The organism is Streptomyces spinoverrucosus (genome assembly GCF_015712165.1).
Classification (GTDB): Bacteria; Actinomycetota; Actinomycetes; order Streptomycetales; family Streptomycetaceae; genus Streptomyces; species Streptomyces spinoverrucosus_A.
Genome location: NZ_JADPZX010000002.1, coordinates 288,358 through 344,577, shown reverse-complemented (window position 1 = coordinate 344,577; position 56,220 = coordinate 288,358). Strand labels below are relative to the sequence as shown.

The window sequence follows — 56,220 nt, the reverse complement described above, 5'->3', positions numbered from 1 at the left end:
GTTTGCCGCGCGCGGCCAGTGCGCGAATGGCCTGCTCGGTGACCTCCTCCCAGCCCTTGCCCCGGTGCGCGCCCGGGCGTCTCGGGGCCGTGGTCAGCGCCCTGTTGAGCAGCAGCACGCCCTGCCGGGTCCACGGCGTGAGGTCGCCGTTGGACGGCTGGGGCAGCCCGAGGTCGGTGTTGAGCTCCCGGTAGATGTTGATCAGGCTGCCGGGCAGCGGGCGCACATCCGGTGCGACGGAGAAGGACAGCCCCACCGCGTGGCCCGGAGTCGGATACGGGTCCTGCCCGACGATCAGGACACGCACCTCGTCGAAGGGCTGCTGGAAGGCCCGCAGGACATTCGGCCCGGCCGGGAGATAGGTGCGTCCCGCGGCGATCTCCGCGCGCAGGAAGTCACCCATCTCCGCGATCCGCCCGGCCACGGGTTCCAGGGCCTGCGCCCAGCCCGCTTCGACGATTTCATTCAAGGGTCGTGGTGCCACGGCGTCACCCTACTGCCGTGCGGGCAGCGGCGATCAACCAGTGGCCAAGGCAGCCCGACCGCAAGCCCCCCGTTCGCCTCATCAGATCACCGCCGCCCGCACACACAGCACGTCCGGCAGATGCGACGCCAACTGCCGCCAGCTGTCGCCGTCGTCGGCCGACGCGTACACCTCGCCGTTGCGGTTGCCGAAGTACACGCCCGCCGGGTCCGCGTCGTCCGTGCACATCGCGTCGCGCAACACCGTGCCGTAGTGGTCGTCCTGCGGCAGCCCCGCCGTCAGCGGCTCCCACGACTTGCCCGCGTCGGCCGTGCGGAAGACCCGGCACCGCCGGTCGGCGGGTACCCGGTCCGAGTCCGCGTTGATGGGGAAGACGTACGCCGTCTCCGCGCGGCGCGGGTGGGTCGCGGCGGCGAAACCGAACGTCGAGGGCAGGCCGTCACCGATGTCGGTCCAGTGCGCGCCCGCGTCGTCGCTGCGGTACACACCCCAGTGGTTCTGCAGATACAGCCGGTCCGGCGTCCCCGCGTCCTGCGCGATCTTGTGCACGCACTGGCCGAACTCCGGGTTGGGGTCCGGCAGGAACACCGCCGAGACACCGGAGTTGGACGGGGCCCAGCCCGCGCCGCCGTCGGTCGTGCGGAACACGCCGGCCGTCGACACCGCGACCGTCACCGCCTGCGGGTCGCGCTTGTCGGTGATCACGGTGTGCAGGCCCTCCCCGCCTCCGCCCGGCACCCACTGCGAGCGTGTCGGGTGCTCCCACAGCGGACGGACCAGCTCGAACGTCTCTCCTCTGTCCTCCGAGCGATACAGCGCGGCCGGCTCCGTGCCCGCGTAGACCACGTCCGGCTCCGCGGCAGCCGGGTGCAGCTGCCACACCCGCTCCAGTGAAGCGCCCGTGTCCTTGGGGAACTTCACGGCCGGCTGAGCCGGTTCGGTCCATGTGCGGCCCAGGTCGTCGGAGTGGAACACCGACGGCCCCCAGTGCGTGCTGTCACCGCCGGCCAGCAGCCGGGGGGTGGCGCCGCGGGTGTCGATGGCGACCGAGTACACGGCCTGTGCGTTGAAGTAGGGGCTTTCGTCGAACTCCCAGGCGCCACCGCGCCGGCGCCCGATGAACAGGCCTTTGCGTGTGCCCACGGCGAGCAGTACTTCGGTCATGCCGATCACCTCCGCGACGTCTTTGTCCCAGACACCGGCCAGTCTGCACCCCACCACTGACAGTCACCCATGGAAGAGGCTTCGCCGCAGGTCAGCGCGGTGTGGTCGAACGCAAGCGGCGCGTGCGCGAGGCCGTACGCGCGGCCCGGCGGGCCGTCGAAGCCGCCCCGCCCGGCACTCGTCATGAGCATCGTCGAGCCGTCCGCCGTATGGGAGGGCGGTCGGGGATGTTCGTGTGCTCACGAGGAGGAAGTCTTCGATGGCGTTCCGTGGTCCGAAGGTGTGGCTGTGGCGCTGGCGGCGCAACCCGCTCAAACGCCGCTCCGACAGAGTGGAGGCCTGGGTCCTGCTCGGCGCCTGGGCGCTCACCGCGCTCGTCGGGACGCTCGCCGGTCAGACGGTGAGCCGGACCGTCGAAGGGGAGTTGGCCCGGGAGCGGGTCGAGTGGCGCCGGGTCGAGGCGCGGCTGACCGAGCCGGTGCCCGGACCGTCCCCCATGAACTCCGGCGCGCCGCGCACCGAGCGGGTCTGGGCCGAGGTGCGCTGGTCCGCGCCGGACGGCTCCGACCGCACCGGTCAGGCCCGGATCCGGCCCGGCAGCCCCGCCGGGACGCCGGTCACCGTCTGGACGGACCGGCAGGGCCGCCTGATGACCGAGCCCACCACGCCATCTCAGGCCCGCGTGCGAGCCGACCTGATCGGCACCCTGGCGGGCGTCGGCGCGGCCGCCGTACCGTTCGCCGGCGGCCGTCTCCTGCGCGGCCGGCTGGAACAGCGGCGCCTCGACCAGTGGGAAACCGACTGGGCCCGGTTCGACGCACTGTGGCGGCGTCAGACGGGCTGAGCGGCGGCCACGCCCGTGGGATCGAACACGGGCAGCGCCCTGCCCAGGATCGCGTCGACGTCGGCCCCGTCGGGCAGCGTGCCGAAGGCGTACCCCCAGTCGCCGCCCAGCCGCGTCGCGCAGAACGCGTCGGCGACCGCGGCCGGTGCGTGCCGGACCAGCAGCGACGCCTGCAGTGTGAGCGCCATCAGCTCCACCAGCCGCCGGGCACCTGCCGGCGAACCCTCCGCCGGCATGCCCTTGAGCCGGGTCACGGCCGCGTCCAGCCGGGCGTCCGCCCCCTGCGCCAGGGCCAGCTCGGCGAACAGCGCCTCCGCCGTGCCCGGCTCCCGGCTCAACGCCCGCAGCACATCCAGGGCGTTGACGTTCCCGGAGCCCTCCCAGATGGACAGCAGGGGCGCCTCGCGGTAGTGCCGTGGCATGCCCGAGTCCTCCACGTAGCCGTTGCCGCCGAGGCACTCCAGGGCCTCCGCGGTGAAGGCCGGGCCCCGCTTGGTGACCCAGTACTTGCCCACGGCGGTGGCGATCCGGCGGAACGCCGCCTCGCCCGTGTCCCCGCGCACCGCCCGGTCGGCCGCCCCCGCCAGCCGCAGGGTGAGCGTGGTGGCGGCCTCCGACTCCAGCGCCAGATCGGCCAGCACGTTGCGCATCAGCGGCTGGTCCACCAGCCGCGCCCCGAACGCGCTGCGGTGCCGCACGTGGTGCCCCGCCTCGACCAGTGTCTTGCGCATCAGCGTCGCCGAGGCCATCACGCAGTCCAGCCGGGTGCAGTTGACCATCTCGATGATCGTCTTCACGCCCTGACCCTCGGGACCGACCAGCCAGGCCACGGTCCCGTCGAACTCCGGCTCGGAGGAGGCGTTCGAACGGTTGCCGAGCTTGTCCTTCAGGCGCTGGATGCGGAAGGTGTTGCGGCTGCCGTCGGGCAGCACCCGCGGCACCAGGAAGCAGGACAGCCCGTCGGGAGCCTGCGCCAGCACCAGGAACACGTCACACATGGGCGCTGACGTGAACCACTTGTGCCCGCGCAGGGTGTACACACCGGGCTCGGCGGTCGGCGTGGCGGTCGTGGTGTTCGTGCGGACGTCCGAGCCGCCCTGCTTCTCGGTCATCCCCATACCGGCCAGCAGACCGCTCTTCTGCGTCGGAACGCCGAGCTCCGGGTCGTACTCGCGGCTGGTCAGCAGCGGTTCGTAGACCTTCGCGAGGTCCGGCTGGCGGCGCAGCGCGGGGACGGCGGCGTACGTCATCGACGTCGGGCAGCCGTGTCCGGCCTCGGTGTGTCCCCACACCAACCCGCCCGCCGTACGCGCCACATGGGCCCCCGGCCGGTCGTCCGCCCACGGGGCGCCCGCCAGACCCTCGGCGACCGCGACGCGCATCAGGTGGTGCCAGCTCGGGTGGAAGTCGACCTCGTCGACCCGGTTGCCGTACCGGTCGTGGGTGCGCAGCACCGGCTCGTGCCGGTTGGCCAGCTCGCCCCACTCCTGCGCCTCCTCGCTGCCGGCCCGCCGTCCGAGCCGCCGGACGTCCTCCTCGGCCCACCCGGCACCCTCGCGCCGCAGCCCGTCCAGCAGGGCCGGGTCGTCGGAGGCGTCGTACGGGGCCAGGGGAGAGGGCTGGTTGAAGACGACGTGGGTGGCGCCGCCGGGAGCACCTTCATGTGTCGAGACCATGCGGCGAGTGTTGCACTGCCGCTACGACCGCAGCAATACTGCAACACAGAAATCCGCCCCGTACAGTACGTGCCCATGCGCATCGACGAGCCCGCCCGGACCGGCGAGGCCGCACTGCGCCCGCTGTCGGCCCGGTCCGTCGTGCTGAGCCTGCTGCTCGGCGCCCACCCGCCCGAGCTGCCGGCGCGGGACCTCGCCCGTGCCGTGCAGCCCTTCGGCGTCGGCGGCTCCACCCTGCGGGCCGCGCTCAGCCGGATGACGGCCGCCGGGGATCTGCTGCGTACGGACGCCGGTTACCGGATCGGCGAACGGCTGCTGGAGCGCCGGCGCCGGCAGGACGACGCCCTGCACCCCCGCACGCGCGCGTGGGACGGCGACTGGGAGATGGTCGTGATCACCGCGACCGGCCGCGGCCCTGCCGAACGCGCCGACCTGCGCGCCCGACTGACCGCCCTGCGGCTCGCCGAACTCCGCGAGGGCGTCTGGCTCCGCCCCGCCAACCTGCGCCGATCCCTGCCGGACGACCTGGCGGCCGTACTCCAGTCCTTCACCGGCCGGCCCGCACAGCCCGCACGCGACCTGGCGTGCGCCCTGTGGCCGCTCGACGCCTGGACCGCCGCGGCCCGCGCACTGCTCGACCACATCGCGCGCGTGGAGCGTCCCGCCGACCGCCTCACCGTCTTCGCGGCCGTCGTGCGCCACCTGCTGGCCGACCCCGTGCTGCCGTCCGAACTCCTGCCCGCCGACTGGCCGGGGACCGCGCTGCGCACGGCATACGCCGACTATCAGCGGGAGTTGACGCGGGCGCTGCGCCGGACATGACACGGCGGCCGTACGAAGCGCCCCGCCGGAGACGCTGCGTACGGCCGCCCTCCCGTGGGGGCTACCGGTAGGTGATGTCCGAGCTGCTGTAGAGGCAGTTCGTGCTGTCGGGACCGGCCCCGACAGCGGTGTTGTTGTTGTACTTCTGGCAGGGGACGACCTTGCGGCTCGCGTCGTTCAGGATCGTGATGTTCCGCAGGGTCGCCACGTCGTTGCGGTTGGTGTTGATGCCGACGATCCGTGCGGTGCTGCCCGTGCCGGTCACCTCGATGGTGTTCAGGTTGACCTTGCGGGTGTACTGCGTGGAGCAGTCGCCGCAGGAGCGGTACAGGGTCTTGAACTCCTGCACGGCGAAGTTGGAGATGTTCAGCGTGCCGCCGCCGTTGTGCTGGAAGACCTTGTCCGCGGCCTTCTTCGCGCCACCGCCGATCACGTGGTACGTCGCACCCGTGCCGCCCCGGAAGGTGGCGGCGTCCTCGCCGACGTCCTCCCACCAGACGTTCTGCAGCGTGCAGCTGCCCTCGCAGTGGATGCCGTCGGCGGCCGGAGCCCCGAGGACGACGTTCTTCAGCACCGCGCCGTTGGCGAGCCGGAGGATCGGGTCCTGACCCTCCTCCTGGCCGTCACCGGCCAGGTCTCCGGTGCCGTACAGCCGCTTCATCCCGTAGTCCTTGGTGCCGGAGATCGAGATGGTGGCGGAGACCGGCTCGCTGCCGTTCGGGGTGGGCCAGGTGGCGGCACTCGCGGACGGCGCACCTATAGTCATGATCATGCCAACCGACAGGCCGAGGGTGGCCAGCGCGCCGGTCAGCGCGCGCCCGCGCGCGCGTGGTCGTGTTGCAGAAGACATGTCCCGTCCTTCTGTCGTGGTGTGGGGGTGTCAGAGCTTGCCCGTGCCCGCGCCGGAGGTCACCGAGGCGACGACCGACGAGGCGGGCTCCGCCGTGTAGCCGTACGGCGGGTTGGTGAAGGTGCCGACCCGCGAGACCTCGGTCGCGGCTCCACCGAGGTCGTTGCCGCGCAGGTTGGCGAATCCGTCGACGTCACTGCTGCGGTTCGTGGTGACCGCGATCTTCGTCGAGCGGAAGACGTTGTTCTCGACCAGCATCTGCGCGCCCATCCGCGAGTGGCAGGCGGTGTCGGCGCCGGACACGTAGTTGTTGTAGAAGTGCCCGGTGCCGAAGCGCAGGCTCGGGATGCGCGAGTAGACGTTGCTGAAGAGGTTGTGGTGGTACGTCACCTTCAGGTGGCCGGTGTCCTCGGAGGCGTTGTTGTCGCTGTGGCCGACGAGTGAGCCCTTGAAGTGGTCCTTGAAGGTGTTCCAGGACACGGTGACGTCGTCGGAGCCGTGGTTGATGTCCAGCAGACCGTCGTAGTGGTCCTTGTCGTGCTCGCGGTCCGCCGAGAAGGAGTTGTGGTCGATCCACACCTTCGTCGACTTCTGGACGGTGATCCCGTCGGCGGGCGCGACCGGCTTGCTGATATTGAGGTTCCGGACGACGACGTTGGAGACCTCCTTCAGTCGCAGTCCGCCCCCGGTGAACCCGGAAGCCGAACCGACACCCACCACCGTGGTGTTGGACCCGATGTCGACCTGACCGCTCAGTGGGATCAGACCGTTGACCCGGATGACCTTGGCCGTGTCGCCGGACACGGCCGACCTGAAGGCGTCGAGGGTAGAGACGGTGACCGCCGGGGCGCTGCCGCCGCCGGTCGTCCCGGCGCCGAACCCGATCGGAGAGCTCTCGGCCGCTCCGGCCGGCTGCGGCAGGGCGAGGACGGCAACCGCGGCGAGCGCCGCCGCGGCAGCCACCAGGGCAGAACTTTGCGCGTGTGTACGTGGGGGGCCTGTACGCATGCGGGTGCGTCCCTTCGGGAGGCCTGATTGGACGGATAGATGAACGACGTACGGCATGCTGAACGCGTTGCGCGGGCAGGGTGCCGCTTTCACCCTGATTGGGCGTCAGCTGGTCAGCCTGCTGAACGGAACGTAGGGGGCAAGCGCTTTCTAGTCAACGCTTTGCGCAGAACGCATTCGGTCACCCCTGGTGGCCGTGAGGAGTGGCTCGAAGACGGTGTGGGAGCGCTTCCATGACGGCCGTGTGCATGCCACCATGCCGGGTGCTCCCCCAGCGATGCCCCCACGAGCCGCCATCGCGAAGGGACGACCACGTGCCCGCCACCACCGGCAACCCCGCCCGCAGACCACTGCGTTCGATGCTCGTCGCGCTCTTCGGGACACTCCTGCCGCTGCTCGCCGTCCTGCTCCTCGCGCCGCCGCAGGCCTCCGCGCGCACCGCCGCTCCCGCCGCGACGCTCACCGCGGTCACCGACTTCGGCAGCAACCCCAGCAACCTGCGGATGTACGTGTACGTCCCGGACCACGTCGCGCCCGACCCGGCGGTCCTGGTCGCCGTCCACTACTGCACCGGCTCCGGTCCGGCCATGTACTCCGGCACCGAGTACGCCGCGCCGGCCGACCGCCACGGCTTCATCGTCGTGTACCCGTCGGTGACCCGCGCCGGCAAGTGCTTCGACGTCTCCTCGCCGCAGGCACTGCGCCGGGACGGCGGCAGCGACCCGGTCGGCATCAGGTCGATGGTCGACTGGGTCAAGACGACCCATGACGCCGATCCGAGCCGGGTCTACGTCACCGGCATCTCGTCCGGCGCGATGATGACCAACGTCCTGCTGGGCGTCTACCCGGACGTGTTCGCGGCCGGCGCCGCGTTCGCCGGCGTCCCCTTCGGCTGCCTCGCCACCACCGACGGCTCCGAGTGGAACAGCGCCTGCGCGGGCGGCACCGTGTCCCGCACCCCGGCCCAGTGGGGCGACCTGGTCCGCGCCGCCTACCCCGGCTGCACCGGCCCCAGGTCCCGGATGCAGCTGTGGCACGGCACCGAGGACGACGTCCTGCGGTACCCGAACTTCGCCGAGGAGATCAAGCAGTGGACCGACGTGCACGGTGTGAGCCCGACCCCGGCGGCCACCGACTCGCCCGCCGCCGGCTGGACCCGCACGCGCTACGGCGGCACCGGTGAGCACGCCCCCGTGGAGGCCATCAGCCTCCAAGGCGTCGGCCACAACCTCTACGCCGGGGCATGGCTCCCGCGTGCTCACCTTCTTCGGTCTGGACACGGGCGGCCCCGGCCCCGCTGATGATCACCAACACGGCCGGCCGACGGTCTCCTTCGCGCTCAACGGGGTCGCTTATGCGACTGGTTGACCCATATGCCCGAGTTTCCATAGTTCGTGGGGGTGATACCTCGTATCAAGGGAACCCGGCGGGGTGAAACATTGATCTGCCAGGGAGCGTGAGTGTCATGGCACGGCAGAAGACCTCGCCCGAGCTCCCGGCACCGCTGCGCGCACCCGTGACGGCGCTGCGCAGGATGCCCGGGGCCGGGATGGTGACGAAGGCGGCCGGTGGTGCGCTGGACGCGGTCGGCACCGTGTCGCCGCGCGGTCGTCGCGTCGCGGTGTACACCGGGGCCGGGCTCCTCGGAGTCGCGGGCGTGGTGGAGTGGCCTGTCGCCCTCACGGTGGCGGGCGTGGCATGGCTGACCCAGCCGAAGCCCAAGCACGAGGGCAACGGGGCAGCCACCACGACGGGCGGCGGCACGGCGACGCCGGCCAAGTCGTCCACGACCGGGCGTACGACGTCCACACGCGGGAAGTCGGCGCCCGCGAGTCGGCGTACGACGTCCACGAGCAGGCGTACGACGTCCACTCGTGGGAAGTCGGGAGCAGCCGGCGGGCGGAGCTCGACCAGCAGCAGCCGGCGCAAGGCGACCACCAGCGGCGGATAAGGAACGGCGGGCCGGAGGCCGGCCACCCGGCCCGCCAGACATACGAGCAAAGGGCGTGACATGGGGCTTTGGTTGCTGACGGGCTCATCGGCGGCCGTCTCCGACATCGTCATGGCCGGTCCGCGCCTGCTGGTGCGCGGTACCGCGCCCGTGGTCGGAGCGGCCGCCGGTGCTGTGGCCGGAACCGCGCGCGCCGGGGTGCGCGGCGCGGATGCCATGGTGCGGGTGTCGCGGGTGGCGCGTGGGGCGCTGCCCGGAGGGGGGCGCCACTGGCGGTCCGGCCGCCGGGTGCATCTCGCGCTGCGGGCCACCCCCGAGCCCGAACAGGCGGACCAGGCGGAGCGGGCCGGCGCCACCGCGCGGGCGGCGCGACGGATGGCCGAGGCCCTCGCCGAGCACCCGGACGTGGCCTACGCCTACTGGGACGGCGGCCTCGCCAGGCTGGTGGTCGCCGCGACCGAGACGGCCCTCATCGACGGGGTTCTGGAGCGGGCGAACGAACTCGCCGACCGGCACGGACTGGCGCCCGCCGAGGACGCGGTCGAGGAGTTCGCGCACCCCGGGGACCCGGCCGAGGTGCGGACCGTGTCGGCGGCGATCGTGGCCGACGCCGCCGGCATCGTCGCCGCGGTCACCGGATCCATGATGCGGCTGCCACCCTCGCCCCGGTTCGTGACCGCGGGCGTGACCCTGCTGCGCGAGAACCCCCGCTTCCGCGGCTGGCTGCGCTCCCGCTTCGGCCCTTCCCGCACCGACCTGATCCTGGCGGTCGCCAACGCGGCCGCCCACGGCGCCGGGCAGACCCCGACGTCCCTGGTGCTGGACGGCGCCCTGCGGTCTTTTCAGCTCGCGGAGGCGATGGCGCGCGTGGCCGCGTTCGACTCGGTGCACGACCAGGTGTGCCGGCCCGGACGCGACGACGTGGCGGCGCACCGCTTCCCGCGCCCGCCGCTGCGCACCGCACCGGCCCAGGAGTACGCCGTCCACGCCGAGACGGGCAGTGTGGTGGGCGCCGCCGTGACGCTGCTGGTCAAGCACAGCGGCGCCGAGGCGGCCGAAGCGGTCCTCGCGGGCTCGCCGAAGGCCGCCCGCTACGGCCCCGCCGCCTTCCACGCGGTGCTGGGCTGCGCGCTGGCCCGCACCGGGGTGCTGGTGCGCAACATCGACCGGCTGCGGCAACTGGAGACCGCCCGCACGGTCTTTCTGCATCCGAGTGCCCTGCACAGCGCGGACGGCGGCGCCGACCCGTGGGCCGAGGCCGTCCTGGACGCGGCGCGGCGCGCCGGGCTGCGGGTCGTGGTGGTGGCCGATCCGGCGCTGGGCGAGTTCACCGCCCTCGCGGACCACATCGTCCCCGCCGACCGGGCGTCCGACGAGGTCGTCGACAGGCTGCGGGGGCGCGGCGGCGTCATCACCGTGGCCCGGCCGTCCTCCTCGGACGACTCCGACGTGCTGTCCGGGCTGCTCGCCGGGGACGTGGCCGTCGCACTCGCCGACGGCGACGCGGCCGTGGCCTGGGGCGCCGACCTGGTCGCGCCGGGTGGACTGGCCGACGTGTGGCGGCTGCTCAAAGCGGTGCGAGTGGCCCGCAGGGTCGGCCGGCGCTCGCAGGTGCTGGCCCGGTCCGGCGCCGCACTGTCCGGGCTGCTGGTCGCCGTCGGCGAGTCCCAGAACGGCCGGCAGAACGGCAACCGGATCCCGTTGATCGGCCTGCGGCACGCGCCCGTCGACATCGCCGCGACCCTCGCCCTGCTGGGCGGCGCGCGACAGGCGCTCGGCGTGGCGGTGGCCCGCGCGCCGCAGCCCCGCCCGCGGGTGCCCTGGCACGAGCTGAAGGTGAGCGACGTACGCGTACGGCTGGAACGCCGGACGGAGGAACAGGCGACGGCGATCGCCGCGGCCACCGGCCGGGTCCGCAAGGCGGCGCACAACGTCGTACGCGCCCCGGGTATGGAGCCGGTCCGCTGGACGCTGCAACTGGGCCGGGCGGTGCGCGGCGAACTGGACGATCCGCTCACGCCGGTGCTGGCGGTCGGCTCGGCCGCGTCGGCGATCCTCGGCTCCATGGTGGACGCCCTGCTGGTCGTCGGAGCGCTCGACCTCAACGCGCTGGTAGGCGGTGTGCAGCGGCTGCGTGCCGAACGGGCGCTGTCCGGGCTGGTCGCCGAGCAGACACAGAAGGCCCGCGTCACCAACGGCGACGAGCCGGGCTCGCGCACCGTGGACGCCAACCGGCTCCACCCCGGCGATGTCATCGAGCTGAAGGTCGACGACGTCGTACCGGCCGACGCGCGCCTGCTGTGGGAGGACGGCCTGGAGGTGGACGAGTCGGCGCTGACCGGCGAGTCGCTGCCCGTCGACAAACAGACGGAGCCCACGCCGCAGGCCGCGGTCGCCGACCGCCGCTGCATGGTGTTCGAGGGCACGACCGTCGTCGCCGGACAGGCGCGTGCCGTGGTGGTGGAGACCGGCGAGCGCACCGAGGCGGCCCGGGCCGTGCACCTCGCCGCCCGCAAGCCCCCGGCCGCGGGCGTCCAGGCCCGGCTGCAGGAACTCACCAGCAAGGCACTGCCGTTGACGATGGCGGGCGGTGCCGCCGTGACCGGCCTGTCACTGCTGCGTGGCGCGCCGATCCGGGAGGCCGTCAGCGGTGGCGTGGCGGTGGCGGTGGCCGCCGTTCCCGAGGGCCTGCCGCTGGTGGCCACGGTGGCGCAACTGGCGGCGGCCCGCCGGCTCAGCCACCGGGGTGTCCTCGTGCGGGCGCCACGCACGCTGGAGGCGCTCGGCCGGATGGACACGGTCTGCTTCGACAAGACCGGCACCCTCACCGAGAACAAGCTGCGCCTGGTGCGCGTGACCGACGCCGACGGAAGGACGCGTACGCCTCAGGAGGCCGCGGACACCGAGACCATGCTGGTCGCGGTACGGGCCACTCCGCAGCCGGAGGAGGGCCCCGACAAGCCGGTGCACGCCACCGACGAGGCCGTCCTGGCCGCTGCCGGGCGTGACGCCGACTGGGTGCAGACCGAGGGCCGGCCGTTCGAGGCGGGCCGTGGATACGCCGGTGCCGTGGGCCACTCGGGCGACGGGAAGCGGGTGTTCGTGGTCAAGGGCGCGCCGGAGGTCGTGCTGCCGGCCTGCCGTGACGTCTCCGACGAGGCTTACGACCAGGCCCACGACCTGGCCCGGGACGGACTGCGGGTGCTGGCCGTGGCGCAACGGCCGCTGGCCGAGGGGGAGAAGGACACGGAGGTCGGCGAAGCGCCCCTGAAGGGGCTGGAGTTCATCGGGCTGCTCGCGCTGGCCGACGTGCCGCGCGAGTCGTCCACGGCGCTTGTGCACGGGTTGCGCGAGGCGGGCGTACGACCGGTCATGCTGACCGGCGACCACCCGCAGACCGCCCGCGCGATCGCCGTCCAGCTGGGCTGGCCCGAGGACACCGACGTGGTCACCGGCGACGAACTGGCCGCAGCGGACCGCTCCGAGCGCGCCCGGATGCTGCACGACGTGGGTGTGGTCGCCCGCGTCGCGCCCGAGCAGAAGCTCCAGGTCATCGAGGCGCTGATGGACTCCGGCCGGGTGGTCGGCATGGTGGGCGACGGCGCCAACGACGCGGCCGCCATCCGCGCCGCCGACGTCGGCGTGGGCATCAGCGCCCGCGGTTCGGCGGCCGCCCGCAACGCCGCCGACCTGGTGCTCACCAACGGCGACATGACGGTGCTCGTCGAGGCGGTCTCCGAGGGCCGCGCCCTGTGGCACAGCGTCGCCGACGCCGTCGCCATCCTGATCGGCGGCAACGCGGGCGAGGTCGGCTTCGGGATCGTCGGCAGCCTGCTCGGCGGGGCCGCGCCGCTGTCGACCCGTCAGATGCTGCTGGTGAACCTGTTCACGGACCTGTTCCCGGCGATGGCGGTGGCGGTCACCCCGCAGAAGGACGGGAGCGAGGAGGCGAGCGCGGACAGTGGGCCGCTGGGCACGACGCTGCTCGGCACGCCGCTGATGCGCCAGATCCGGCACCGGGCGCTGACGACCTGCCTCGGCGCGGTCGCCGCCTGGCTGATCGGCCGCTTCACCCCCGGGTCGGCGCGCCGCACCACCACGATGGCTCTGTGTGCCGTGGTCGGCACCCAGCTCGCCCAGACTCTCGCCGATCGCCGCGAGAGCCCCTTGGTCCGCCTCACGGTCCTCGGCTCCGCCGTGGCCCTGGTCGCCCTGGTGGAAACCCCGGGTGTGAGCCAGGCCCTCGGCTGCACACCCATCGGCCCGATCGCCTGGGCCGGCGTCCTGGCGGCCATCGCCCTGGCGGTCACGGGCCAGCGGGCGCTGCCGCATATCGAGCGGGCGATCGTGCGGTTGGGTGAGGGGGTGCCTGCAAACATCGGGACGGCGCTGGAACGCATCGGCCGGTGACGGGAGCCCGCAAGTGCACGCGGGCTCCGGCCATCCAACCGGCCGGAGCCGGTTACACCGATCGCTGTTGCTCCGCGCGGAGCACCGCCCACCGATCGCTGTTGCTCCGGGCGGAGCACCGCCCACTCGACCGCTGCTCCTACGGCCGCAACACCTCACACCGACCGGTGATACTGGTCCGGCACTCGCACCTCGCCCCCCAGCTCCCGTGCCGCATGCCTGGCCCACGACGGGTTGCGCAGGAGCTCGCGGCCCAGCAGGACGGCGTCCGCCTCGCCGTTGGTGATGATCTTCTCCGCCTGTTCGGGCTCGGTGATCAGGCCGACCGCGGCGACCGGGAGCGAGGTCTCGGCCTTGACGCGGGCCGCGAACGGGACCTGGTACCCCGGGTCCGCCGGAATGTGGACGCCGGAGGCGTTGCCGCCGGTGGAGACGTCCAGGAGGTCCACGCCGTGGGCCTGGAGCTGCCGGGCGAAACGGACCGTGTCGTCCGCGGTCCAGCCGCCCTCCTCCAGCCACTCCGTCGCCGAGACACGGAAGAACAGCGGCTTGTCGTCCGGCCACACCTCCCGTACGGCGTCGACGACTTCGAGGGCGAACCGGGTGCGGTTCTCGTACGAGCCGCCGTACGCGTCGGTGCGGTGGTTGGAGTGCGGTGAGAGGAACTCGTTGATCAGGTAGCCGTGCGCGCCATGGATCTCCACGATCTCGAAACCGGCCGCCAGCGCCCGCCGCGCCGCGTCCGCGAACCGACCGACGACCTCCTGGATCTGCGCGACCGTCAGCTCACTGGGCACCGGATGCCGCTCGTCGAAGGCCACCGCACTCGGCGCCACCGGCTGCCACCCGAACGCCTCCGGCCCGACCGGCGCCCCACCCTTCCACGGCTGGCCGGTCGACGCCTTGCGCCCAGCATGAGCGAGCTGGATCGCCGGCACCGTGCCCTGTGAGACGAGGAAGCGTGTGATGCGGCGGAACGACTCGACCTGCCGGTCGTTCCAGATGCCGAGGTCCTGCGGCGAGATCCGCCCCTCGGGGCTGACGCCCGTGGCCTCGACGACGATCAGCCCCGTGCCGCCGGCCGCGCGGGCGGCGTAGTGCGCGAAGTGCCAGTCGTGGGGCACGCCGGTCTCGGGCCCCTCGGGCGCCGCCGAGTACTGGCACATGGGCGCCATCCACACCCGGTTGGGGATCGTCACATCGCGCAGGGTGCGGGGCTCGAAGAGCGCACTCACGGCGGGCTCCATTCGTCACGGGACCGGTGGTCGATTCGTACGATAGCCGTCGTAGTACGGCGACTGTCAAACTACGACGACCCTCGTACCTCCCGTACAATGGAGACTCCCGGACGAAGTGGAGCCGCCGTGACATCCGCCGCACCCACCACCAGCAGCCGCGACCTGCCGCACCCGGCGCGCGCGGACATCCGGCTGGAAGGCGTGCTGCACGCGCTCTCCGACCCGATGCGGCTGGGTATCGTGCGGGAGCTCGCCGCCGACACCGGCCGGGAGCTCTCCTGTTCGCAGTTCGCCCTGCCGGTCACCAAGTCCACGACCACGCACCACTTCCGGGTGCTGCGGGAGAGCGGTGTGATCCGGCAGATCTACCGTGGCACGGCCAAGATGAACGGCCTGCGCCGGGACGACCTAGACGCTCTCTTCCCGGGACTTCTCGACAGCCTGCTCGCCGCCGCCGACCGGCAGGCCACCCGCCTCGGAGTCCCCGGCTGAACCGCCTTTCACGGAAAGGTGGTTGAAGAGCAGATTGAGTACGATCGCGGTCAGGCACCCCGCGCTGATCCCGCTGTGCATGATGGTCTGGAACCAGTCCGGGAACCGGTCGTAGATCGTCGGCACCCCGACCGGCAGCACACCCACCGCCACCGACACGGCCACCACGGTGAGGTTGTGGTTGCCGCGGAAGTCGACCTCGGCCAGCGTCCTGAGGCCACTCGCCGCGACCGTCCCGAACATCACCAGCCCCGCACCGCCCAGCACCGGAGCCGGAATCGCCGCCACCACCGCGCCCAGCTTGGGCAGCAGTCCGAGCAGCACCAGGATGCCGCCCGCCGCCGCGACGACCCAGCGACTGCGCACCCGGGTCATACCGACCAGGCCCACGTTCTGGGCGTACGCCGTGTACGGGAAGGTGTTGAACACGCCGCCGAGCACGGTGGACAGGCCGTCGGCGCGCAGTCCGTCCGCGAGTGAGCGCGGCTCGACCTTCCGCCCGGTCATCTCGCCGACCGCGATGAAGTCACCGGTCGTCTCGGTCATGCACACCAGGGCCACCACCAGCATCGACACGATCGCCGACACCTCGAACGTCGGCGCCCCGAAGTGGAACGGCGTGCTGATCCCCAGCCAGTCGGCGTCCTTGACGCCGCCGAAGTCCGTGAAGCCGAACGGCACCGCCACCGCCAGCCCCACCGCGATACCGACCAGCACCGCGATCCGGCTCAGGAACACCGGCGCGAACCGCTGCACACCCAGCACCACCGCCAGCACGAAGGCGGCCAGCGCCAGGTTCCTCGGCGCCCCGAAGTCGTCGGAACCCGCGCCACCGGCCGCCCAGTTGCCCGCCACCGGCAGCAACGAGACGCCGATGATCAGGATCACCGTGCCGGTGACCAGCGGCGGAAAGAAGCGCAGCAGCCTCCCGAACACCGGCGCCAGCAGCACGATCGCAAGGCCCGCGACGATCACCGAGCCGTAGATCGCGGGCAGTCCGCCGCCCGTCGTCCCGATCAGCACCATCGGCGACACCGCCGCGAACGTACAGCCCTGCATGATCGGCAGCCGCACGCCGAACCGCCAGAAACCGACGCACTGGATGAGCGTGGCTATGCCGCACACCAGCAGATCCGCGGTGATCAGATACGCCAGGTCCGCGGGCGACAGCTTCATCGCACCGCCCACGATCAGCGGCACGGCCACCGCGCCCGCGTACATCGCGAGCACATGCTGCAAACCGAAGGCGGCCAACTGCCGTACGGGTGGGACCTCGTCGACGGGATGGACGGGCGCGGTCGATGCCATGGGCACTCCTGAGCTGCGGTTGGAACAGCGGGAACATCCGAACAGCCAGAGACCGTATGCGTCTTGAACAGTTTGTTGATTTCCGGTGTGTTGCCGCCGTGTGTCGGGCCACCCGCCGGGGCGCCGGTCCGCTACGACGCCGTGCCGCGCGCCGCCATCAGCAGGGACTCCCAGTCCGGCAGCTTGACCACACCGCGCCCGAGCGAGGCCCCGAGCTCCGCCTCGGCCCGCTCGATGGCCCGCCACCCCGCCCACTCGACCGGCTCGGCCCCCACGGCCCGCAGTGCCACGAGCGGTTCGTCCGGGACGTCCTTGCGTACGAGGACGGCGGCGTCCTCCAGCAGCGACAGCACCGTCTCCTTGGCGCACGGGCGGTTGGTGCCGATGACTCCGGTCGGGCCGCGCTTGATCCAGCCCGCCACGTACTCGCCCGGCGCGACGACTCCGCCGCGCATCACCCGCCCGGCCAGATGCGGCACGGTGCCGGTGGCCGGGTCGAACGGCAGCCCCTCCAGCGGCACTCCGCGATAGCCCACCGACCGCAGCACCAGCTGGGCCTCGATGTCCTCGTACCGTCCTGTCCCGGTCACCCCGCCGCGCTCGTCCGGCAGCGTCCGCTCGAACCGCACCGCGCCGACCCGCCCGCCGTCGGCCAGCAGCTCCACCGGGCGCAGGAAGAACCGCAGCCGGATCCGGCGCGGCAGCCCCTTCGGCGGCTCGGCGGCCCAGCCGCGCAGCACCTCCACGTTGCGGCGCTGCACGCCCGGCAGCGCGGCCGGATCGCCGTACGCGGGATCCAGCGCCAACTCGTCCGGATCCACGCTCACTTCCGCATCCGGCAGGGCGCCCAGCTCACGCAGCTCCTTGGTGGTGAACCGGGCCTGCGAGGGCCCGCGCCGCCCCACCATGTGGATGGCGTCCACCCGGCTCGCCGTCAGCGCGGTCAGCGCCGCCTGCGGCATGTCGGTGGGGCTCAGCTCGGCCGCGCCGCGCGCCAGGATCCGGGTGACGTCCACGGCGACGTTCCCCACGCCGATGACCACGGCCGAGCGCGCGCCGAGCACGAAACCGTCCGCCACGGCGTCCGGATGGGCGCTGTACCAGGACACGAACTCGGTCGCCGAGAAACTGCCCGGCAGGTCCTCGCCGGGGATCCCGAGATGGCGGTCGGTGGCGGCGCCCACGCAGTACACGACCGCGTGGTACAGCTCCCGCAGCCGGGCGGCCGGCACCCCGTCGGCGCCGACCTGTACGCCGCCGAGGAACCGCACCCGCTCGTGCTCCAGCACCGTGCGCAGGTTGTTCTGCAGCGACTTGATCTTCTCGTGGTCGGGCGCCACGCCGTACCGCACCAGACCGTACGGGCAGGGCAGCCGGTCCAGGACGTCGACCAGCACGGTGGGGTCCTGCTGGACGAGGGTCTGGGCGCAGTAGACCCCGCTCGGTCCGGAGCCGACGACGGCGACACGCAGCACGGCGGAACTCCTTCGTCCGGTGGGTCACCGGGGATCGTCCGGTGCATCACAGGAGGTCGCTGATGGCTCCAGCATTGCACCGCCGGGGCTCCGCTGACAGGGTGCCGGGCGCAGAACGGGACGCGTGTCCCTCCGAATGGAGTGTGATCATGGGGTTACGTTCCGTGTGTGCTAGAAGCATCCTTGCTTAATCTTTCTGATCGCCGTCCCGAGGACGGCGCCGTGTCCGTGTGGCACGCGTGGGAAGTGCGGGAGGACGACCGGGCGACGGCGTGGTTCCAGGTGCGGCTGGCTTTCGCCGACGGAGCCACGGTCGACGCGCTCGCCGTCGCGGCGGCCGGCTCCGTACGCATCGAGGACGTCCAGGCGCGGCCCGCGCTGTCGCTGGCCGATCTGGCGGTGCTGGCCGAGTGGATCGAGGGTCCGCTGTTCGAGGCTTGCGGGGTGGCGGGGGAGTCCTGCGGGGAGCCGGGGCCCAACGAGGTCTGTGAAGCGTATGACGCGATCTGTGACCCGTGTGAGGCGTATGGTTATGACGCGGTCCGTGACGCGCAGGAAGCGTATGACGGGATCTGTGAACCGTACTCCGGGGCCTGTGAACCGTACTCCGGGGCCTGTGAACCGTCCGCCGGGGCCTGTGAATCGTATGACGACCCGGTAGGTGCCCGGCGTGCCCGGTCCGCCTGGCCGCGAGGCATCGAGGGGCGGCGGCTGGTCGCGCAGGAGTACCGTGCCGCGCAGGCGGAGGGCGTCGACCCGGTCCTCGCGGTGATGTGCGCGACCGGGCGCAGCCGCCGCCGGTCGCTGCGGCTGATCGCGCAGGCCCGGGACGCCGGCTTTCTGACCCCGCGTCACGCACGCCGCTGACCGGGCCGGTCGCCGCTCACAGCATCCCGCGCATCCGCGTGATCTCGCTGGTCTGCTGGGCGATCACATCGTCGGCCAATTCCTCGATCCGAACGTTGTTGCCCTGCGCCTTCACCTCCGCGGCCATCGTGATCCCACCCTCGTGATGAGTGATCATCAGTGTGAGGAAGAGCTGGTCGAAGGCCTCTCCCCGCGCCGCCCGCAGCTTGCCCAACTGTGCCTCGGTCGCCATGCCCGGCATCGCGGCATGGTCGTGACCGCCGCCCTCCTCGGTCTTCCCGTGCTCCTTCAGCCAGCTGCGCATCACCTCGATCTCCGGTCGCTGCGCGGCCTCGATCCGCTCGGCCACCTTCTTCACCTGCGACGACTCGGCGTGGTCCGGGGCGAGTTCGGTCATCTGAAGCGCCTGTGCGTGATGCTCGATCATCATCCGCGTGAAGTCGACGTCGGCGGAGTTGGGGGAGTCGTCGTCCGGCCGCTGCTTCGCCGCGTCCTCGGCGGACAGGGTCCGGTTGGCCTCGCCGGGTGCGCCGGGCACGATCACCGACGGGCCGCTCGCCCCGTCCGGCTCGCCGTCCGTGCCGGAGTCGCAGGCCGTGAGCCCCAGGACGGCCAGCGCGGTCAGCGAGACCGTGATGCCCAACGCCCGTGCGAAAACCTGCATTACATCTCGGCTTCCCTCTTTTGATCTGTGCATGGCCAAGACGATACTGCTCAGGTCCGTGAACCGTTCCTGACGAACGGAAGAAGGGTAGGCGCAGTGATCCTGTCGAAAGATCCTCGAACGCGGCTCAGACGTCTCGGCGTTGCCACCGCAGCCGCCGGACTCCTGGCCGCACTGCTGACGGCTCATCCGGCGAGCGCGATCCCCGACCCGGGCGACGCCCCGTCGACCGGTCAGGAGGTCTCGCGCAGCACTCAGGCCGAGGTGCGCGAGGCGCTGGAATCGGGGGAGATACCCGGCAAGGACGAGATCGTCCACTCCGCCAACATCGAGCACCTCACCAACATCCCCAAGGACGTACTGCCCGGCACCAACTCGGACCTCGCCTTCCAGGGCCGATACGCCTTCGCCGGCAACTACGACGGCTTCCGCATCTTCGACATCAGCAACCCGAGGGCACCGAAGACCGTCGCCCAAGTGCTGTGCCCCGGCTCGCAGAACGACATCTCCGTCTCCGGCGACCTGCTGTTCCTGTCCACCGACTCCTCGCGCAGCGACAGCAGTTGCAGCAGCACCACGCAGCCGGTGACCGAGAAGTCCTCCTGGGAGGGCATGAAGGTCTTCGACATCAGCGACAAGCGCAACCCCCGGTACGTCGCCGCCGTCGAGACCGCCTGCGGCTCGCACACCCACACGCTGGTGCCCGAGCGCCGCAACGTCTACATCTACGTCTCCTCGTACTCGCCGAACGCCGCCTACCCCGACTGCCAGCCGCCGCACGACGGCATCTCGGTCATCAAGGTGCCGCGGCACGCCCCCGAGAAGGCCGCCGTGGTGGGCTTCCCGGTGCTCTTCCCGGGTGAAGGCCCCGACGGCGGCGGCAACCCGGGCGGACCCACCAACCCGGGTGTCTCCAAGACCACCGGCTGCCACGACATCACCGTGCTGCCCTCGAAGGACCTGGCCGCGGGCGCCTGCATGGGCGACGGCATCCTGTTCTCCATCAAGGACCCGGAGCGCCCGAAGGTCATCGACCGGGTGCAGGACAACGTCAACTTCGCCTTCTGGCACTCGGCGACCTTCAACCTGAAGGCCAACAAGGTCGTCTTCACCGACGAGCTCGGCGGTGGCGGCGCGGCCGTCTGCAACGCGGAGATCGGCCCGAACCGGGGCGCCGACGGCATCTACGACATCGTCGGCAAGGGCGACAAGCGCAAGCTCGTCTTCCGCAGCTACTACAAGATCCCCCGGCACCAGGCGGACACCGAGAACTGCGTCGCCCACAACGGCTCGATGATCCCGGTCAGGGGCAGGGACATCATGGTCCAGGCCTGGTACCAGGGCGGTGTCTCGGTCTGGGACTTCACCGACTCCGCGCGCCCCAGGGAGATCGCCTACTTCGAGCGCGGCCCGCTGAGCACCGAGAGCCTCTCGAGTGGCGGGTCCTGGTCGGCGTACTACTACAACGGCTACATCTACTCGAACGACATGGCGAAGGGCTTCGACGTCCTGAAGCTCGACGACCGGCGCACGGATCCCGCGCGGTGGGTCAAGCTGCGTGAGCTCAACGTGCAGACGCAGCCGGACTACTTCGGCTTCGACGACGACTGATCATCGACGGGCGGCACGGGCGCACCCGGCGTGCCAGCCGCTTCGGTCGCTACCGCCGCTTCGGTGGTTCCGGTCGCTTGGGCCGCTCCAGTCGCTCCAGTCGCGAAGAAGCGGGACACATCCGTGTCCCATGTCCCGCCGGGCGCTTCGGTGTCCGGCGGGACCCCCAGCTCCCAGTCGAGGCGGTAGCGCCGGAACAGCTCGGCGCGCAGGGGAGCGATCGGCATCCCCACGTTCGGCAGCACCATCGCGTAGACCGAGCCCATGAGCAGCGCGCGCAGCATCGGATAGTCGGTGCCGGTGTCGGACGAGCCGTGCCGGGCCACGGTGTCGCGCAGCAGTTCCGCCAGCCGCTGCTGCTCCGGGCACTGCACAAAACCCTCGGTGTCCAGCAGCCCGGCCATGTGCTGACGCATCAGCACGGTCCGGTCCCGGGCCAGCCCCAGGATCGCGTCGATGGCCCGCGCCATCCGCTCCCGGCCGTCCTCGGTGCGCGGCTCGCGCTCCAGCGCCTCCTCCAGGGTGCGGTGCATCAGCCGGTGCACGGCCGACTGCACCAGCTGGCGCTTGCCCGGGAAGTAGTACGACACCAGTCCGCGCGCCGATCCGGCCCGGTCCGCGATGTCCCCGAGCGTCGTCGCCTCGTATCCCCGCTCGCTCACCAGCTCGACCGCCGCCTGCAGAAGCCGCTCCCGGGAGCGCCGCCGCAACTCTTGATTGACCGAGGCGCTACGGGGGGTCATGCTGTAACTCCTGCGTTGACTGGCTGCCAGCCAACTATACTCAACGCGTCCGGACCGGCCCATGAGCGGCCGGTGCCGGTGGTGCCGTCCTGCCCCGGGCGACGCGGGGGATCGTCCGGGGTGGGCGGTGGTCTTGCGAGATCAGCGCACCGGCCGAGCCGGGATCGGCGCACCGAGCAGAGCGGGGATCAGCGCACCAGGCCCAGCACCGGGCGCAGCCCGTCCGGCCGCCGGTCGGCCGGCAGATGGTCCACGAAGTGCACCGCGCAGCCCAGCGCCGCCGCGCCGCCGTCGGCCCGCCGGTCGTCCCCCACCATCAGCACCTCCCGCGGGTCGGCGCCGAGCTCGGCGCAGGCGGCCGCGAACAGTCGCGGGTCCGGTTTGCGGATGCCGTGCTCGTACGACAGGACGTACGTGTCCACGTACTCGTCGAGCCCGTGCGCGCGGAAGACCGGGCGCGGATCCCAGCCGATGTTGCTGACCACGCCGACGCCGATCCCGCGTTCACGCAGCGCGCCCAGCACCTCGGCGGCGTCCGGGTACGGCGTCCACGCGTCCGGTGACATGTGGCGCTCGTAGAGGGCGTCGTGCAGCCTTGGGTCGGGCAGCGGAACTTGGCGCGAGAGGCCGGTGTAGGCGGCCCGGTGCTCCTCGGGGGTCCGGTCGCGGACCTCCCACAGCTCGGCGAGTTCGGCGGGGACGTGCTGCGGGGCCGCCCCGCCGGGCAGCGCGCCCGCCGCCTCCAGTGCCTGCGCCGCCTTGGTGAACTCGGGTTCGGTCAGGACGACTTCGGCCTTGGTGAGGACGCCGCGCAGCCAGGCCTCGGTGGACTCGACCCGGAAGAGGGTTCCGGAGAAGTCGAACAGAACGGCGGTCATGCGGTGATCCTATGGGCCGACCCGCCACGCCGTCCGAGGAACGGTGCCACACCAACCGGCCCTGACGCACGGCCCTGCGGTCAGGGATGCCAACGCTTGTGGGCCGTCACCGCCAGGGCCACCACCATCGCCCCGAGCAGCCAGCCGGCGACCACGTCCGTCGGCCAGTGCACGCCGAGCCACACCCGGGTCAGGCCGACGCCGGCCACCGACACCAGGGCGACAGCAAGGGCCGCACGGAACAGGGTGCGGCCGGCGCGACAGTGGTGCAGGAGCCACAGCAGCAGGCCCAGGACCACCGTGGCCGTCATGGCGTGGCCGGACGGGAAGGCCGCGTAATGGGCCGAGTCGACGGGGTCGGGCCAGACGGGCCGTTCACGGCCGACCGCGGCCTTCATGGCCTGCTGCACGCAGGTGCTCACCGCCACGGTGACCGCCAGCCACGCCGCCGTCCACCACGCCGAGCGCCGCCACACCAGCCACAGCACGACACCCGCGCACAGGACGCGCATCGTCTGCGGATCCCACACCCAGTCCGTGAGCACCCGGCACACCTGTGTGAGCCCGGACTCCTCGACCGCCCAGCGGTGGGTGGTCCGGGAGAGCACGCGGTCCAGGACGATCACCGGCCCCCACTCGGCGGCGACCAGGACGAGAAGCAGCAGCGAGATCGACGCCAGCGCGATCCCGGCACGGAGAGTTGTGTGACGGACGGATGGGCGGGGCGGGGAATCGACGGACGGTTGGTGCATGGTGCGATCTTTGCCGACGCTTGGGGCGGGAGGCCAATGACCGAGGGTAACTGGGGCGCAGGAAGGCTTGATCTGAGCGCTGCAGGCGCCGGCCGCGGCACCGGGACGCGCGGCTACCCCAGCGCCCGCAACCCCGGCACGAACGCCACCAGCAGCGGCACCACCGGCACCATGGCCGCCGTCGCCGTCAGGCGCAGCCGGTGGGCCGCGGTGAGGCGGGCCGGGGGAGTGAGCAGGCGGTGCACCCGCTGGGGCACGTCCGCGTGCGGGGCCGGGCCGGGGCCGAACAGGCCCCGGTCCTCGTTGAGTTCCACCAGCGCCAGGGCGGTGGTGAGGCGGCCGAAGCGGCGGGAGGCCACGTCGTCCGCGGCGAGTTCCACCAGCCGGTGCATCTCGTCACGGAACGCGGCGAACACCCGCACCTGCGGGAACCCGCCCGCGAGCGCGGCCGAGCAGTGCAGCAGCCAGTCGTGCCGGGCCCGCGCGTGGCCCTGCTCGTGTGCCAGGACGGCGTCCAGTTGCCGCCCCTTCAGGCGGCGCAGCGCGGCCGTGGTGATGACGAGTCGGGGCGCCGTGCCGGGCAGCCACCAGGCGTCCGGCCGCTCACCCTCCAGGACCACGAGCCGCCCGTCGGCGGGTTCCTCGCCGGGCAGCAGCGGGGCGCGGACGAGGAGTTCGGCCCGCCGTCGCCGACACAGCGCGCGGGCTCGTACGACCTCCCGGACCAGCATCGCCGCGCTCCACACCGCGCCGCAGGCGAGCGACACCGCGGTCGCCGCCGCCCAGGGGACCGCCGCACCCAGCGCATACGCCTCGACGACCGCGCTCGGCGCGGGTGCGAACACATGGCCGCGCACGGCCTGCCAGGCCGCCGCCGCGCTGAGCGTCATCGACAGTGCGCAGCACAGCAGGACGCCCGCCACCACGCACTGCCAGGCCCACAGCGCCACCACCGGTTCGCGGTCCGGCCAGTCGGCCCGGGCGAGCAGCCGCGGGGCCAGGACGGCGGTCAGGGCGCCGAGCAGCAGGAGTGCGGCGGGGACCATCATGGGAACAGCCTATGAGCGGCAGGCTACTGAGAGGTACGGCTCCTTCCGGCAAGTGACGCATGCCACGGTTTCGCTCACAACCTGGCTGTGCACGGAGTGAGTCTCAGAGCGTGATGAGCATCGCGACCATGGCGATGCCCATCGACAGTCGGCAGGCCCGCGCCAGTTCGGGCCGGTCGCTCCACCCGGTGGCCGATGGGCCGCCCGCCACGGCGGGCACCGGGATCAGTCTGGCTCCGCCCAGCAGGACGTATCCGGTGAAGTACAGCAGCAGCGCGCCTGTCAGCAGCGGGTGTCCGGAGCCGCCGTGCCCGTGTCCCTGGGCGGCGGCCGGGGCGTCGGCCATCGCCCACGCCATGTAGACCATGGCCGAGGCGCCCACCGAGTGGTGCAGGTGGTGTGTGCCGGTGCGCGCCGTCCACAGGGCGCGCAGGGCCGCCCCACCGAAGACGACCGCGTAGACGGGCCAGGCCCACTGCGGTGGCGTGTACACCGCCGCCGGTACGGCCATCGCGGCCATGCCGAAACCCATCAGCGCCTCGTCCCCCGCCGAACGGCGCTGCTCCTCGACCCCGCTGCGCAGGCGCAGCAGGCAGTAGGTGCCGGTCGCCACGCACAGCGCGACCAGCAGCCAGCCCGACGCGGCCGGTCCGTGCATCCGCACCTCCCCGCTCGACGGTCGGTTCCAGGGATGCCCGGTTCATGAGGGATGCCCGGTTGATAGGGACCCCGCTCGATAGGGATGCCCGGTTCATGCGGCGCGCACGCGAGCGCAAGGGTGTACGCGGGGAGCGCTCGACAGAGCGCATTCGTTTTACGAGTAAAACACTTGCTAACATATTTCCATGAGCAGTGCGCCCCCCGCCCCTCCGACCCCGCGTGTGCGCCGGCTCCCGGTCGCCGGTGTGCTGCGCGTGGGCCGACCCTCCGAGATCTGGTTCAAGCCCGCGCTGAGCGTGGTGGTCGCGCTCGCTCCGCCCAACCTGACCCTGCTCACCATGGACCGCCTCGACCTGGCCATGTACACGATGGCCGGCTCCCTGTGCGCCCTGTACGCCCATAATCGTCCGTACGCCGCCCGGGCCCGGGCTCTGGCGTGGGTGGTGCTCGGCATGCTCGGCGGCCTCGCCACCGCGCTGGTCACGGCCTCGCTCACCACCAACGCCGTCGTGCTGGTCACCGTCGGCGCGCTGCTGGCGGCCGTCCAGAAGGCGCTGTGCGACGCCGCCCGGATCGGCCCGCCCGGCAACGTCGTCCTCACCTTCGTCAGCTCCGCCGCGCTGTTCGCCCCGCAGTCCCTGGACCAGGTGCCCGGACACCTGGCGCTGGGTATCGCCGCCGGCGCGTGGGCCTGGCTCGTCGGCATGGCCCCGGGCCTGGTCCGCCCGCACGGCCCCGAGCGCCGCGCCACCGCACAGGCCCTGAACGCCGCCGCCGCGTACGCCGAGACGCGCGGCACCGTCGAAGGGCACGCCAGGGCCCGCGCCGCCGCGGCCGCCGCCGTGCAGGCGGCCTGGCAGTCACTGCTGTCCGCCGGGGCCCGCTCCACGACCCGACGTGCCCTGCGCGCCCTCGTCGTCCGCGCCGAGGTCGCCCTCGCCGCGCCCGCCGACACCGATCCCGCACGGCTGCGCGCCTGGGCCCGAGACCTGCGCGGCACCCGGCCCGTGCCGTACGCGGGCGACCCCGACGCCGACGAACTGCTCGGCGTGGACGTCGAACTGGCCGCACCGCACCGGCCGTTGCGGCGCGCCCTCAGGTCCCTCGGCCCGATCGCCGTCCGTACCGCCCTCGGCTGTGCCCTCGCCGGATACGCCTCCCTGGCGCTCGGCATCGGCCGCCCGTACTGGGCGCTGGTCACCGCGGCCGCCCTCTACCAGGCCAACATCACGCTCACCTGGAGCCGGGGCATTCAGCGCGTCGTCGGCAACCTCGCCGGGGTGCTCGTCTTCGCCGCCCTCACCCCACTCGCCCACCTCGGCCAGGCGGCGCTCGTGCTGTGCTGCCTCGCCTGCAGTTTCGGCGCCGAGGCGCTGGTCAGCCGCAACTACTGGCTCGGCAGCGTGTGCGTCACGCCGATGGCGCTGCTCATCACCGAGTTCACAGGCTTCCAGGAGCCGAGGGTGCTGATCACGGAACGGGTCGTGGACACCTTCGTCGGCGCGCTCGTCGGCTTCGTCGCCGCCGTCGCCGTCACCAACCGGAGTGCGGGCGCTCGCCTCGAACACGCCCTGACCGCCGCCGAACGGGCCCGCGAGCGCACGGCCCGCCTGCTGGCCGAGCCGCAGCCCGCCGCCGACGCGCTGGAAGCCGCCCGCCGCACGCTCGCCGCCGCTCTCGTCGACCTGCGTGCCACCGCCGACGCCGCGTCCGGCGAGTGGTGGCAGCGGGCCCTGCCCCAGGAGCGGGTCGTCCACGCCGAACAGGCAGGACACCGTACGCTCGCGGCGACGGTACGACGCCAGGGGCTGCTCCTGGACGGGGACACGGGCAGGACGACGGAGGACGCACGGCCATGACGGGGACGAACGGGCGCGGGTCCGATGGGGGAGATGCGGCGGGGCGGCATGACGCAACCGGGGACGCGGATCCCGCGGGTGACGCGCGCCACCCTGGCGACGCGCGTCAGCCCGGCGGCACCGGTCGCCGTGGCAGCGACGCGCGTCACCCTGGCGACATCGGCCGCCGTGGCAGCGACCGCCGTAACAGCGACCGCCGTGAGAGCGACGTGGGCCGCTCTGGCGACGCGGTCCAGCCCGGCGACGCGGTAGAGCCCGGAGACTCGCGCCACCCCGGCGGCATCGGCGGCCGTGACAGCGACGTGGGCCGCCCTGGCGACTTGCGTCACCCCGGCGGCACCGGTCGCCGTGACAGCGATGCGCGTCACCCTGGCGACGTCGGCCGCCGTGACAGCGACGCGCGTCACCCTGGCGAGATCAGCCGCCGTGACAGCGACGTGGGCCGCACTGGCGACGCGCGTCAGCCCGGCGACGCACGTCACCCCGGCGACATCGGCCGTCGTGACAGCGACGCGCGCCACCCCGGCGACTCGCGCCACCCCGGCCTCACCGGCCGCCGTGACACCGTCGCCGTTGTCGTCCGGCAGTGGCAGGCCGTGCATCCCGATCTCGACACTGGGCCCATGGAGATCATCGGCCGGGTCAACCGCTGTGCCGCGCTCCTCCAGCAGGCCGAGGACGCCCCACTGCGCCGGGCCGGGCTCAGTCGGCCGGAGTTCGACCTGCTCGCCGCGCTGCGCCGTACCGGGCACGAGCTGACCCCCAGCGAACTGGCCCGCGAGACCTTCTCCTCCGGTGCCGCCGTCACCAAACGCCTCAAGCAGCTCACCGAACGCGCTCTGGTCGAGCGGCGCGGCGACCACCGTGACCGGCGCGTCGCCCACGTCCGGCTCACGGACCCCGGACGGGACCTCGTCGACACCGTCCTGCCCGAGCAGCTCGCCTACGAAAGCGCCGTGCTGTCCGGACTCGACGGGCCGCAGCAGGGCGAACTCGCCGCCCTGCTGGGGGAGTTGCTCGACCAGCTGGAGGGGCGCCTGGGCGCGCTGCGGGGCTGAGTCTCCGGATGCCTCGCGTGGTCACAGCACGTCGTGCGCCGTCCGCCGATACGTGGAGCGCCGGTCGTCGATCTCGCTCCAGCGGTCGCCGTAGATGTTCCGGGTGATGCCCGGCTCGCGGACGAAGTCGTGCGGGAAGCCCAGCGCCGGCGCGCTCACCTCGTCGAGGCGCGCCACGGCGTCCGGGTCGAGCCGGACGTCGACCGCCCCGAGATTGTCGGCGAGCTGGCTCTCCTTGGTGGCGGCGATGATGGGGACGACGTTGCCGGGCCGCCCGAGCAGCCAGGCCAGCGCCACCTGCGCCGGGCTCCAGCCGCCCTGCTCGGCGATCTCCAGGACCGCCGTCACGACGGCCTCCTCGCGCGAGTCGAGCGTGTCGCCGGTGACGTCCAGCCGCCCCGCCTCGCCGCGCCGGTACTTTCCGGTCAGCTTCCCCGCCCCGAGCGGCCCCCATGCCAGCACGGCCAGGTCGAACGCCCGCGCCTGCGGCAGCAGTTCCCGCTCGGGCGTCCGCTCCAGCAGGCTGTAGCGCAGCTGCGACCCCGCGAACGCCGTCCAGCCCCGCAACTGGGCCAGCGTGTTGGCCTGCGCGATCTCCCAGGCCGGCCAGTCCGAGACGCCGACGTACAGCACCTTGCCGGTCCGGACCAGGTCGTCCAGCGCCCGCATCACCTCGTCGACCGGGGTGAAGTTGTCGCGCGCGTGCACCCACAGCACGTCGAGGCGGTCGGTGCGCAGCCGCTCCAGGCTGGCCTCGACCGACTGCACCAGGTTCTTGCGGTGGTTGCCCGCGGCGTTGACGTCACCGTCGCGGGTGCCGCACGTGTACTTGCTGGCCAGCACGAACTCGTCGCGCCGCCCCTGAAGCAGGCCGCCGAGGATGCGCTCCGAGCTGCCGTCCGTGTAGTTGTTGGCGGTGTCGACGAAGTTGCCGCCCGCGTCCGCGTAGGCGTTCACGATCCGCGCGCTGGTGTCCTGGTCGGCGCCCCAGCCCCAGTCGTCGCCGATGGTCATCGCGCCGAGGCTCAGCTCGCTCACGCGCAGACCGGTCTTGCCGAACAGTGTGTAACGCACGGTGCGTTCCCCTTCGGAACGTCGGGCAGGTCGTGCCCACGACGCTAGGAGCTGGAGCGCACTCCAGCGCAAACCCCGGCCGCGCGCCTCAGCCCTCGTCACCCGCGAGGTAGACACCGAAGACCGCACCCTGCGGGTCGCGCAGGACCGCGATGCGCGGGCCCTCCGGCACGGACGTGGGTTCCATCAGGGCCGTCCCGCCCGCCCCGGTCGCCGTGGCGGTGGTGGCGTCGACGTCGTCCACCGCGAAGTACGGCAGCCAGTGCGGCGGCACCTCGGGCGGGAACTTGTCGTCCATGGTCATCATGCCGCCGAAGTCCTGGCCGGCCAGGCCCCACTGGGTGTAGTGCTCCGAGGCGTTGACGGTCCAGCCGAAGACGGTCGTGTAGAAGTCGCGCGCGCGTGCGGGCTCCCGGGTGAGCAGTTCCACCCAGCCCAGCGCGCCGGGCGCGTTGAACAGTCCCGCCCCCTCGAAGGCCCGTGGCTGCCACAGCGTGAAGGCGGCGCCGGCCGGGTCGGTGGCCACCGCGAAGCGGCCCATGTCGAACACGTCCATCGGTCCCATCAGCACGGTCCCGCCGGCCGCCGTCACCTGCTGCGCGGTCTCGTCGGCGTCCCGGACGGCGAACGACACGGTCCACGCGACGGGCTGCCCCTCCTGGTACAGCGGCGTCAGCGCGGCCACCGCCGCGTCGCCCAGGTGCGCGAGCGTGTAACCGCCCGCCTCCTGACGCGGGTCGGTCTCGGACCGCCAGCCGAACAGCTCTGCGTAGAACCGCTTGGCCGCGTCCATGTCACTCGTGCCCAGTTCGACCCAGCAGGGGCCGCCGACCACCGGCTTGGCGAGCTTCATCCGACGTTCCTTCCGCAGCGAGAACCTCCACCAGCACGCTAGCCCCGCCCACTGACAGCGGCCATCCGGAAACCTGCTCGCGCCCGGCGCCGCCGCCGACGTACGATCGCCCCGTACCGCACCGCATGGCGGCCTCCAGACGATTTCCCCTGCCCGGAGGTTCCGCATGTCCGCGCCCCAGGTGCGCCCCTTCCGCCGCGACGACCGCGACCAGCTCACCGAACTGGTCAACGCGCATGTCGCCGCCGTCGTCCCTGGTGTCTCGGTCTCCGTCAACACCGTGCTCAGCGCGCTGGAGCGGGAGCCCGACGAGTTCGTCACCGACCCGTGGGTGAGCGAGCGGGTCACACTCGTCGCCGAGCAGCGTGGTTCCGTCGTCGCGGCCGCCCATCTGCTGCGCTACCGCGCCGACGCCGAGGTCGGCGAGCACTACCGCGACGCCGGTGAGATCCGCTGGTTCGTGTGCGCCCCGCCGGCCTCGTTCCGGCCGGACACCGAGCGGGCCGCCGACCTGCTGACACAGGCCTGCCTGGCACAGCTGGCCCGCTGGCGGGTCCGGGTGCGCTACGCCGACGGCACGCTGCCGGCCCCGGCCGTGTACGGCCTGCCCCGGCCCTGGCCGCACGTCCGGTCCGTCTACGAGCGTGCCGGGTTCCGCCACACCGGCCACACGGAGGTGCTGCTCATCGCCCGCGTCGCCGACCTGCCCCGGCCCGAACCCCGGCCAGGTGTGACGTACGAGCGCACGCTGGGGGAGTGCGGCACCCGCTGGACGGCGTACGACGAGGGGCGCGCCGTCGGTTTCGTCGAGGTGGACACGGCACTGGCCCGGCCCGAACGGCACGTCCGGGCCGGTGGTCTCGCGGACGTCGGCAACCTGCACGTCGAGCCGTCCCGCCGGGCGGAGCGCTGGGAGCGCCGGCTGCTCGCCCAGGCCGCCGACTGGCTCCGGCTGTGCGGCGCGGACCGCGTGCTCGCCTACGAGGCGGCCGAGGACCGTACGGCGATCGACCGGCTCACCGAGGCGGGCTTCCGTGAGCTGACCCGCACCGACCGCGGCTGGGAGCACCGCCCGGCGTGAGGTGCGCTGTCAGATGCCCGGCCGGTACCGGATCGGATGATCGGCGGGAACCTCCACCAGCACGATCGGCACACCGTCCGGATCCGCGATCCACATCTCGATCAGCCCCCACGGCTCACGGACCGGCGGCCGTACGATCTCCACGCCCTTGCCCCGCAGTTCGTCGTGCGCGGCGGACACGTCGTCGACCTGAAGCCACAACCGTACGGCCGGGGACGGCGGGGACTCGGAGCGGCCGGAGAGTTCCAGGTGGCCGCCGCCGATGAAGTACACGGTGCCGCGGTCCGGCCCCGTGCCGAACTCGCGGTAGACGGCGAGGCCGAGTTGCTCGCCGTAGAAGTCGCGGGACCGCTCGGGGTCGGTGGGGCGCAGCAGGATCCGGCCGCTCAGTACGTGCACCATGCACCCGGAGCCTAGTGGCAGGGTTACCCTCGTCGATGCCCGAGCCGCGCCGGACAATCGGAGAGACACCCTCATGGACAGTGCCACCGCCCACGGACTGACCTTCCGCGACGCCACCGACGCCGACGTGGACACGCTGGTCGCACTGATCGAGTCGGCGTACCGGGGCGACTCCAGCCGGGCGGGGTGGACCACCGAGGCGGACATCCTTGAGGGGCAGCGGACCGATCCCGAGGGTGTCCTGGAGGTCATCAAGGCGCCGGACAGCAGGCTGCTGACCGTGGAGCGGGACGGCACCGTCGTCGCCTGCTGCCAGCTCGAACACCGCGCCGACCACGCCTACTTCGGCATGTTCGCGGTCAGCCCCCTGCTCCAGGGCTCCGGCCTCGGCAAGGTGATCATCGCGGAGGCGGAGCGGCAGGTCCGCGACACCTGGGATGCCCGGGAGATGCACATGACCGTGATCTCCGTGCGCGAGGACCTCATCGCCTGGTACGAACGGCGCGGCTACCGCCGTACGGGACGGATGACCCCGTTCCCGTACGGCGACGAGCGGTTCGGCATTCCGCAGCGCGCCGACCTGCAGTTCGAACTGCTGGTCAAGGAGCTGGCGTAGGCCCTACGCCGTGAACCGGCCGGTGCGTTTGATCTCCGGGTGGTCGGTCGTCGCGCCGTCCAGCTCCAGCGCTCGTACGAGACGCAGGTGCTCCTGCGTGTTCACCACCCAGCCGATGATCCGCAGGCCCGCCTCGCGCGCGTGCTCCACGGTCTCCAGGGTGAGCCTGCGGACGTTGAGGCAGACCGTCGCCGCTCCGGCCTCGACGGCTCGCTCCACGATGTCGGTGCCGTAGCGACTGGCGATCAGCGCGGTGCGGACGCCGGGCACCAGCCGGGCGATCTCGGCGATCGCCGCGTCGTGGAACGAGGACACCTCGACCCGGCCGGACAGATCCCGCTCGCGCATCACCTCGGCCAGCGCCCGTGCCGCCCGCACGTCCTTGATCTCGGCCTGCAGCGGCGCCCGGACCGCGTCCAGGACCTCCTCGAACACCGGGACCCGCTCGCCCCGGCCCGCGTCCAGGGTGCGCAGCTCGGCGAGAGTCTTCTCGGCGATCGGCCCGGAGCCGTCCGTCGTACGGTCCACGTCGGTGTCGTGCATGACGACGAGTGCGCCGTCCTTGCTCAGATGGAGGTCGAGCTCGATCGCGTCGAGACCGGCCTCCTGAGCGGCGACGAAGGACCGGAGGGTGTTCTCGGGCTCGACGCCCATGACTCCGCGGTGACCGATGGTGAGGAAGTTCAAGGTTCGACTCGCTTCCGTCGACGTCGGCGGTGGTGGGGCCGCGGCCCCTTGTGGACCGTATCGCGTGGGGCCGTGCCGGGCAGAGGGTGACGACGGAGCGATGTGGCTTCGTGCTCGCCGTGTCCGACAGGAAAAAGTGCGGTGAAGGTAGGGGTGGCGCAGAATAATTTCCCGAGGGTCCTCTTGCTGGGTGAAACCTGGTGTGTATACGGTCTCCTTACGCGAGGTTCTCCCGTGGAGGATGGGACATGACGGAAATTCTTGTGCAGGTGGGCGCGGAGGGGAAGGTTCCTTCGGTGAGCAGGGTGGTCGAGCACCCGGCGTGGCCCGTGCTCAAGGATGCCGTGGAGCAGATCCGGCCATGGCAGTCCAACGACGGATCGATCGACTTCGAGGCCGAGGGCGCCCCCGCCCCGGCGCAGGCCGAGCTCGCCGTAGGGCGTGTCGTCGACGCCGTGCGGGAACTGTCCCCGCTCCTGCCCCACGACGCCGCCTACCACACGGCCCTCGTGCGGGACCTGCGCCGCTGGGCCGACGACGGCTTCAAGGTGCCCGACTTCCTGGACTCGCTGCTCGCCTTCCAGCCCGCCGCCAACCGGCGGGACGGCCTGCAGCACCTGGTCGTCTTCCCGATGTACACGCAGAACGGCAACCCGGACCGCAACCTCGAAGCGGTCGTGCTGCGCATGGTCTGGCCCGACTGGCTGGCCGAGCTGGAGCGCACCCGCTACGACAACCCGCTGTTCTGCGGCATCACCTTCGAGGACTTCACGGCCGGCTACGACACCAACTCCGCGGTGCTCTTCCCCGAGACCATCGCCGTGCGCCAGGCCCCCGAGCGCTTCTCCTGGGGCGGCATCTTCTGCGACCGCGAGGCCGCCCGCTTCCGCCGGGTCACCGAGGCCGCCGTCGACCTGCTGGGCCTCGACCTGCCCGAGGACATCGCCGCCATGGTCCACGACCAGAAGCGCTGCGAAGAGGCCTTCGTGCTGTGGGACATGGTCCACGACCGCACTCACAGCCACGGCGACCTGCCGTTCGACCCGTTCATGATCAAGCAGCGCCAGCCGTTCTGGATGTACGGCCTGGAGGAGCTGCGCTGCGACCTCACCGCCTTCAAGGAGGCCGTGAAGCTGGCCGGCGAGGGCGTTCCGCAGGCCCGTGACGTGCAGTACGCGGTGCTGTTCGACCGCATGTTCCGCTTCCCGGTCACCGGCGAGCGGGTCCGCAACTACGACGGCCTGGGCGGCCAGCTGCTCTTCGCCTACCTGCACAAGCACGACGTCGTCCGGTGGACCGACAACAAGCTGTCCATCGACTGGGAGCGCGCGCCGCAGATCACCAACCAGTTGTGCGCCGAGATCGAGAAGCTCTACCGGGACGGCATCGACCGCCCCAAGCTCGTGCACTGGTTCGCCGGGTACGAGCTGGTCTCCACCTACCTCGCCCCGCACCCGGGCTCCAGGTGGGCCAAGGGCCCCGACGCCCTGGACCTGACCCTGCCGCCGCGCAAGCTCGTCGATGACGTGCTTCCGGACGAGTTTCCGCTGAGCATGTTCTATGAAGCGCTGTCCAAGAAACTCAAGAACGTGATCGCCTCGACCAAGGGCATCACGGCGGACAACGCACAGCGGGTCGCCGCGTGAGCGACCGCACCGACAACGTCGCTCAGGAGGCGAGGAACATGGCGGGCAACGGGGCTCTCAGTGGTGCGGTGATCGCGGTGGCCGGCGCGGGCGGACCCGCCGGCCGGGCGACGCTGCTGCGGCTGGCCGAGGCGGGCGCGATCGTCGTCGGCTCCGACAACGACCCGGAGCGACTGGCGGAGGCCGTGGACGCGGCCAGCTACGCACACGGTGGCGCCACCGTCGTCGGTGACACCGTCGACCTGCTCGACCGGCAGGCCGCCCAGGACTGGGCGAACCGCGTCGAGAAGGAGTTCGGACGCGTCGACGGCCTGGTCCACCTGGTCGGCGGCTGGCGCGGCAGCGAGACCTTCACCAAGACCCGGCTCGACGACTGGGACCTGCTGGAACTGCTGCTGGTGAAGACCGTGCAGCACACCTCCCTCGCCTTCCACGAGGCGCTCCAGCGCAGCGACCGCGGCCGCTACGTCCTGATCAGCGCCGCCGGCGCCAGCAAGCCCACCGCCGGCAACGCCGCGTACGCCGCCGCGAAGGCCGCCGCCGAGGCGTGGACGCTGGCCCTGGCCGACTACTTCACCAAGGCCGGGGGCGAGCAGGGGCCGAGCGCGGCGGCTGCGATCCTGGTCGTGAAGGCACTGGTGCACGACGCCATGCGGGCCGAGCGACCCAACGCGAAGTTCGCGGGCTTCACCGACGTCAAGGACCTGGCGGAGGCCATCGCCGGTGTCTGGGACAAGCCCGCCGCCGAAGTGAACGGACAACGTCTGTGGCTGACCGAGAAGCCGTGAACCCCCCGAAGACCGACGCGCGTCGCCATCACGACCCCGAGGTCCGCGGTTTCGCCAGTGACAACTACGCGGGGGCCCACCCCGAGGTGCTCGCCGCCCTGGCCCTGGCCAACGGCGGGCACCAGGTCGCGTACGGCGAGGACGCGTACACCGAGAACCTCCAGCGGATCGTCCGCAGCCACTTCGGCGCCACGGCGGAGGCGTTCCCGGTGTTCAACGGCACCGGCGCCAACGTCATCGCCCTGCAAGCGGTCACCGACCGCTGGGGCGCGGTGATCTGCGCCGAGAGCGCGCACATCAACGTCGACGAGGGCGGCGCCCCCGAGCGGATGGGTGGCCTGAAGCTGCTCACCGTACCCACACCGGACGGCAAGCTCACCCCCGAGCTGATCGACCGGCAGGCCTGGGGCTGGGACGACGAGCACCGCGCGATGCCGCAGGTCGTCTCCATAGCCCAGGCCACCGAGCTGGGCACGGTCTACACAGCGGACGAGATCCGCGCGATCTGCGAGCACGCCCACGCGCACGGGATGAAGGTCCACCTGGACGGCTCCCGCATCGCGAATGCGGCCGCCTCCCTGGACGTCCCCCTGCGGACCTTCACCAACGCGGTCGGCGTCGACATCCTCTCCCTGGGCGGCACCAAGAACGGCGCCCTGTTCGGTGAGGCGGTCGTCGTCGTCAACCAGGACGCCGTCAGCCACATGAAGCATCTGCGCAAGCTGTCCATGCAGCTCGCCTCCAAGATGCGCTTCGTGTCGGTGCAACTGGAGGCCCTGCTCGCCAGGGACCTGTGGCTGCGCAACGCCCGCCACTCCAACGAGATGGCCCAGCGCCTCGCCGAGGGCGTCCGCGCCGTGCACGGCGTGGAGATCCTCTATCCGGTGCAGGCCAACGCGGTCTTCGCGCGGCTGCCGCACGACGTGAGCGAGCGCCTGCAGAAGCGGTTCCGTTTCTACTTCTGGGACGAGGCCGCGGGTGATGTGCGCTGGATGTGCTCCTTCGACACGACGGAGGAGGACGTGGACGCGTTCGTCGCGGCGCTCAAGGAGGAGATGGCGCGGTAAGCCGGGCCCGCTAGTGCATAGATATGCGGTCACCTGAAAAGTCATTGACTCTCGGGTGATCGCGTTTCTATGCTCTGCGGGCATGGAGCTGATCCAGGAAACCTCTGACCTGTCCGCCTATTTGGCCGCCGACGAGGTCATCGACCATGGCCATCCACGTGTGCGGGAGACGGCTGACCGGCTCGCGGCGTCGGCTGCCGACTCGTATGACTATGCGCGTAGGGCGTTCGAGTTCGTGCGGGATGCCATTCCGCACTCCCAGGACTCCGGCGACCTCCGCGTCACCTGGCGCGCGTCCGATGTCCTGGAGCTGCGTACGGGGATCTGCTACGCCAAGGCGCACGCGCTGGCCGCGCTGCTGCGGGCCGAGGACATCCCGACCGCCCTGTGCTATCAGAGGTTCGACGTGGTGCACGGACTGGTCGCCGTGCGCTTCAACGGCGCCTGGCACCGACAGGACCCGCGCGGTAACAAGCCGGGGGTGGACGCGCAGTTCTCCCTGGACGGCGAACGCCTGGCCTTCACGCCCGACCCGAAGTCCAATGAGCTGGACTATCCGGTCCTGTATGCTGTACCTCATCCAGTGGTACTGAAGGCCCTCAAGGCCGCCCCCGACCGGCCGCACCTCTGGCAGCACCTACCCACCGCACTCTGAGGCAAGGCGGACCATGACTCTCACGCTGACCGTGTCCGACGAGGTGCGCGCACTCGCACCCGGCTTCACGCACATCGCCGTCGAAGCACACGGACTCGTCAACGGGCCCAGCACGGCGGACAGTTCGGCCCTCCTCGACGACTCGGCCCGCCGTCTCGCCGTACGCCTGGACGGGCGCGGTCCGCACGAGGATCCGCACATGGCCGCCTGGCGCGAGGTGTACACGGCGTTCGGTTCGAAGCCGTCGCGCACCCGCAACTCGGCGGAGGCGCTGGCCAGACGAGCCCTCACGGACGCCGGTCTGCCCCGGATCAACGTCCTCGTCGACGTCTACAACGCCGTCAGTGTCGCCCATCTGATCCCGGTCGGCGGCGAGGACATCGACCGCATCGAGGGCGGGATGCGGCTGGTGCGGGCCACCGGCGACGAGGCCTTCGTCACCGTCGCCGGCGGCGAGGAGGTCGTCGAGCACCCCGACACCGGCGAGGTGGTGTGGCGCGACGAGGCAGGGGTGACCTGCCGCCGCTGGAACTGGCGCCAGGGCCCGCGCACCCGGCTCACCGAGGAGACCGTCTCCGGCATCTTCCTGCTGGAGACCATGGCCCCGATGCCGGTCGCCGAGGCCGAGGAGGCGGCGGCCGAACTCGCCGCCTTGCTGGAGAAGTTCAGCCCCGGCGCCAGGATCACGGTGCACGATCCGGTGCCGACCCCGCCACGGGGTTGATCCGCCGCAGTCGCTAATCTGCCCGGCATGCGTGATGGGGGAGCCGTACAGGACGGCGGGGTCGTGGGTGAGGACCGGGTCGAGCGGAGCGGGGGACGGTTCGGCCCGCTGAGAAAGCACTGGCTGCTCACCTCGGCCGTGGCACTGGCGCTGCTCGCCACGGCGACGGCGGTGCCGCTGGTCCTCGCCGGCTCCGGCTCCGGTGAGGACGCGCCCTGCCAGGAGATCCCGGCCTCGACCCGCGCCCTCGCCACGGACCCGGCCGCCGCCACCCGCGCGCTCGACCCCGGCGACGACATGTCCCGCTACCCGGCCGTGCGCAGGCTCATCCGGCACGAGAATCCGTGCGGCGACGGTGCCGAGGTGCTCGGCGACGTGGTGGTGGCCGCGACTGTGGCTGCCCGCCGCGGCACTCCCCACACCATCGCCCAGGCCCGCGGCGCGTACGCGGTCGTCGCGGCGATGGAGTGGGCCGACGTACCCAGGGCGATGGCGCCCGGCGTGGCCCGTATGCTGGCCGACTACGTCGTGGACGAGGCCCGCTACCTGTCCACCGATCGTGAGGCCGCCGCCCCGGCCGTCACTGCCGAGCAGTCGGCACCGGACCGGCGCGGCTTCACCGAGTACGGCCGCTTCCTCGCGCCCGGTGAGGCACACGCCGACTTCGAGTACGCCGACCAACTCGCGGGGGCGACGGCCAAAACGGAACACCTCGTCGGTGAACTGGTCAAGGATCCCGAGGCATTCGCGATCCTCTACGACGCCGAGCGCGCCTACTTCGCGCACTACTTGGAGCGGCTCACCCAGCAGGGCGGCGACCCCGACTGGCAGCCCGACGAACGGCCCGAGGAGTGGTACTCGTCGACCGCCACCACCTGGCCCGACAACGACCTGAAAGACATCGCCAAGCGGATCGGCGCCCTCATGCAGCACCGCGCCGAGCACACGAGGGAGGGCGACATCGCCGACCTCGACGCCTTCGACGAGGCCGTACGGCGGCACACCCGCGGCTCCTACCGACCCGCCGCACGGCAGCTGACCACCCGCCCGCCGATGGGTGACATCGCCGACCGAGCGGTGTCCGGGCCCGTGCGCGGGGACCTGATGGACGGCCGGCACCAGCTGTTCACCGCGCTGGACGCCTGGGCGACGGCACGGCGGGTGCCCGAGAAGCGGGCGAAGACCATGCGTCAGATCATCGACAACGCGTACGTACGGGGGGTCTGACTCACGAGCTGAGCTGCCTGCCCCCGGTCAGCCGTTCACGCGCAGGCCGGAGCAGTCCCGCCGCCGCATCTGGTCCCGGGCGAAGGTCTCCAGCAGCTCCCGCTGCTCGGCCCGGCGCACACCGGGGATCTCGTCGGATCCGCCGACGGCGAAGTTGGCGGCCTCGCCGGCGCAGCGGGCGGTCGCCGTCATCGGCCGGGGGCGGCCGTCGTCGTCGGTCGTGAGGCGGTTGCTCCAGTCGCCGTACCATGCGACGAACGTCAGGGAGTGCTCGCCCTCGCCGTCCCCGGTCCACGTGTCCCGCGCGGACAGCCGGCAACGGCCCGTCGGAGCAGCGTCGTTCATCCCGTCCGCCACCCGCCACGTGCCCGGACGCGGCAGCCCGGCCCGCGTCGCCCACCCGCAGCCCGTGTCGCCGGCCTCGTCGAGCGCCACCGTCCTCGGGTCGTCCTCGGGTTGCACGAGCCCGGTGTCGGTCTTCGGCGCCTTCAGCGGCTCGGCGCCGCACCCCAGCTCGTCGGAGGCGGAGTTGACGAGGGCCACCGCGGTCTCGTGGACGGCCGGATGGCCGAACAGGGCGTCCTGGCCGAACTGCGCCCGCACCAGCAGCTTGCGCTGCCGCCCGTCGTCGTCCGTGCCCAGCTCCGGGCACGGCACCAGGAACTGCACCCAGCCGAAGTGGTCGATGAAACCGGGCAGCCCCTTCGGCAGCGGCGCCTGCCAGCTGAAACCCTCCTCCCTGAAGGTCGACATGAACTCCCGGTCCTGCTGATCCCGCCCGGTCGAGGCGCTCATCCGCAGCAGCAGATCGCTGTTGATCTCGTTGCCCTCGAAGGTGAGCGAGCACCGGTACTCGCCGAGCTCCTCGTACGTTGCCGACTCGGCGTCCTTGAAGTGCGAGCCCTTGGCCGCAAGCTGCCGTACGGCGTCGCCGGGCAGTGCTCCGGAGCAGGCGCTGCGCACCAGCTGCCAGTCCTCGACCCAGGGCGCGGCGATCCAGCCGCCGATCCCGAGCACGACCGCACTCCACACCGAAACCTTGATCCAGCGCCGCATCGATCCGCCCCCGTAGCGAAGTCAGCAGCCGGGTCCACAGGCACCGCGTACGGTCGCGGACTCCGGCTCTCCGGTTTGTCGCCCGGACCTTATCGACCGCCGTGCGGCAGACGGTTGGCGGGGTGTCAGCGGGCCTCGGCCTCGCGGACCTGTTCCGGGGTGGGGGCCGTGCCGCCGAGGTGGGCGGGGAGCCACCAGGCGTCGTCCGTGCCGCGGGGGCGGCCTGGGTAGGCGCGCTGGGCCGCGTCCAGCAGCTCCTGGACGCGCTCGCGCAGGCGGCGGGTGATGGCGCCCGCGTACTGGTCGCGGGGGGCGTCGACCGCCTCGCCGACCCGGATCGTGACCGGGATGTGGCTGCGCTTGAAGTTGCGCGGGTGGCCCTTGGTCCACAACCGCTGCGTGCCCCACACGGCCATCGGGATCAGCGGAACGCCCGCCTCCTGGGCCAGGCGCGCCGCACCCGACTTGAAGCTCTTCAGGGTGAACGACTGCGAGATCGTGGCCTCCGGGAACACGCCGACGATCTCGCCCGAGCGCAGCGAGTCCAGGGCGTGCTGATAGGCCGCCTCGCCCTGCTTGCGGTCCACCGGGATGTGCCGCATGCCCCGCATCAGCGGACCGGAGATCCGGTGCCGGAAGACGGACTCCTTCGCCATGAAGCGCACCAGACGCTTCTGGGGCAGAGCGGCCAGGCCGTTGAAGACGAAGTCCAGATAGCTGATGTGATTGCTCACCAGCACTGCGCCGCCCGAGCGCGGGATGTTCTCCGACCCCTTGCAGTCGATCTTCAGGTCCCACACCTTGAACAAGGTCTGCGCGAGACCGACGACGGGACGGTAGACGAGTTCTGCCATGGGCGGGGTGGACCCTTCCTGCTCTGCCTGGGAAGGGACTCCCGGCGGACAAGTTACGTAGCCGTAGGTTTACGGCATCTCGCAGATCGTGCCCCAAGAACGGGCGGGGAGCCAGTCCTGGTGCCCGGCCAAGGCGAGATCCTCGTCACTTCGGCGTACAGGTCCACCTCGTCCTTTTACGGCCCCTTTACTCGGTGCGTACGGTGACCTGCTGGGCGAGCAGGTACATCTCGCACGCCACGCAGAACCCCAACGCCGCGTTGAGGAGGGCGGCGACGAGCGCTGCCCCGGCCGCCACCACACCCAGCCAGACCGGCCCCAGCGTGTAGCCGACCAGGCCGACACCCGCGAACACCAGCCCCACCGCCTGCGCGAACCGCGACGGTTCGGGCGCATCGAACTCCGGCGCCGGCCCGATCCGGGGACGTACGAACCTCTGGAACGCCCAGCCGTACGGCGAATGGCCCACACCGCCCGCCGCGCCGAGCGCGAACACCAGGGTCTGCCACGCCAGCAGCCATGCGTTCCCGGTGATCAGCACGACCGCCAGGACGACGGTCGTCACGGCCGCCCCGAAGCGCGGTCCCCTCACGTCGATGTCCATGAGCCCAGGATTCCGCAGCGAAAAGGCTCCCGGGAGGCGGGAATCTTTGCGGTCTCGTGAACGCTTCTGCTGGGGATGACGGGAGTTGTGACAGGCCGGGTGGTGTGTGCGCGTGCGTGACGGAGACAGGCGGCTCGGTGCGGCCGAGCTGGGTGGCGAACTGGGTGAGCGCGCCACGCTGGTGCAGTTCTCCAGCGCTTTCTGCGCGCCCTGCCGGGCGACCCGGCGCATCCTCGGCGAGGTGGCCGGCCTGGTCCCCGGCGTCACCCACGTCGAGATCGACGCCGAGGCCCACCTGTCCCTCGTACGCGCACTCGACATCGCCAAGACCCCGACCGTGCTGGTGCTGGACACCGACGGCCGGGTCGTGCGGCGGGCGGTGGGGCAGCCGCGCAAGGCCGATGTGATCGCCGCGCTGGGGCAGGCGGTCCGCGCCGAGAGCTCCGGGGCGTGAGTGCCGGATTCCAGGTCCCGGATGCCGGGACGAACTTGACTGTGCGCGGCATCTATCGTCAGCTTGACCGTATGCCTTCGGAAGTCCTTCTCTTCGGCCGGGTCCACGTCGACCTCGTCCGCACCGCGAGCGCGCGCTGTCCGGGCTGCTGAACAGCCCCGGATCCGCTCGTCGTCTCCCGCAGAAGGTCAACTCCATGACGGCCACCCCCGACCTCGCCGCACCCACCTCCCCGTCAACCCCCGCACCCGACCTGTTCCGTGCCGTCTTCCGGCGGCACGCGGCCGGCGTCGCGGTGATCACCGCGCGGGGTGGCACCGACCCGGTCGGCTTCACCGCCACCTCCCTCACCTCGGTCTCCGCCGAACCGCCCCTGCTCTCCTTCGGGATAGGCACGGGGTCGTCCAGCTGGACGGCGATCTCCCACGCCGACCACGTCGGCGTCCACATACTCGGTGAGCACCAACAGGAGCTGGCAACCACCTTCGCGCGCAGTGGCGCCGACCGGTTCGGCGCGCCCACCGTCTGGCGCGAGGGCCCCGAAGGCGTTCCCGTGCTCGACGGCGTACTGGCCTGGCTGGTGTGCAAGGTGCACGCGCGCGTGCCCGCGGGTGATCACCGTCTCGTGCTCGCGGAGGTCGTCGGTGGCGACCCGGCCGGCTCGGGGCGGCCGCTGCTGTACCACCAGGGGCGTTTCACCGCGTTGCGCGACTGACCGGGCCTGCGGAATCGTCCAGTTCCGGTTACGCTGCGTTGCGAAGGTCACAGTTCAAAGCGCTTGCTTAGCGGGCATGAACTGGATGTACTGACGAGTAATATCTCGTTCGGAGCGCGGGTCGCCCCGACCGGGATCGGCCGCTAGAGGCGCCTATGCTGCCTGCAAGAAGGCAGCCAGAAAATGACGATGCAGTAGGAGAGCCGGCGTGAGCTTGAGGATCGTTGTCACTGTGAAGTACGTGCCCGACGCCACTGGCGACCGGCACTTCGCCGATGACCTGACCGTCGACCGGGACGACGTGGACGGTCTGCTCTCCGAGCTCGACGAGTACGCGGTCGAGCAGGCGCTGCAGATCGCCGAGGACGCCGACGACGCCGAGGTCACCGTCCTGACGGTGGGCCCGGAGGACGCCAAGGACGCGCTGCGCAAGGCCCTTTCGATGGGCGCCGACAAGGCGATCCACGTCGAGGACGACGACATCCACGGCACCGACGCCATCGGCACCTCCCTGGTGCTGGCCAAGGCGATCGAGAAGGCCGGCTACGACCTGGTCATCTCCGGCATGGCCTCCACCGACGGCACCATGGGTGTCGTACCGGCGCTGCTCGCCGAGCGTCTGGGTGTCCCGCAGGTCACCCTGCTGTCCGAGGTCTCCGTCGAGGACGGCACGGTCACGGGCCGCCGTGACGGCGACGCCGCCTCGGAGCAGCTGGAGGCTTCCCTGCCGGCGGTCGTGTCCGTCACCGACCAGTCGGGCGAGGCGCGTTACCCGTCCTTCAAGGGCATCATGGCGGCCAAGAAGAAGCCGGTGGAGTCCTGGGACCTGTCCGACCTCGACATCGAGGCCGAGGAGGTCGGCCTGGACGGCGCCTACACCACGGTCGACGCCGCCGCCGAGCGCCCGGCCCGCACGGCCGGCACGATCGTCAAGGACGAGGGCGAGGGCGGCAAGCAGCTCGCTGAGTTCCTCGCGAGCCAGAAGTTCATCTGAGCCCTGAGCTCGACTTCGCCGACCGCCCCGCACACTTCGCAAGCAGGAGAGAAGAAGTCCCATGGCTGAAGTTCTCGTCTACGTCGACCACGTGGACGGTGCCGTCCGCAAGCCCACCCTGGAGCTGCTGACGCTGGCCCGCCGCATCGGCGAGCCCGTCGCCGTCGCCCTCGGAGGCGGCGCCGCCGACACCGCCGCCACGCTCGCCGAGCACGGCGCCGTGAAGGTCCTCACCCACGAGGCCGCCGAGTACGCCGACTACCTGGTCGTCCCGAAGGTGGACGCCCTGCAGGCCGCCTACGAGGCCGTCTCCCCGGCCGCCGTGCTGGTGCCGTCCTCCGCCGAGGGCAAGGAGATCGCCGCGCGTCTGGCGCTGCGCATCGGCTCCGGCATCATCACCGACGCCATCGACCTGGAGGCCGGCGACGAGGGCCCGGTGGCCACGCAGTCCGTGTTCGCCGCGTCCTTCACCACCAAGTCCCGTATCACCAAGGGCACCCCGGTCATCACGGTCAAGCCGAACTCGGCCGCCGTGGAGGCCGCCCCGGCCGCGGGCGCGGTCGAGGCCCTCGCCGTGACCTTCTCCGACAAGGCCACCGGCACCAAGGTCACCGCGCGCACGCCGCGTGAGTCGACCGGGCGTCCGGAGCTGACCGAGGCCGCGATCGTGGTCTCCGGCGGCCGCGGCGTGGGCGGCGCGGAGAACTTCGCGCTCATCGAGGCGCTGGCCGACTCCCTGGGCGCGGCCGTGGGTGCCTCGCGTGCCGCGGTGGACGCCGGCTGGTACCCGCACACCAACCAGGTCGGCCAGACCGGCAAGTCCGTCTCGCCGCAGCTGTACATCGCCTCCGGCATCTCCGGCGCGATCCAGCACCGTGCCGGTATGCAGACTTCGAAGACCATCGTGGCCGTCAACAAGGACGCCGAGGCCCCGATCTTCGAGCTGGTCGACTACGGCGTCGTCGGCGACCTGTTCGACGTCGTCCCGCAGCTGACCGAGGAGATCAAGTCCCGCAAGGGCTGATCGTCCGCAGCGCGTACGAGGCCCCCGCGACCGGCGACGGTCGCGGGGGCCTCGGCTCATCCCAGGGTCAGTGAGGCCTGCACGGGCAGGTGGTCACTGGGGAACTGCCCGTTCATGGAGAAGGTGTTGATCTCCGCCCGGTGCACGGTGACACCCGGCGTGGCCAGGATCCAGTCGATGCGGTCGCCGTCCGGGGTCAGCGGCCGGTAGCCGTGGAAGGTCGCGTACAGGGCGCTGCGCTGCGCGGCGGACTCCCAGGTGTCGGTGAGCCTGGCGCCCAGCATCGTGTCGTAGACCGGGTTCTTGTGCGCGGCGACGTTGAAGTCGCCGGTCACCAGCAGCGGCAGCGAGCGGTCCAGCCCGGCGATCCGCTGCGCGATCAGCGCGGCGGCACGCGCGCGTGCGTCCTGGCTGCGGTTGTCCAGGTGGGTGTTGAGGAAGTAGAACTCCCGGCCGCCGTCCCGCAGATCGCGGAAGCGGACCCAGGTGACCATGCGGATGGAGCCGCCGCCCCAGGTGTTCGAGCCGATGAGGTCGGGCGTGTCGGAGAGCCAGAAGTGGTCGTACTCGAGCGGGGCGAGGCGGCGGGTGTCGTAGTAGACCGCCATGAACTCGTCGCGGCTGCCGCCCGCTCGGCCGGTGCCGATCCAGTCGTGGTGCGGGCCGAGGTCGGACTCGATGTCCAGCAGCTGCTGGTAGAGGCCCTCCTGGGTGCCGACGAGGTGCGGACGCTCACGGCGCAGCAGCTCGCGCATCACGGGTCTGCGGGCGGCCCAGCTGTTGGGTTCGGTGGTGCCGGCGAAGCGGAGGTTGAAGGACATGGTCTCCAGTCGGAGGCTGGTGCGCTTCACCGCCGGCACGAGGTCGGGCTCCTCCGCCGAGGTGGCCGACGACGACAGTGCTGTACTGGAGAGGGGCAGGGCGGCCGCCGCGGCTAACGCGGTCTTCAGGCCCAGGCGGCGCGTGACTCGGCTCTGGTTCGGCACGGGGCTCCTTCGATGGGGCGGCCAGGAGAGTCGGTGTACCGAAGTGTTCTACCGCCTCATGAGATGAGCGTGAACATGCCGAAAGGTCGGGGTGGCCCGGTGAGGAAGCGGTGTTGACCAGGGGGAAGGTCCCCGGATAACTTCATTCTACGGATTGTTGATTCCGCAGAGCGGAAAATAGGAGGGTGTGGGATGGGTCAGGGCCAGCAGGAGCAGGTCGCGACGAGCCTCGCGGGCACGGTCAGCGAGGAGATCAGCGCCTCGCTCGCGCCGGTCGACGCCGAACTGGAGCGCCGCTACCCCGGAGACCCCGGCACCCGCCAGCCCGTCCACACCGTCTACGTCCCCGGTGACGCCTTCGCCGCCGACACCATCCGCTCCTGGGGCGACCAGGCACTCGCCGCCCTCGACGAACACGCCCCGGACGCCGCGTCCTTCGCCGCCGCCCTGGGACTCGCCGACGACCTCGCCGGGCCCGTGTACGCGCGCGTGCGCGCCAAGCTGGAGCGGGAGCCGATCGAAGACCTGCGCGTGGACTTCGAGGACGGCTACCAGGGCGGTGACGAGGACCGGGACGCCGCCCGCGCCGCCCGCCTGATCGCCGAGGCGTACGCCAACGGCACCGCGGCCCCCTACATGGGCATCCGCATGAAGTGCATGGAGGCGCCGGTACGGGACCGGGGCATCCGCACCCTCGACATCTTCCTCACCGGCCTCGTGCGGGCCGGCGGGCTGCCCGACGGGCTGGTCCTCACCCTGCCGAAGGTGACCTATCCGGAGCAGGTCACCGCCATGGTCCGGCTGCTGGAGGCGTTCGAGAAGGCGCACGCGCTGGAGCCCGGCCGGCTCGGCTTCGAGATCCAGATCGAGACCAGCCAGTCCATCCTCGCCGCCGACGGCACCGCCACCGTCGCCCGGATGATCCAGGCCGCCGAGGGCCGCGCCACCGGGCTGCACTACGGCACCTTCGACTACAGCGCCTGCCTCGGCGTCTCGGCCGCCTACCAGGCCAGCGACCACCCCGCCGCCGACCACGCCAAGGCGATCATGCAGGTCGCCGCCGCGGGCACCGGCGTCCGCGTCTCGGACGGCTCCACCAACGTCCTGCCGGTCGGCCCGACCGAGAAGGTCCACGACGCCTGGCGACTGCACTACGGCCTCACCCGCCGCGCCCTGGCCCGCGCCTACTACCAGGGCTGGGACATGCACCCCGGCCACATCCCCACCCGGTACGCGGCCGTCTTCGCCTTCTACCGCGAGGGCTTCGAGCAGGCCGCCGGCCGCCTCGCCCGGTACGCCAACCGGGCCGGCGGCGACGTCATGGACGAGCCCGCCACCGCCAAGGCCCTCAGCGGCTACCTGCTGCGCGGCCTGGACTGCGGTGCCCTCGACATCGCCGAGGTCGCGCGGCTGACCGGACTCACCCGGGCCGACCTGGAAGGCTTCGCCGCGCCCCGACGGGGCGACCTGACGGCGTCCGCGCAGTAGGCAGCGGGCCTGTCACAGACGCCACCTGGGCCCGTTGTTGTCGGCGCTGCCCCGTAGTCTGTACGGCACTCATGAACGTGTCGCACAGGACATAGGAACGGGGCAGCGGTGTCTTCGGGGGAGTACGGACAGGCGGACGGGGCCGGACGGCTGCTGGCCGGACGCTATCGCGTGGTGGCGCAACTCGGCCGGGGTGGCATGGGGGTGGTCTGGAGAGCGGTCGACGAGGTGCTCGGCCGTGAGGTCGCCGTCAAGGAACTGCGCACCTACACCGACGCCGCCGGGCCCGAACTGGCCGACCTGCGGCTGCGGATGCAGCGCGAGGCCCGCGCCGCCGCCCGGGTGCGGCACCCCGGGGTCGTCGCCGTGCACGACATCGCCGAGGTCGACGGCCGCCCGCTGATCGTGATGGAGCTGGTCGACGGCCCCTCCCTGGACGACGTGCTGCGCGACCGGGGCACCCTCGACCCGCGCGAGGCCGCCGGGATCGGCGCGAAGGTCATGGACGCGCTGGCCGCCGCCCACCGCGCCGGTGTGCTGCACCGTGACGTCAAGCCCGGCAACATCCTTCTGGACCGCTCAGGGCGGGTGCTGCTGACGGACTTCGGCATAGCGACGATGGAGGACCCCGGCGATGGCTCGGCGACCCATCTCACGCGCAGCGGCGAACTCGTCGGTTCCCTCGACTACTTGGCCCCCGAACGAGCCCAGGGCGCCGATCCCGGCCCCGCCTCCGACGTCTGGGCCCTCGGCGCCACGCTGTACGCGGCTGTCGAAGGCGCCGCCCCGTTCCGCCGTACGTCGACGTACTCGACCCTCACCGCGATCGTCGCCGAGCCCTTGCCGGAACCGCGGCGCGCCGGTCCCCTGGGCCCGGTCCTGGGCCGCCTCATGGACAAGCGCCCGGAGTCCCGGCCGGAGGCGGAGGAGGCCCGGGAGCTGTTGCAGGGGGTCGCGGACTCACCTGCCGCAGACCAGCCGACGGCGATGCTGCGGGGCGGGGCGGCGCAGGCGACCTCGCGGGAGGAGCCGACGGCCCGAGCAGAGACGGAACTGAGCGTTCCAGCGGTGCCGCCCGGGTTCGGGCCGGTGCGGGGGGCGTCCGGTGGGGTGGCGCAGGGCGGGAGCGGCGGGCAGGGGCTCGGCGAGCCGACGGGTACGTCTGCGCAGACGGGGTCGGCCTCGGCGGCGTCTGGCGCAGCTGCGCAGATGGGGCCGGGGGCGCGGGGCGTTGGCGAGCCCGGGCAGGCCGATTCCGGCCACCAGGGCTTCGGTGCGCCCGCGCAGGCCGATCTCGGCGGCCATGGCTGTGGTGCGTCGGTGCAGGCGGATTCCGGTCGCCACGGTATTGCTGCGTCCGCGCACACCGGCCCCGGCCCCCACGGCTTTGGTGCGCCCGCGCAACCCGGCTTCGCCCCGCAAGCCTTCGGCGCCGGCGGTCCCTCCGGCCGAACCTCGTCCAGCACTTCCGCCCCCACCGGCCCCATGACCGCTGCCTCGCCCCGCCGCCGCAAGGGCCGTACGCTGCTCGCCGCTGCCGCGGTCGTCGTTGTGCTCGCGGCGGCGGGTGTCACGGTCGTCATGCTCGACAACGGCCCGGGCGAGGCGACGGCAGGTGCGCGGCCCACCGAATCCACCGCCCGCGCCACGGCCGCCCCCTCGGCGACCGGCTCCGAAGAAGCCGACCGCTCGGCCGACGCCAAACCCTCCGAGCAGGGCGCCGCCGACGACAGGACGCCCAGCGCGGATCAGTCGAGCGGCGACGAGGACGCACCCGCTCCCAAGGACACGCCACCGCCCAAACCCTCCCCGTCGCCGACGACCGGCGGCGGCTCCGGCGACGGCGGTACGACGGGCGGCGGCGGCACCGAGACCACTCCCGCACCGGCCTGCCACTCCATAGGCGGCGGCAAGTACAACTGCACGGTCTGGCGCACCGCCAAGTCCTACACCGCCTCCGGCACGGAGGTCGGCGTCCTCAACGCGGGCACCAACTACTTCTACTGCCAGCAGAACCTGGGCCGCCGCGAGACCCATGGCGAGTGGACCAACGTCTGGTGGGGCCGCACCGACGACGACAGCGGCAACGCCGACGTCTACGTCAGCGCCGTCTACATCCAGGGCGGCGACAACGACGCCCCGGTGCCCGGCCTCCCGGTCTGCTGAGCCCGCACGTACCGCTCCAGCCCGGACGCCGTCACCAGCTTCTCCTCGGCGAACAGCCGTGTGCCCCGCGCGCACAACCACCGGTCGGCCCGCGCCCGCGCACAGAACTGCTCGGGCGTGGCCCCGAACATCTCCCGCAACCGGGGCAGCGCGACGAGGAGCTCCGTCAGCAGCGCCCGCTGGCCGGGGTGCGTGCGCGGCGCCTCGGTGCCGTCACGGAGGACGCCGTGCCGGTTGACGTACACGTACGCGCCCGGCAGCGTCGTACCGTCCGCCACCTCGATCCGTACGTCGGGCGCGGGCAGCCAGGCCCGTTCGTAGTTGCCGTGGGGCAGGGGCACGCCCTCGCTCGCGTCCACCACCGCCAGCTGCTCGGCGTCCAGCCAGATGACGAACAACTCCCTCAAGGAACCGGGGGAGCTGACCGGCGACGCGGAGACATACCCCATGCGGCTCACGTGCGCGGAGACACCCACGTCGATGCCGGTGACCCGGGCCTTCACCATCGGGATGGGGGAGCCGATCCCGAACTCGCGCATCTTGTGGCGCAGTTGACCCGGACAGGCGTTGGAGCCGACGGCGAGCACCGGCGTCCGGTCCTCGTGCACCAGCCGCTCCAGCGGCAGCATCCGGTCCCCGTCCAGAAGCCCCGACTCCCGGGGCCGGGCGCCCGGATAGCTCAGCGGCCGCTCGCGGGGCACCTCGGCGAGGCCGAGTGCCTCCAGGGTGCGGTGATCAACAGGCTGCGCCCGGTCGTCCACGGGCCGCTCAGTCCGTCGGCGGCAGCTCACCCGAGCCGCGGGTGATCAGCCGGGTCGGCAGTTCGATCTTCTCCGGGACGATCAGCGAGCCGTCCAGCTGGCGGAAGAGCCGTTCGGCGGCGGTACGGCCCAGTGCCGCCGCGTCCTGCGCGACGACCGTGACGCCCGGCTGGAGCAGATCCGCCAGCTCGATGTCGTCGAACCCGACGAACGCCACGGGGCGCGGCTGCTCGGCCAGGACCCGGATCACGGTGACCGTCACCCGGTTGTTGCCCGCGAAGATAGCCGTCACGGGGGAGGAGCCGGACAGCATCTCCTCGGCCGCCCGCCGCACCCGCAGCGGATCCGTGGCCCCCAGGGACATCCAGGCGTCCTCGACCGGTATACCGGCGTCCTCCATGGCCGCCCGATAGCCGCGCAGCCGCTCGGCGGCGGTGTGGATACGCGGCATGTCGCCGATGAACCCGATCCGCCGGTGCCCGTGCGCGATCAGGTGCGCGACGCCGTCCCGGGCGCCGCCGTAGCTGTCCGACAGGACGACATCGGCGTCGATCTTCCCGGCCGGACGGTCCACGAACACCGTGGCGACACCCGCCTTCAACTCGGGCTCCAGATAGCGGTGGTCGTCCCCGGCCGGAATGATCACGAGCCCGTCCACCCGCCGCGCGCACAACGCCAGCACCAGCTCCTGCTCACGGTCCGGGTCCTCGGCGCTGGAGCCGTTGATCAGCAGGGCGCCGTGCGCGCGGGCCACCTCCTCCACGGCGCGGCTCAGGGGGCCGTAGAAGGGGTCGGCGAGGTCCTCCAGGACGAGACCGACGCTCGCCGTACGGCCCTTGCGCAGCACCCGTGCGCTGTCGTTGCGGCGGAAACCCAGCGCCTCGATGGCCTCCTGGACGCGCCGCTCGGTCTCCGGGGTCACCCCCGGTTCCCCATTCACGACCCGGGAAACCGTCTTCAGTCCGACTCCGGCGCGGGCCGCTACGTCCTTCATGGTGGGCCGGTTTCCGTAGCGGCTTCCGGCGAGGCGGTGGGTCTCGGGCACGGTGCGGTGTCCTGTCCTGTGGTCCATGGGGATGCGTCGGTCCATGGTTTGTATGAGGATGTGGCGTCGAGCATAGAGCCTGGACAACGTTGTCAGAAGCGGGAGAGACTGTCCAGCGCACTCCCCGGCCCGCGCCCCACCGATGGGCCGGCCAGCCCATTTCCCAAGGTTGAACGGGGATTCGACACTGATGCACACCGACCTCGTGGCCGCGCTCGACATCGGCGGCACCAAGATCGCAGGCGCGCTGGTGGACGGCGGCGGCCGGATCGTGGTGCGCGCCCAGCGCCCCACGCCCGCCCGGCAGGACGGCGAGACCGTGATGCGGGCCGTGGAGGAGGTGATCGGCGAGCTCACCGCATCGCCGCTGTGGAGCCGCGCCGACGCGGTCGGCATCGGCAGCGCGGGCCCGGTGGACGCCTCCGCGGGCACGGTCAGCCCGGTGAACGTGCCGGGCTGGCGCGACTATCCGCTGGTGGCCCGGGTCAGGGCGGCGACCGGCGGGCTGCCCGTCGAGCTGCTCGGCGACGGCGTGGCCATCACCGCCGCCGAGCACTGGCAGGGCGCGGCACGCGGCCACGACAACGCGCTGTGCATGGTCGTCTCCACCGGCGTCGGCGGTGGCCTGGTCCTCGACGGCCGCCTGCACGCCGGCCCCACCGGCAATGCCGGCCACATCGGCCACATCAGCGTGGACCTCGACGGCGATCCCTGCCCGTGCGGTTCGCGCGGCTGCGTGGAGCGCATCGCCAGCGGTCCCAACATCGCCCGCCGCGCCCTGGAGGCCGGCTGGCTGCCGGGCCCCGACGGCGACACCTCCGCCGCCGCGGTGGCCACCGCCGCGCGCTCGGGCGACCCGGTCGCCGTGGCCTCCTTCGAGCGCGCCGCCCAGGCCCTGGCCGCGGGCATCGCGGCCACCGCGACCCTGGTCGAGATCGACATCGCCGTGATCGGCGGGGGAGTGGGCAAGGCGGGCGACGTGCTGTTCGCGCCGCTGCGCAAGGCCCTCGCCGACTACGCGACCCTGTCGTTCGTCCAGCACCTGACCGTCGTGCCCGCCCAGATGGGCACCGACGCCGGGCTGGTGGGGGCCGCCGCGGCGGTGCTGGGCAGGAGGGCGGACGCCGCGGCGGCAGGCGTGTGAGGGGCGCGTGGGCAGGAACGTTCACCCGGGCCGATGGAACGTTATTGATGCGTGACCCCGGACGGGGTACGTCAGTTGATCGGGGCATGAAGAAGCGCAGCATGCTCGCCATCGCCTCCCTCGCCACCGGGTTCGTCGTCGCGGCGGTCACCCCCTCCCACGCCCTGGGTGACGGGATGAGCGGCCTCAACGTCGGGGACACGCTCAAGAAGCTCGACAAGACCATCGCCAACGAAAGCCTGCAGCTGAACGAGGGCGCGCTCGGCGGCACCCAGAGCGACGAGGACAGCGGCAAGCGGAGCCACAAGGGCCGCTGAGGCGGCCGACAGCGTCCGCTGAGGCGGCCAACAGCGACACGGCGAAGCGCCGGCCCCGGGAAACGGGTGCCGGCGCTTCCGCTTGTGCACCCTCAACTGGGGCTGGTTTCCGTGGCAGGGTGGAGCGGGCAAGGCACAGGGGGCCAATAGAAGAGGGGGAATCGTGATCGTCTGGATCAACGGCACGTTCGGTGCGGGGAAGACCACCACCGCACGGGAACTGATCGACCTGATCCCGAACAGCACGCTCTTCGACCCCGAGGTCATCGGAGGCGCACTCACGCACCTGCTGCCGGCCAAACGCCTCGCCGAGGTCGGCGACTTCCAGGATCTGCCGATCTGGCGACGCCTCGTCATCGACACGGCGGCCGCGATGCTCGCCGAACTCGGCGGCACGCTCGTCGTGCCCATGACCCTGCTGCGCCAGGAGTACCGCGACGAGATCTTCGGCGGCCTCGCCGCCCGCCGCATCACCGTCCGGCATGTGCTGCTCGCCCCGGCCGAAACGATACTGCGCGAGCGGATAGCCCACCGTGAGATACCGCCGGACCTGCCCGACGGCGAGATACGGATCCGGCAGTGGTCGTACGACCACATCGAGACCTACAAGGCCGCCCTCGCCTCCTGGCTCACCGCCGACGCCCACCCCGTCGACAACGGCGCCCTCACCCCGTACGAGACCGCCGCCCGGATCTTCGAGGCCGTCAACTCCGGTGCCGTGCCCGTCTGCGACATCGTGCAGACCCCCGAACCCACCGCCGAGACACTCGCCGCCGGCGTCCTCCTCTTCGACGAACAGGACCGCGTGCTGCTCGTCGACCCCACCTACAAAGCGGGTTGGGAGTTTCCCGGCGGCGTCGTCGAACCCGGCGAGGCGCCCGCCCGCGCCGGCATCCGCGAAGTCGCCGAGGAGACCGGCATCCACCTGGACGACGTACCGCGCCTGCTCGTCGTCGACTGGGAGCCGCCCGCGCCTCCCGGGTACGGCGGTCTGCGGCTCCTCTTCGACGGCGGCAGCCTGGACGCCGCCGCGGCACGGCAGGTACTGCTGCCTGGTCCCGAACTGCGCGGCTGGCGGTTCGTCACCGAGGAGGAGGCGGCCGGTCTGCTGCCGCCGGTCCGCTACGAGCGGCTGCGCTGGGCACTGCGCGCCCGGGAACGCGGGGCGGCGCTCTATCTGGAGGCGGGGATACCGGTCGGCTGAGGGCGGGCGTCGGCCGTACTCCGGCCGGTGCGTCGGGCTGTCGTGCGGGGATGTAATCACGCCGGCCGGTGCGTCGGGATGTCGTGCGGGGATGCAATTCACCCCGGCCGCCGCGCCCATGTCGTCCCTCGTCCTCGATCCGGCGCTCGCCCTGGTCGAGGGGAGGCCTGCGGGGACTGCCGACGTGTCGGCCTGAGCCGGTCGGGAGCCCTCCGCAGGGTCAGGCGGTGACGGCGCTCAGCTCGCCGCGTAGTTGCGCAGGAAGAGCGCCTCCGCCACGGAGAGCCGCTCCAGTTCCTCCGGGGACACGCTCTCGTTCACGGCATGGATCCGGGCCTCCGGCTCGCTCAGGCCGATGAGCAGGATCTCCGCGCGCGGGTAGAGAGCGGCGAGGGTGTTGCACAGCGGGATGGAGCCGCCCTGGCCGGCGTACTGCATCTCCTGGCCCGGATACGCCACCGCCATCGCGTCGGCCATCGCCTGGTACGCCGGGCTCGACGTGTCCGCGCGGAACGCCTGGCCCTGGCCGATCTGCTCGGAGCTCACCCGCGCGCCCCACGGCGTGTGCGCCTCGATGTGCGCCTGGAGCAACTTGGTCGCCTCCGCCGCGTCCACGCCCGGCGGCACCCGCAGGCTGATCAGCGCGCGGGCGCTCGCCTGCACGGACGGGGTGGCGCCGACGACCGGCGGGCAGTCGATGCCGAGCACGGTCACGGCCGGACGCGCCCAGATCCGGTCGGCGACCGTACCGGAGCCGATCAGGCCGACCCCGTCCAGCACGTTGGCGTCCGCACGGAACTGCTCCTCGTCGTACTGCAGCCCCTGCCACGACGACTCGCCGGTCAGCCCGTCCACCGTGGTCGACCCGTCCTCCGCGCGCAGCGAGTCCAGGACGCGGATCAGCGCGCCGAGCGCGTCCGGCGCGGCACCGCCGAACTGGCCGGAGTGCAGGTTGCCTTCGAGCGTGTCGATCTGCACCCGGATCATGGTCATGCCGCGCAGGGTCGAGGTGACCGTCGGCAGACCGACGCGGAAGTTGCCCGCGTCGCCGATCACGATCGTGTCGGCCTCCAGCAACTCCGGGTGCTCCTCGGCGTACCGCTCCAGGCCGCCCGTTCCCATCTCCTCCGAGCCCTCGGCGATCACCTTGACGTGCACGGGCACGCCGCCGTTGGCCTTCAGGGCGCGCAGCGCCAGCAGGTGCATGATCAGACCGCCCTTGCAGTCGGCGGTGCCGCGGCCGTACCAGCGGCCGTCACGCTCGGTCAGCTCGAAGGGCGGGGTGGTCCAGCCGGCCTCGTCCAGCGGCGGCTGCACGTCGTAGTGGGCGTAGAGCAGCACGGTCCTCGCGCCCGCCGGCCCGGGCAGGTAGCCGTACACCGACTGCGTACCGTCCGGGGTGTCGAGCAGCGCCACGTCCTCGAAGCCCTCGGCGCGCAGCGCGTCCGCGACCCAGCGGGCGGCGCCCTCGCTCTCACTGCGCGGGAACTGGTCGAAGTCCGCCACCGACTTGAAGGCCACCAGCTCGGTGAGCTCCGCCTTCGCCCTGGGCATCAGCGAGGCGACGGTCTCGGCGACCGGATTCGACGACATGGGCACGCTCCTCGTAGGTGCGACGTTGTACTTCTCTGTACGGGGTCCGTACGGGGTCCGTACGGGTCTGCGCGGTCGGCAGATGCCCGGGTGCGCTTGGGCACCTCTGACCGCGCGAGTGTAGGCGCGCCCTGGTGTGCGGGGCGCATACGGTGCCGATCCTCCCACAGCGGCCTGCGGCGATCACCGCCGTAGGATGCGGGGGACAGATCGGCAGGCGGCGGATCGGGAGCAGTAGACCATCGTGAGCAGCGAGAACTCTTCGGCGGACGGCGGGCAGCAGGTGTGGGACGTCGTCGTGGTGGGCGCGGGACCCGCGGGGGCCTCGGCGGCCTACGCGGCGGCGGTCGCGGGGCGGCGTGTGCTGCTGCTGGAGAAGGCCGAGCTGCCCCGCTACAAGACGTGCGGCGGCGGCATCATCGGCCCCTCGCGCGACGCGCTGCCGCCCGGGTTCGAACTGCCCCTGCGGGACCGGGTGCACGCGGTCACGTTCTCCAACAACGGCCGCTTCGGCCGCACCCGGCGCTCCAAGCAGATGCTCTTCGGGCTGATCAACCGGCCCGAGTTCGACCAGCAGCTCGTCGAGCACGCGCAGAAGGCGGGCGCCGAGCTGCGTACGGGCGTCACGGTCTCGCGGGTCGAGCAGCACGGGTCGGCGGTGCCGGACCGGCGCACGGTCGCCGTCGTGCTGCAGGGCGGTGAGACGCTGCTGGCGCGGGCCGTGGTCGGAGCGGACGGCAGCGCCAGCCGGATAGGCGCGCACGTCGGGGTCAAGCTCGACCAGGTGGATCTTGGCCTGGAGCTGGAGATTCCGGTGCCGGACACGGTCGCGGAGGACTGGCAGGGGCGGGTCCTCATCGACTGGGGCCCGATCCCGGGCAGTTACGGATGGGTCTTCCCCAAGGGCGACACGCTGACGGTGGGTGTGATCTCCGCGCGCGGTGAAGGCGCCGCGACCAAGCGGTACTTGGAGGACTTCGTCGGGCGGCTGGGGCTCGCCGGATTCGAGCCGAGCATCTCCTCCGGCCACCTGACCCGCTGCCGCGCCGACGACTCACCGCTGTCGCGGGGGCGCGTGCTGGTGTGCGGGGACGCGGCGGGGCTGCTGGAGCCGTGGACGCGCGAGGGCATC

52 protein-coding genes and 1 pseudogene (2 of these 53 cut by a window edge) are annotated in these 56,220 nt (G+C 72.1%); 28 read left to right on the top strand and 25 right to left on the bottom strand.

The genetic code is table 11. The annotated features are described in order from the left end of the window. A protein-coding gene (locus I2W78_RS36875; protein WP_196465090.1) for a uracil-DNA glycosylase crosses the window boundary here: on the bottom strand, positions 1-484 show its 5' portion. Its footprint begins 194 nt before the window's first position; 484 of the gene's 678 nt are visible here — the first part of the coding sequence; it begins with the start codon at positions 482-484; the stop codon falls past the left edge of the window. 81 nt (positions 485-565) lie between these two features. Further along, complete coding sequence (locus tag I2W78_RS36870) at positions 566-1,705, bottom strand: WD40/YVTN/BNR-like repeat-containing protein (RefSeq protein WP_196465089.1); 1,140 nt, start codon at positions 1,703-1,705, stop codon at positions 566-568. 202 nt (positions 1,706-1,907) lie between these two features. Between I2W78_RS36870 and I2W78_RS36865 the strand changes: the two genes are divergently transcribed. Next, complete coding sequence (locus I2W78_RS36865) at positions 1,908-2,492, top strand: Rv1733c family protein (RefSeq protein ID WP_196465088.1); 585 nt, start codon at positions 1,908-1,910, stop codon at positions 2,490-2,492. Here I2W78_RS36865 and I2W78_RS36860 read toward each other — a convergent pair. Then, on the bottom strand, positions 2,480-4,168 hold the full coding sequence (locus tag I2W78_RS36860) for a DNA alkylation response protein (protein ID WP_196465087.1): 1,689 nt from the start codon (positions 4,166-4,168) through the stop codon (positions 2,480-2,482). The two genes, I2W78_RS36865 and I2W78_RS36860, sit on opposite strands and share 13 nt — an antisense overlap. Positions 4,169-4,243: 75 nt before the next feature. Here I2W78_RS36860 and I2W78_RS36855 point away from each other — a divergent pair, with 75 nt between their 5' ends. Further along, a complete protein-coding gene (locus I2W78_RS36855) occupies positions 4,244-4,990 on the top strand; it encodes a PaaX family transcriptional regulator C-terminal domain-containing protein (RefSeq protein ID WP_196465086.1) in 747 nt (248 codons plus the stop codon). 61 nt (positions 4,991-5,051) lie between these two features. Here the strand turns inward: I2W78_RS36855 and I2W78_RS36850 are convergent, their stop codons facing one another. Beyond that, positions 5,052-5,840, bottom strand: a complete 789-nt coding sequence (locus I2W78_RS36850) for a pectate lyase (protein WP_196465085.1) — start codon at positions 5,838-5,840, stop codon at positions 5,052-5,054. 30 nt (positions 5,841-5,870) lie between these two features. Beyond that, entirely contained in the window at positions 5,871-6,848 is a 978-nt protein-coding gene (locus I2W78_RS36845; RefSeq protein WP_196465084.1) for a pectate lyase family protein, read from the bottom strand. A gap of 359 nt (positions 6,849-7,207) precedes the next feature. On the opposite strand from I2W78_RS36845, the pseudogene I2W78_RS36840 reads away from it, so the two are divergent. From I2W78_RS36840 to I2W78_RS36830, 3 genes and pseudogenes are all read left to right on the top strand, one after another. Next, positions 7,208-8,144: pseudogene (locus tag I2W78_RS36840) on the top strand (extracellular catalytic domain type 1 short-chain-length polyhydroxyalkanoate depolymerase); the annotation flags it as partial. A gap of 169 nt (positions 8,145-8,313) precedes the next feature. Beyond that, complete coding sequence (locus I2W78_RS40895) at positions 8,314-8,799, top strand: hypothetical protein (protein ID WP_230886992.1); 486 nt, start codon at positions 8,314-8,316, stop codon at positions 8,797-8,799. Between the two features lie 60 nt (positions 8,800-8,859). Then, the gene (locus tag I2W78_RS36830) at positions 8,860-13,209 is read left to right on the top strand and encodes a cation-translocating P-type ATPase (protein WP_196465083.1); all 4,350 of its coding nucleotides are present in this window, start codon (positions 8,860-8,862) and stop codon (positions 13,207-13,209) included. A gap of 155 nt (positions 13,210-13,364) precedes the next feature. On the opposite strand, the gene I2W78_RS36825 is transcribed toward I2W78_RS36830, so the two are convergent. After that, positions 13,365-14,444, bottom strand: a complete 1,080-nt coding sequence (locus I2W78_RS36825; RefSeq protein WP_196465082.1) for an NADH:flavin oxidoreductase/NADH oxidase — start codon at positions 14,442-14,444, stop codon at positions 13,365-13,367. A gap of 129 nt (positions 14,445-14,573) precedes the next feature. On the opposite strand from I2W78_RS36825, the gene I2W78_RS36820 reads away from it, so the two are divergent. Next, the gene (locus tag I2W78_RS36820) at positions 14,574-14,939 is read left to right on the top strand and encodes an ArsR/SmtB family transcription factor (protein WP_307784026.1); all 366 of its coding nucleotides are present in this window, start codon (positions 14,574-14,576) and stop codon (positions 14,937-14,939) included. Here the strand turns inward: I2W78_RS36820 and I2W78_RS36815 are convergent. Beyond that, a complete protein-coding gene (locus I2W78_RS36815) occupies positions 14,856-16,247 on the bottom strand; it encodes a nucleobase:cation symporter-2 family protein (protein WP_196465080.1) in 1,392 nt (463 codons plus the stop codon). The two genes, I2W78_RS36820 and I2W78_RS36815, sit on opposite strands and share 84 nt — an antisense overlap. A 131-nt stretch (positions 16,248-16,378) precedes the next feature. Further along, the gene (locus I2W78_RS36810; protein WP_196465079.1) at positions 16,379-17,722 is read right to left on the bottom strand and encodes an FAD-dependent oxidoreductase; all 1,344 of its coding nucleotides are present in this window, start codon (positions 17,720-17,722) and stop codon (positions 16,379-16,381) included. Between the two features lie 228 nt (positions 17,723-17,950). Between I2W78_RS36810 and I2W78_RS36805 the strand changes: the two genes are divergently transcribed. Further along, positions 17,951-18,589 (top strand): DUF6214 family protein, encoded by a 639-nt coding sequence (locus I2W78_RS36805; protein WP_374222748.1) that lies wholly within the window; start codon positions 17,951-17,953, stop codon positions 18,587-18,589. A 16-nt stretch (positions 18,590-18,605) separates the two neighbouring features. On the opposite strand, the gene I2W78_RS36800 is transcribed toward I2W78_RS36805, so the two are convergent. Next, positions 18,606-19,253, bottom strand: coding sequence for a DUF305 domain-containing protein (locus I2W78_RS36800; RefSeq protein ID WP_196465078.1), 648 nt, complete (start codon positions 19,251-19,253; stop codon positions 18,606-18,608). Between the two features lie 96 nt (positions 19,254-19,349). On the opposite strand from I2W78_RS36800, the gene I2W78_RS36795 reads away from it, so the two are divergent. Beyond that, complete coding sequence (locus tag I2W78_RS36795) at positions 19,350-20,864, top strand: LVIVD repeat-containing protein (protein ID WP_196465077.1); 1,515 nt, start codon at positions 19,350-19,352, stop codon at positions 20,862-20,864. Here I2W78_RS36795 and I2W78_RS36790 read toward each other — a convergent pair. The 5 genes from I2W78_RS36790 to I2W78_RS36770 all read right to left on the bottom strand — a co-directional run bounded on the left by I2W78_RS36790 (position 20,840) and on the right by I2W78_RS36770 (position 24,944). Beyond that, entirely contained in the window at positions 20,840-21,607 is a 768-nt protein-coding gene (locus I2W78_RS36790; RefSeq protein WP_196465076.1) for a TetR/AcrR family transcriptional regulator, read from the bottom strand. The two genes, I2W78_RS36795 and I2W78_RS36790, sit on opposite strands and share 25 nt — an antisense overlap. A 188-nt stretch (positions 21,608-21,795) precedes the next feature. After that, the gene (locus tag I2W78_RS36785; protein ID WP_196465075.1) at positions 21,796-22,485 is read right to left on the bottom strand and encodes an HAD family hydrolase; all 690 of its coding nucleotides are present in this window, start codon (positions 22,483-22,485) and stop codon (positions 21,796-21,798) included. Positions 22,486-22,565: 80 nt separating this feature from the next. Next, entirely contained in the window at positions 22,566-23,237 is a 672-nt protein-coding gene (locus I2W78_RS36780; protein WP_196465074.1) for a phosphatase PAP2 family protein, read from the bottom strand. Between the two features lie 113 nt (positions 23,238-23,350). Next, complete coding sequence (locus I2W78_RS36775; RefSeq protein WP_196465073.1) at positions 23,351-24,286, bottom strand: M56 family metallopeptidase; 936 nt, start codon at positions 24,284-24,286, stop codon at positions 23,351-23,353. A 103-nt stretch (positions 24,287-24,389) separates the two neighbouring features. Beyond that, positions 24,390-24,944: a DUF5134 domain-containing protein gene (locus I2W78_RS36770; RefSeq protein ID WP_196465072.1), complete on the bottom strand. Its 555-nt coding sequence runs from the start codon at positions 24,942-24,944 to the stop codon at positions 24,390-24,392. 187 nt (positions 24,945-25,131) lie between these two features. On the opposite strand from I2W78_RS36770, the gene I2W78_RS36765 reads away from it, so the two are divergent. Continuing rightward, positions 25,132-26,805, top strand: a complete 1,674-nt coding sequence (locus I2W78_RS36765) for an FUSC family protein (protein WP_196465071.1) — start codon at positions 25,132-25,134, stop codon at positions 26,803-26,805. 596 nt (positions 26,806-27,401) lie between these two features. Beyond that, positions 27,402-27,863 (top strand): MarR family winged helix-turn-helix transcriptional regulator, encoded by a 462-nt coding sequence (locus I2W78_RS36760; RefSeq protein WP_307784035.1) that lies wholly within the window; start codon positions 27,402-27,404, stop codon positions 27,861-27,863. A 21-nt stretch (positions 27,864-27,884) separates the two neighbouring features. Here I2W78_RS36760 and I2W78_RS36755 read toward each other — a convergent pair whose 3' ends face one another. Together I2W78_RS36755 and I2W78_RS36750 are read right to left on the bottom strand one after the other, a co-directional pair. Then, entirely contained in the window at positions 27,885-28,937 is a 1,053-nt protein-coding gene (locus tag I2W78_RS36755) for an aldo/keto reductase (RefSeq protein WP_196465070.1), read from the bottom strand. Between the two features lie 88 nt (positions 28,938-29,025). Beyond that, positions 29,026-29,790: a VOC family protein gene (locus I2W78_RS36750; RefSeq protein WP_196465069.1), complete on the bottom strand. Its 765-nt coding sequence runs from the start codon at positions 29,788-29,790 to the stop codon at positions 29,026-29,028. 166 nt (positions 29,791-29,956) lie between these two features. Between I2W78_RS36750 and I2W78_RS36745 the strand changes: the two genes are divergently transcribed. Next, positions 29,957-30,871, top strand: coding sequence for a GNAT family N-acetyltransferase (locus I2W78_RS36745; protein ID WP_196465068.1), 915 nt, complete (start codon positions 29,957-29,959; stop codon positions 30,869-30,871). Between the two features lie 9 nt (positions 30,872-30,880). Here I2W78_RS36745 and I2W78_RS36740 read toward each other — a convergent pair whose 3' ends face one another. Further along, positions 30,881-31,273: a VOC family protein gene (locus I2W78_RS36740; protein WP_196465067.1), complete on the bottom strand. Its 393-nt coding sequence runs from the start codon at positions 31,271-31,273 to the stop codon at positions 30,881-30,883. Between the two features lie 73 nt (positions 31,274-31,346). On the opposite strand from I2W78_RS36740, the gene I2W78_RS36735 reads away from it, so the two are divergent. After that, the gene (locus tag I2W78_RS36735) at positions 31,347-31,889 is read left to right on the top strand and encodes a GNAT family N-acetyltransferase (protein ID WP_196465066.1); all 543 of its coding nucleotides are present in this window, start codon (positions 31,347-31,349) and stop codon (positions 31,887-31,889) included. Positions 31,890-31,892: 3 nt separating this feature from the next. On the opposite strand, the gene I2W78_RS36730 is transcribed toward I2W78_RS36735, so the two are convergent. Then, complete coding sequence (locus I2W78_RS36730) at positions 31,893-32,576, bottom strand: glycerophosphodiester phosphodiesterase (RefSeq protein WP_196465065.1); 684 nt, start codon at positions 32,574-32,576, stop codon at positions 31,893-31,895. A 248-nt stretch (positions 32,577-32,824) separates the two neighbouring features. On the opposite strand from I2W78_RS36730, the gene I2W78_RS36725 reads away from it, so the two are divergent. From I2W78_RS36725 to I2W78_RS36700, 6 genes are all read left to right on the top strand, one after another. Next, the gene (locus I2W78_RS36725; protein ID WP_196465064.1) at positions 32,825-34,222 is read left to right on the top strand and encodes a DUF6421 family protein; all 1,398 of its coding nucleotides are present in this window, start codon (positions 32,825-32,827) and stop codon (positions 34,220-34,222) included. A 38-nt stretch (positions 34,223-34,260) separates the two neighbouring features. Further along, complete coding sequence (locus I2W78_RS36720; protein ID WP_196465223.1) at positions 34,261-35,010, top strand: SDR family NAD(P)-dependent oxidoreductase; 750 nt, start codon at positions 34,261-34,263, stop codon at positions 35,008-35,010. Further along, entirely contained in the window at positions 35,007-36,077 is a 1,071-nt protein-coding gene (locus I2W78_RS36715) for a threonine aldolase family protein (protein WP_196465063.1), read from the top strand. The genes I2W78_RS36720 and I2W78_RS36715 overlap by 4 nt, the downstream gene beginning before the upstream one ends. Positions 36,078-36,159: 82 nt before the next feature. Continuing rightward, positions 36,160-36,732 (top strand): transglutaminase domain-containing protein, encoded by a 573-nt coding sequence (locus I2W78_RS36710; RefSeq protein WP_196465062.1) that lies wholly within the window; start codon positions 36,160-36,162, stop codon positions 36,730-36,732. A gap of 13 nt (positions 36,733-36,745) precedes the next feature. Next, positions 36,746-37,456, top strand: a complete 711-nt coding sequence (locus tag I2W78_RS36705) for a B3/B4 domain-containing protein (RefSeq protein ID WP_196465061.1) — start codon at positions 36,746-36,748, stop codon at positions 37,454-37,456. 27 nt (positions 37,457-37,483) lie between these two features. After that, positions 37,484-38,683: a hypothetical protein gene (locus I2W78_RS36700; protein WP_196465060.1), complete on the top strand. Its 1,200-nt coding sequence runs from the start codon at positions 37,484-37,486 to the stop codon at positions 38,681-38,683. A 27-nt stretch (positions 38,684-38,710) separates the two neighbouring features. Here I2W78_RS36700 and I2W78_RS36695 read toward each other — a convergent pair whose 3' ends face one another. The 3 genes from I2W78_RS36695 to I2W78_RS36685 all read right to left on the bottom strand — a co-directional run bounded on the left by I2W78_RS36695 (position 38,711) and on the right by I2W78_RS36685 (position 41,197). Beyond that, positions 38,711-39,739, bottom strand: coding sequence for a hypothetical protein (locus I2W78_RS36695; protein WP_196465059.1), 1,029 nt, complete (start codon positions 39,737-39,739; stop codon positions 38,711-38,713). A gap of 125 nt (positions 39,740-39,864) precedes the next feature. Next, positions 39,865-40,593 (bottom strand): lysophospholipid acyltransferase family protein, encoded by a 729-nt coding sequence (locus I2W78_RS36690; protein WP_196465058.1) that lies wholly within the window; start codon positions 40,591-40,593, stop codon positions 39,865-39,867. A gap of 187 nt (positions 40,594-40,780) precedes the next feature. Then, positions 40,781-41,197 (bottom strand): DUF4395 domain-containing protein, encoded by a 417-nt coding sequence (locus I2W78_RS36685; RefSeq protein WP_196465057.1) that lies wholly within the window; start codon positions 41,195-41,197, stop codon positions 40,781-40,783. Positions 41,198-41,303: 106 nt separating this feature from the next. Here I2W78_RS36685 and I2W78_RS36680 point away from each other — a divergent pair, with 106 nt between their 5' ends. The 4 genes from I2W78_RS36680 (at position 41,304) to I2W78_RS36665 (ending at position 44,384) form a co-directional block, all read left to right on the top strand. Continuing rightward, on the top strand, positions 41,304-41,651 hold the full coding sequence (locus I2W78_RS36680; protein ID WP_196465056.1) for a thioredoxin family protein: 348 nt from the start codon (positions 41,304-41,306) through the stop codon (positions 41,649-41,651). A gap of 196 nt (positions 41,652-41,847) precedes the next feature. After that, a complete protein-coding gene (locus tag I2W78_RS36675; protein WP_196465055.1) occupies positions 41,848-42,366 on the top strand; it encodes a flavin reductase family protein in 519 nt (172 codons plus the stop codon). Between the two features lie 208 nt (positions 42,367-42,574). Further along, the gene (locus I2W78_RS36670; RefSeq protein ID WP_196465054.1) at positions 42,575-43,360 is read left to right on the top strand and encodes an electron transfer flavoprotein subunit beta/FixA family protein; all 786 of its coding nucleotides are present in this window, start codon (positions 42,575-42,577) and stop codon (positions 43,358-43,360) included. Between the two features lie 61 nt (positions 43,361-43,421). After that, positions 43,422-44,384 carry an electron transfer flavoprotein subunit alpha/FixB family protein gene (locus I2W78_RS36665; protein ID WP_196465053.1) on the top strand — a complete coding sequence of 321 codons (963 nt, stop codon included), beginning with the start codon at positions 43,422-43,424 and terminating at the stop codon, positions 44,382-44,384. Positions 44,385-44,440: 56 nt separating this feature from the next. Here the strand turns inward: I2W78_RS36665 and I2W78_RS36660 are convergent, their stop codons facing one another. Beyond that, complete coding sequence (locus tag I2W78_RS36660) at positions 44,441-45,370, bottom strand: endonuclease/exonuclease/phosphatase family protein (RefSeq protein ID WP_196465052.1); 930 nt, start codon at positions 45,368-45,370, stop codon at positions 44,441-44,443. A 192-nt stretch (positions 45,371-45,562) separates the two neighbouring features. Here I2W78_RS36660 and I2W78_RS36655 point away from each other — a divergent pair, with 192 nt between their 5' ends. Continuing rightward, entirely contained in the window at positions 45,563-46,858 is a 1,296-nt protein-coding gene (locus I2W78_RS36655; RefSeq protein ID WP_196465051.1) for a DUF6986 family protein, read from the top strand. A gap of 108 nt (positions 46,859-46,966) precedes the next feature. Then, positions 46,967-49,024, top strand: a complete 2,058-nt coding sequence (locus I2W78_RS36650; RefSeq protein WP_196465050.1) for a serine/threonine-protein kinase — start codon at positions 46,967-46,969, stop codon at positions 49,022-49,024. Here the strand turns inward: I2W78_RS36650 and I2W78_RS36645 are convergent. Further along, positions 48,970-49,785, bottom strand: coding sequence for a hypothetical protein (locus I2W78_RS36645; protein WP_307784024.1), 816 nt, complete (start codon positions 49,783-49,785; stop codon positions 48,970-48,972). The two genes, I2W78_RS36650 and I2W78_RS36645, sit on opposite strands and share 55 nt — an antisense overlap. Positions 49,786-49,792: 7 nt before the next feature. Beyond that, complete coding sequence (locus tag I2W78_RS36640) at positions 49,793-50,857, bottom strand: LacI family DNA-binding transcriptional regulator (RefSeq protein WP_196465222.1); 1,065 nt, start codon at positions 50,855-50,857, stop codon at positions 49,793-49,795. 163 nt (positions 50,858-51,020) lie between these two features. Between I2W78_RS36640 and I2W78_RS36635 the strand changes: the two genes are divergently transcribed. The 3 genes from I2W78_RS36635 to I2W78_RS36625 all read left to right on the top strand — a co-directional run bounded on the left by I2W78_RS36635 (position 51,021) and on the right by I2W78_RS36625 (position 53,495). Then, positions 51,021-51,974 (top strand): ROK family protein, encoded by a 954-nt coding sequence (locus I2W78_RS36635; RefSeq protein ID WP_196465048.1) that lies wholly within the window; start codon positions 51,021-51,023, stop codon positions 51,972-51,974. A gap of 86 nt (positions 51,975-52,060) precedes the next feature. Next, a complete protein-coding gene (locus I2W78_RS36630; RefSeq protein ID WP_196465047.1) occupies positions 52,061-52,291 on the top strand; it encodes a hypothetical protein in 231 nt (76 codons plus the stop codon). Between the two features lie 160 nt (positions 52,292-52,451). Beyond that, on the top strand, positions 52,452-53,495 hold the full coding sequence (locus I2W78_RS36625; protein WP_196465221.1) for an NUDIX hydrolase: 1,044 nt from the start codon (positions 52,452-52,454) through the stop codon (positions 53,493-53,495). Positions 53,496-53,732: 237 nt separating this feature from the next. Here the strand turns inward: I2W78_RS36625 and I2W78_RS36620 are convergent, their stop codons facing one another. Continuing rightward, positions 53,733-55,088 carry a dipeptidase gene (locus I2W78_RS36620; protein WP_196465046.1) on the bottom strand — a complete coding sequence of 452 codons (1,356 nt, stop codon included), beginning with the start codon at positions 55,086-55,088 and terminating at the stop codon, positions 53,733-53,735. A 244-nt stretch (positions 55,089-55,332) separates the two neighbouring features. Between I2W78_RS36620 and I2W78_RS36615 the strand changes: the two genes are divergently transcribed. Continuing rightward, positions 55,333-56,220, top strand: the 5' portion of a protein-coding gene (locus I2W78_RS36615; protein WP_196465045.1) for a geranylgeranyl reductase family protein. It continues 363 nt past the right edge of the window; 888 of the gene's 1,251 nt are visible here — the first part of the coding sequence; it begins with the start codon at positions 55,333-55,335; its stop codon lies beyond the right edge, outside the window.

Coding starts and splice junctions, on each gene's coding strand:
- I2W78_RS36865 (WP_196465088.1), top strand. CDS start 1,908: ATGGCGTTCCGTGGTCCGAAGGTGTGGCTGTGGCGCTGGCGGCGCAAC.
- I2W78_RS36860 (WP_196465087.1), bottom strand. CDS start 4,168: ATGGTCTCGACACATGAAGGTGCTCCCGGCGGCGCCACCCACGTCGTC.
- I2W78_RS36855 (WP_196465086.1), top strand. CDS start 4,244: ATGCGCATCGACGAGCCCGCCCGGACCGGCGAGGCCGCACTGCGCCCG.
- I2W78_RS36850 (WP_196465085.1), bottom strand. CDS start 5,840: ATGTCTTCTGCAACACGACCACGCGCGCGCGGGCGCGCGCTGACCGGC.
- I2W78_RS36845 (WP_196465084.1), bottom strand. CDS start 6,848: ATGCGTACAGGCCCCCCACGTACACACGCGCAAAGTTCTGCCCTGGTG.
- I2W78_RS40895 (WP_230886992.1), top strand. CDS start 8,314: ATGGCACGGCAGAAGACCTCGCCCGAGCTCCCGGCACCGCTGCGCGCA.
- I2W78_RS36830 (WP_196465083.1), top strand. CDS start 8,860: ATGGGGCTTTGGTTGCTGACGGGCTCATCGGCGGCCGTCTCCGACATC.
- I2W78_RS36815 (WP_196465080.1), bottom strand. CDS start 16,247: ATGGCATCGACCGCGCCCGTCCATCCCGTCGACGAGGTCCCACCCGTA.
- I2W78_RS36800 (WP_196465078.1), bottom strand. CDS start 19,253: ATGCAGGTTTTCGCACGGGCGTTGGGCATCACGGTCTCGCTGACCGCG.
- I2W78_RS36790 (WP_196465076.1), bottom strand. CDS start 21,607: ATGACCCCCCGTAGCGCCTCGGTCAATCAAGAGTTGCGGCGGCGCTCC.
- I2W78_RS36785 (WP_196465075.1), bottom strand. CDS start 22,485: ATGACCGCCGTTCTGTTCGACTTCTCCGGAACCCTCTTCCGGGTCGAG.
- I2W78_RS36780 (WP_196465074.1), bottom strand. CDS start 23,237: ATGCACCAACCGTCCGTCGATTCCCCGCCCCGCCCATCCGTCCGTCAC.
- I2W78_RS36775 (WP_196465073.1), bottom strand. CDS start 24,286: ATGATGGTCCCCGCCGCACTCCTGCTGCTCGGCGCCCTGACCGCCGTC.
- I2W78_RS36770 (WP_196465072.1), bottom strand. CDS start 24,944: ATGCACGGACCGGCCGCGTCGGGCTGGCTGCTGGTCGCGCTGTGCGTG.
- I2W78_RS36765 (WP_196465071.1), top strand. CDS start 25,132: ATGAGCAGTGCGCCCCCCGCCCCTCCGACCCCGCGTGTGCGCCGGCTC.
- I2W78_RS36750 (WP_196465069.1), bottom strand. CDS start 29,790: ATGAAGCTCGCCAAGCCGGTGGTCGGCGGCCCCTGCTGGGTCGAACTG.
- I2W78_RS36745 (WP_196465068.1), top strand. CDS start 29,957: ATGTCCGCGCCCCAGGTGCGCCCCTTCCGCCGCGACGACCGCGACCAG.
- I2W78_RS36740 (WP_196465067.1), bottom strand. CDS start 31,273: ATGGTGCACGTACTGAGCGGCCGGATCCTGCTGCGCCCCACCGACCCC.
- I2W78_RS36735 (WP_196465066.1), top strand. CDS start 31,347: ATGGACAGTGCCACCGCCCACGGACTGACCTTCCGCGACGCCACCGAC.
- I2W78_RS36725 (WP_196465064.1), top strand. CDS start 32,825: ATGACGGAAATTCTTGTGCAGGTGGGCGCGGAGGGGAAGGTTCCTTCG.
- I2W78_RS36720 (WP_196465223.1), top strand. CDS start 34,261: ATGGCGGGCAACGGGGCTCTCAGTGGTGCGGTGATCGCGGTGGCCGGC.
- I2W78_RS36710 (WP_196465062.1), top strand. CDS start 36,160: ATGGAGCTGATCCAGGAAACCTCTGACCTGTCCGCCTATTTGGCCGCC.
- I2W78_RS36705 (WP_196465061.1), top strand. CDS start 36,746: ATGACTCTCACGCTGACCGTGTCCGACGAGGTGCGCGCACTCGCACCC.
- I2W78_RS36700 (WP_196465060.1), top strand. CDS start 37,484: ATGCGTGATGGGGGAGCCGTACAGGACGGCGGGGTCGTGGGTGAGGAC.
- I2W78_RS36695 (WP_196465059.1), bottom strand. CDS start 39,739: ATGCGGCGCTGGATCAAGGTTTCGGTGTGGAGTGCGGTCGTGCTCGGG.
- I2W78_RS36690 (WP_196465058.1), bottom strand. CDS start 40,593: ATGGCAGAACTCGTCTACCGTCCCGTCGTCGGTCTCGCGCAGACCTTG.
- I2W78_RS36685 (WP_196465057.1), bottom strand. CDS start 41,197: ATGGACATCGACGTGAGGGGACCGCGCTTCGGGGCGGCCGTGACGACC.
- I2W78_RS36675 (WP_196465055.1), top strand. CDS start 41,848: ATGACGGCCACCCCCGACCTCGCCGCACCCACCTCCCCGTCAACCCCC.
- I2W78_RS36665 (WP_196465053.1), top strand. CDS start 43,422: ATGGCTGAAGTTCTCGTCTACGTCGACCACGTGGACGGTGCCGTCCGC.
- I2W78_RS36655 (WP_196465051.1), top strand. CDS start 45,563: ATGGGTCAGGGCCAGCAGGAGCAGGTCGCGACGAGCCTCGCGGGCACG.
- I2W78_RS36640 (WP_196465222.1), bottom strand. CDS start 50,857: ATGGACCACAGGACAGGACACCGCACCGTGCCCGAGACCCACCGCCTC.
- I2W78_RS36635 (WP_196465048.1), top strand. CDS start 51,021: ATGCACACCGACCTCGTGGCCGCGCTCGACATCGGCGGCACCAAGATC.
- I2W78_RS36630 (WP_196465047.1), top strand. CDS start 52,061: ATGAAGAAGCGCAGCATGCTCGCCATCGCCTCCCTCGCCACCGGGTTC.
- I2W78_RS36620 (WP_196465046.1), bottom strand. CDS start 55,088: ATGTCGTCGAATCCGGTCGCCGAGACCGTCGCCTCGCTGATGCCCAGG.